The 57,671-nt window shown below is 39.1% G+C and carries 49 protein-coding genes and 1 pseudogene (1 of these 50 only partly in view); 42 read left to right on the top strand and 8 right to left on the bottom strand.

All coding sequences use genetic code 11. The features are described from left to right. The 3 genes in view from CXY28_RS00280 to CXY28_RS00290 are tightly spaced (at most 11 nt apart) and all read right to left on the bottom strand, a layout consistent with a single transcriptional unit that may run on beyond the window. Positions 1-1,046: the 5' portion of a UDP-N-acetylmuramoyl-L-alanyl-D-glutamate--2,6-diaminopimelate ligase gene (locus tag CXY28_RS00280; RefSeq protein ID WP_100979109.1), read on the bottom strand. The gene continues 298 nt to the left of window position 1, outside the view; only the first 1,046 of its 1,344 coding nucleotides appear in the window; the start codon lies at positions 1,044-1,046; its stop codon lies off the left edge, out of view. A gap of 3 nt (positions 1,047-1,049) precedes the next feature. After that, the gene (locus CXY28_RS00285; protein WP_001168590.1) at positions 1,050-1,661 is read right to left on the bottom strand and encodes a hypothetical protein; all 612 of its coding nucleotides are present in this window, start codon (positions 1,659-1,661) and stop codon (positions 1,050-1,052) included. Positions 1,662-1,672: 11 nt separating this feature from the next. After that, positions 1,673-1,942 carry a NifU family protein gene (locus CXY28_RS00290; RefSeq protein WP_000569296.1) on the bottom strand — a complete coding sequence of 90 codons (270 nt, stop codon included), beginning with the start codon at positions 1,940-1,942 and terminating at the stop codon, positions 1,673-1,675. Positions 1,943-2,082: 140 nt separating this feature from the next. Between CXY28_RS00290 and CXY28_RS00295 the strand changes: the two genes are divergently transcribed. The 24 genes and pseudogenes from CXY28_RS00295 (at position 2,083) to ilvE (ending at position 29,387) form a co-directional block, all read left to right on the top strand. Next, the gene (locus CXY28_RS00295; RefSeq protein ID WP_050826135.1) at positions 2,083-3,684 is read left to right on the top strand and encodes an inorganic phosphate transporter; all 1,602 of its coding nucleotides are present in this window, start codon (positions 2,083-2,085) and stop codon (positions 3,682-3,684) included. Between the two features lie 102 nt (positions 3,685-3,786). Continuing rightward, on the top strand, positions 3,787-5,136 hold the full coding sequence (locus tag CXY28_RS00300; protein WP_000533323.1) for a hemolysin family protein: 1,350 nt from the start codon (positions 3,787-3,789) through the stop codon (positions 5,134-5,136). Beyond that, the gene (locus CXY28_RS00305) at positions 5,133-6,665 is read left to right on the top strand and encodes a TolC family protein (protein ID WP_100979110.1); all 1,533 of its coding nucleotides are present in this window, start codon (positions 5,133-5,135) and stop codon (positions 6,663-6,665) included. The genes CXY28_RS00300 and CXY28_RS00305 overlap by 4 nt, the downstream gene beginning before the upstream one ends. A gap of 11 nt (positions 6,666-6,676) precedes the next feature. Continuing rightward, positions 6,677-7,666, top strand: a complete 990-nt coding sequence (locus tag CXY28_RS00310) for an HlyD family secretion protein (protein ID WP_000071823.1) — start codon at positions 6,677-6,679, stop codon at positions 7,664-7,666. An 11-nt stretch (positions 7,667-7,677) separates the two neighbouring features. Beyond that, positions 7,678-8,775, top strand: coding sequence for an ABC transporter permease (locus CXY28_RS00315; protein WP_100979111.1), 1,098 nt, complete (start codon positions 7,678-7,680; stop codon positions 8,773-8,775). After that, on the top strand, positions 8,772-9,902 hold the full coding sequence (locus CXY28_RS00320; protein ID WP_100979112.1) for an ABC transporter permease: 1,131 nt from the start codon (positions 8,772-8,774) through the stop codon (positions 9,900-9,902). Before CXY28_RS00315 ends, CXY28_RS00320 begins: the two co-directional genes overlap by 4 nt. Beyond that, on the top strand, positions 9,889-10,461 hold the full coding sequence (locus CXY28_RS00325) for a YigZ family protein (protein ID WP_100971506.1): 573 nt from the start codon (positions 9,889-9,891) through the stop codon (positions 10,459-10,461). The genes CXY28_RS00320 and CXY28_RS00325 overlap by 14 nt, the downstream gene beginning before the upstream one ends. 8 nt (positions 10,462-10,469) lie before the next feature. Beyond that, the gene (gene hemJ, locus CXY28_RS00330; RefSeq protein ID WP_000395091.1) at positions 10,470-10,916 is read left to right on the top strand and encodes a protoporphyrinogen oxidase HemJ; all 447 of its coding nucleotides are present in this window, start codon (positions 10,470-10,472) and stop codon (positions 10,914-10,916) included. 9 nt (positions 10,917-10,925) lie between these two features. Then, positions 10,926-11,666, top strand: a complete 741-nt coding sequence (gene ubiE / locus CXY28_RS00335; protein ID WP_100979113.1) for a bifunctional demethylmenaquinone methyltransferase/2-methoxy-6-polyprenyl-1,4-benzoquinol methylase UbiE — start codon at positions 10,926-10,928, stop codon at positions 11,664-11,666. A gap of 9 nt (positions 11,667-11,675) precedes the next feature. Further along, positions 11,676-11,954, top strand: a complete 279-nt coding sequence (locus tag CXY28_RS00340; protein ID WP_100979114.1) for an exodeoxyribonuclease VII small subunit — start codon at positions 11,676-11,678, stop codon at positions 11,952-11,954. Between the two features lie 3 nt (positions 11,955-11,957). Beyond that, the gene (locus CXY28_RS00345) at positions 11,958-12,755 is read left to right on the top strand and encodes a carbon-nitrogen hydrolase family protein (protein WP_100979115.1); all 798 of its coding nucleotides are present in this window, start codon (positions 11,958-11,960) and stop codon (positions 12,753-12,755) included. Continuing rightward, positions 12,756-14,003 (top strand): serine--tRNA ligase, encoded by a 1,248-nt coding sequence (gene serS, locus CXY28_RS00350; RefSeq protein ID WP_100979116.1) that lies wholly within the window; start codon positions 12,756-12,758, stop codon positions 14,001-14,003. It begins immediately after the preceding gene. Between the two features lie 9 nt (positions 14,004-14,012). Then, on the top strand, positions 14,013-16,547 hold the full coding sequence (locus CXY28_RS00355) for a tetratricopeptide repeat protein (protein WP_100973968.1): 2,535 nt from the start codon (positions 14,013-14,015) through the stop codon (positions 16,545-16,547). Next, complete coding sequence (gene uvrD / locus CXY28_RS00360; protein ID WP_198542578.1) at positions 16,547-18,592, top strand: DNA helicase UvrD; 2,046 nt, start codon at positions 16,547-16,549, stop codon at positions 18,590-18,592. The genes CXY28_RS00355 and uvrD overlap by 1 nt, the downstream gene beginning before the upstream one ends. Then, a complete protein-coding gene (gene flgA, locus CXY28_RS00365; protein ID WP_100979118.1) occupies positions 18,589-19,245 on the top strand; it encodes a flagellar basal body P-ring formation chaperone FlgA in 657 nt (218 codons plus the stop codon). Before uvrD ends, flgA begins: the two co-directional genes overlap by 4 nt. A gap of 9 nt (positions 19,246-19,254) precedes the next feature. Continuing rightward, positions 19,255-19,818: a UbiX family flavin prenyltransferase gene (locus CXY28_RS00370; RefSeq protein ID WP_100977379.1), complete on the top strand. Its 564-nt coding sequence runs from the start codon at positions 19,255-19,257 to the stop codon at positions 19,816-19,818. Next, a complete protein-coding gene (coaD, locus tag CXY28_RS00375) occupies positions 19,818-20,291 on the top strand; it encodes a pantetheine-phosphate adenylyltransferase (protein WP_024118156.1) in 474 nt (157 codons plus the stop codon). The genes CXY28_RS00370 and coaD overlap by 1 nt, the downstream gene beginning before the upstream one ends. Before the next feature lie 3 nt (positions 20,292-20,294). Beyond that, positions 20,295-20,870: a dTMP kinase gene (gene tmk / locus CXY28_RS00380; RefSeq protein ID WP_100979119.1), complete on the top strand. Its 576-nt coding sequence runs from the start codon at positions 20,295-20,297 to the stop codon at positions 20,868-20,870. Beyond that, entirely contained in the window at positions 20,858-21,433 is a 576-nt protein-coding gene (locus tag CXY28_RS00385; RefSeq protein ID WP_100979120.1) for a ComF family protein, read from the top strand. The genes tmk and CXY28_RS00385 overlap by 13 nt, the downstream gene beginning before the upstream one ends. A gap of 32 nt (positions 21,434-21,465) precedes the next feature. Continuing rightward, complete coding sequence (locus tag CXY28_RS00390) at positions 21,466-23,505, top strand: HsdM family class I SAM-dependent methyltransferase (protein WP_100979121.1); 2,040 nt, start codon at positions 21,466-21,468, stop codon at positions 23,503-23,505. Beyond that, a pseudogene (locus CXY28_RS08720) lies at positions 23,502-24,706 on the top strand (restriction endonuclease subunit S). Before CXY28_RS00390 ends, CXY28_RS08720 begins: the two are co-directional and overlap by 4 nt. Before the next feature lie 65 nt (positions 24,707-24,771). Then, positions 24,772-27,453, top strand: a complete 2,682-nt coding sequence (gene polA, locus CXY28_RS00405) for a DNA polymerase I (RefSeq protein WP_100979124.1) — start codon at positions 24,772-24,774, stop codon at positions 27,451-27,453. Positions 27,454-27,567: 114 nt separating this feature from the next. Next, entirely contained in the window at positions 27,568-28,314 is a 747-nt protein-coding gene (locus CXY28_RS00410; RefSeq protein ID WP_100979125.1) for an outer membrane protein, read from the top strand. 50 nt (positions 28,315-28,364) lie between these two features. Beyond that, positions 28,365-29,387, top strand: coding sequence for a branched-chain-amino-acid transaminase (gene ilvE, locus CXY28_RS00415; protein ID WP_100979126.1), 1,023 nt, complete (start codon positions 28,365-28,367; stop codon positions 29,385-29,387). Positions 29,388-29,391: 4 nt separating this feature from the next. Here ilvE and CXY28_RS00420 read toward each other — a convergent pair whose 3' ends face one another. Next, positions 29,392-30,087 carry an outer membrane protein gene (locus tag CXY28_RS00420; RefSeq protein WP_050826518.1) on the bottom strand — a complete coding sequence of 232 codons (696 nt, stop codon included), beginning with the start codon at positions 30,085-30,087 and terminating at the stop codon, positions 29,392-29,394. Positions 30,088-30,220: 133 nt separating this feature from the next. Between CXY28_RS00420 and CXY28_RS00425 the strand changes: the two genes are divergently transcribed. The 9 genes from CXY28_RS00425 (at position 30,221) to CXY28_RS00465 (ending at position 38,106) form a co-directional block, all read left to right on the top strand. Then, positions 30,221-31,354 (top strand): ABC transporter permease, encoded by a 1,134-nt coding sequence (locus CXY28_RS00425; RefSeq protein WP_050826517.1) that lies wholly within the window; start codon positions 30,221-30,223, stop codon positions 31,352-31,354. Beyond that, positions 31,354-32,139 carry an ABC transporter ATP-binding protein gene (locus tag CXY28_RS00430; RefSeq protein WP_000994585.1) on the top strand — a complete coding sequence of 262 codons (786 nt, stop codon included), beginning with the start codon at positions 31,354-31,356 and terminating at the stop codon, positions 32,137-32,139. The genes CXY28_RS00425 and CXY28_RS00430 overlap by 1 nt, the downstream gene beginning before the upstream one ends. Beyond that, the gene (locus CXY28_RS00435) at positions 32,124-32,939 is read left to right on the top strand and encodes an MlaD family protein (protein ID WP_100979127.1); all 816 of its coding nucleotides are present in this window, start codon (positions 32,124-32,126) and stop codon (positions 32,937-32,939) included. The genes CXY28_RS00430 and CXY28_RS00435 overlap by 16 nt, the downstream gene beginning before the upstream one ends. 2 nt (positions 32,940-32,941) lie before the next feature. Then, positions 32,942-33,619 carry a hypothetical protein gene (locus CXY28_RS00440; protein ID WP_100979128.1) on the top strand — a complete coding sequence of 226 codons (678 nt, stop codon included), beginning with the start codon at positions 32,942-32,944 and terminating at the stop codon, positions 33,617-33,619. A 17-nt stretch (positions 33,620-33,636) separates the two neighbouring features. Continuing rightward, a complete protein-coding gene (locus tag CXY28_RS00445; protein WP_198542573.1) occupies positions 33,637-34,224 on the top strand; it encodes an META domain-containing protein in 588 nt (195 codons plus the stop codon). A gap of 246 nt (positions 34,225-34,470) precedes the next feature. Next, positions 34,471-34,782, top strand: coding sequence for a helix-turn-helix domain-containing protein (locus CXY28_RS00450; RefSeq protein ID WP_100979129.1), 312 nt, complete (start codon positions 34,471-34,473; stop codon positions 34,780-34,782). Then, complete coding sequence (locus CXY28_RS00455; protein WP_100979130.1) at positions 34,782-35,888, top strand: DNA cytosine methyltransferase; 1,107 nt, start codon at positions 34,782-34,784, stop codon at positions 35,886-35,888. Before CXY28_RS00450 ends, CXY28_RS00455 begins: the two co-directional genes overlap by 1 nt. Further along, on the top strand, positions 35,888-36,841 hold the full coding sequence (locus CXY28_RS00460; protein WP_100979131.1) for a DNA cytosine methyltransferase: 954 nt from the start codon (positions 35,888-35,890) through the stop codon (positions 36,839-36,841). Before CXY28_RS00455 ends, CXY28_RS00460 begins: the two co-directional genes overlap by 1 nt. Before the next feature lie 2 nt (positions 36,842-36,843). Continuing rightward, on the top strand, positions 36,844-38,106 hold the full coding sequence (locus tag CXY28_RS00465; RefSeq protein WP_100979132.1) for an HNH endonuclease signature motif containing protein: 1,263 nt from the start codon (positions 36,844-36,846) through the stop codon (positions 38,104-38,106). 98 nt (positions 38,107-38,204) lie between these two features. On the opposite strand, the gene CXY28_RS00470 is transcribed toward CXY28_RS00465, so the two are convergent. Beyond that, on the bottom strand, positions 38,205-39,257 hold the full coding sequence (locus CXY28_RS00470; protein WP_100979133.1) for a cytochrome-c peroxidase: 1,053 nt from the start codon (positions 39,255-39,257) through the stop codon (positions 38,205-38,207). Between the two features lie 148 nt (positions 39,258-39,405). Here CXY28_RS00470 and dnaE point away from each other — a divergent pair, with 148 nt between their 5' ends. The 7 genes from dnaE to CXY28_RS00505 all read left to right on the top strand — a co-directional run bounded on the left by dnaE (position 39,406) and on the right by CXY28_RS00505 (position 46,995). After that, positions 39,406-43,041, top strand: a complete 3,636-nt coding sequence (dnaE, locus tag CXY28_RS00475; protein ID WP_100979134.1) for a DNA polymerase III subunit alpha — start codon at positions 39,406-39,408, stop codon at positions 43,039-43,041. Further along, positions 43,023-43,811 carry a pseudouridine synthase gene (locus CXY28_RS00480; protein ID WP_100979135.1) on the top strand — a complete coding sequence of 263 codons (789 nt, stop codon included), beginning with the start codon at positions 43,023-43,025 and terminating at the stop codon, positions 43,809-43,811. Before dnaE ends, CXY28_RS00480 begins: the two co-directional genes overlap by 19 nt. 55 nt (positions 43,812-43,866) lie before the next feature. After that, positions 43,867-44,181 (top strand): thioredoxin family protein, encoded by a 315-nt coding sequence (locus CXY28_RS00485; RefSeq protein ID WP_015643582.1) that lies wholly within the window; start codon positions 43,867-43,869, stop codon positions 44,179-44,181. 357 nt (positions 44,182-44,538) lie between these two features. Next, positions 44,539-45,171: a penicillin-binding protein activator LpoB gene (gene lpoB, locus CXY28_RS00490; protein WP_000925196.1), complete on the top strand. Its 633-nt coding sequence runs from the start codon at positions 44,539-44,541 to the stop codon at positions 45,169-45,171. A gap of 23 nt (positions 45,172-45,194) precedes the next feature. Then, positions 45,195-45,722 carry an LPP20 family lipoprotein gene (locus tag CXY28_RS00495; RefSeq protein WP_000795968.1) on the top strand — a complete coding sequence of 176 codons (528 nt, stop codon included), beginning with the start codon at positions 45,195-45,197 and terminating at the stop codon, positions 45,720-45,722. A gap of 7 nt (positions 45,723-45,729) precedes the next feature. Next, a complete protein-coding gene (locus tag CXY28_RS00500; protein ID WP_198542574.1) occupies positions 45,730-46,074 on the top strand; it encodes a hypothetical protein in 345 nt (114 codons plus the stop codon). Between the two features lie 9 nt (positions 46,075-46,083). Beyond that, positions 46,084-46,995 (top strand): LPP20 family lipoprotein, encoded by a 912-nt coding sequence (locus CXY28_RS00505; RefSeq protein WP_015643579.1) that lies wholly within the window; start codon positions 46,084-46,086, stop codon positions 46,993-46,995. Between the two features lie 294 nt (positions 46,996-47,289). On the opposite strand, the gene CXY28_RS00510 is transcribed toward CXY28_RS00505, so the two are convergent. Continuing rightward, on the bottom strand, positions 47,290-48,480 hold the full coding sequence (locus tag CXY28_RS00510) for a restriction endonuclease subunit S (RefSeq protein WP_100979137.1): 1,191 nt from the start codon (positions 48,478-48,480) through the stop codon (positions 47,290-47,292). A 7-nt stretch (positions 48,481-48,487) separates the two neighbouring features. Continuing rightward, positions 48,488-50,938 carry a type I restriction-modification system subunit M gene (locus tag CXY28_RS00515; protein ID WP_100979138.1) on the bottom strand — a complete coding sequence of 817 codons (2,451 nt, stop codon included), beginning with the start codon at positions 50,936-50,938 and terminating at the stop codon, positions 48,488-48,490. A gap of 70 nt (positions 50,939-51,008) precedes the next feature. On the opposite strand from CXY28_RS00515, the gene CXY28_RS00520 reads away from it, so the two are divergent. Both CXY28_RS00520 and CXY28_RS00525 read left to right on the top strand, forming a co-directional pair. Beyond that, positions 51,009-53,984: a type I restriction endonuclease subunit R gene (locus CXY28_RS00520; RefSeq protein ID WP_198542575.1), complete on the top strand. Its 2,976-nt coding sequence runs from the start codon at positions 51,009-51,011 to the stop codon at positions 53,982-53,984. Continuing rightward, positions 53,984-54,691, top strand: coding sequence for a YgjP family zinc-dependent metalloprotease (locus CXY28_RS00525; RefSeq protein WP_100979140.1), 708 nt, complete (start codon positions 53,984-53,986; stop codon positions 54,689-54,691). Before CXY28_RS00520 ends, CXY28_RS00525 begins: the two co-directional genes overlap by 1 nt. Positions 54,692-54,780: 89 nt before the next feature. Here the strand turns inward: CXY28_RS00525 and CXY28_RS00530 are convergent, their stop codons facing one another. After that, complete coding sequence (locus CXY28_RS00530) at positions 54,781-57,306, bottom strand: TonB-dependent receptor family protein (RefSeq protein WP_198542576.1); 2,526 nt, start codon at positions 57,304-57,306, stop codon at positions 54,781-54,783. Positions 57,307-57,671: the final 365 nt, after the last annotated feature.

Consider the following 57,671-nt stretch of genomic DNA (forward strand, 5'->3'; position numbering starts at 1 on the left):
CCCATTTTAGGGCGCTTGGTTTTATCCCTATCGCCCCCTGCTCCAAAAAGAGCGGTGATTTTTTGGTTTTTAAAGCTTTCAAAGACTTGTTGCATGCCGTCTGTTGTGTGGGCAAAATCCACAACTACTAAAGGTTTAGAATGCACAATTTCCAAACGCCCCTTCACCCCATAAAAGTTTTCTAATAACGGCGCAATCGCTTCTAAAGGTAATTGAGTGAGTAATTTAACCCCCAAAACGCCCGCTAAGATATTATAAAGGTTGTAACGCCCTAAAAGGGGGGAATGGATGAGAGCGATTTCTTTGAGATTGGGATCTCTTAAATCTTGTTGGTAGCATAAAGACGCGCTAATAAAGGGGTTGAGCGAAAAGGCTTGAACGTTTAAATGCACTTTTTTATCCAGCGCGTAAGTGTGCGCGTTAATGGGGTTAAAAAGGGCGTTTGCTTCATCTCTGTTGATGACTTTCAAGCCCTCATCTTTAAAAAAGCTGTTTTTAGCGTCTCTGTAATTTTCTAGGCTTTTGTGGAAATCTAAATGATCGCTTGTGATATTAGTTAAGATTTTAAGAGCAAAATCAAGCCCAGCGATGCGCTTTTGGACAATCGCATGGGAGCTCACTTCCATAATAAAGTATTCACACCCCAAACGAATCGCTTCTTCTAAATCGCTATAAAGCTCTAAAAGAGTGGGCGTGGTCAAGCCCTTTTCTTTGATTTGTTTGTCGTTGATAAAAAACCCTCTTGTGCCTAAAAGGGCGGTTTTTTTATTCAAATCTAAGAGCAAGGAATACATCAAGCTCGCTGTGGTCGTTTTACCATTAGTGCCTGTAATCCCTACAATTTTAATCTTAAAATCAAAGTAGTTTTTAAGCTCGTTAAAATTTAAAATAGCCAGGTTTTTTTCTGCAATTAAAGGAGAGTATTTTTCATTTAAAGGCGTTTTGACAAAAAGAATTTCTTCAGGGTTTTCTAAAACTTCATGCGTGTTATCGCTTAAAAAAGAATAGGCGCGGTTGCGATAAGTTAGGGTTTTTTTGAGTTTCATTCTTTAAGCCTTATTGGATTTGAGAGCGTCTTCTAAAAGAGAACGCAAAAATTTATCGTAAATAAAAGAATCTTCATGCATGTTTTCAATGTAATTTATCGCTAATTCATAATAGCCATAATGGTTCAATTCTTTCAAAAATTCATAAAAATCCTCTTTATTGTCAAAAATCACCCTAGAGCTGAACATCAAATCCTCAAACGCTTCCTTAAAACCGCGCTCCAAGCTCAAGCGTTTGAAATCCGCGTACAAAATGCCGTTCAACTCCTCGCCTTTTTGAGAAATTTGCGCATCAATCTTTTCAGTCATTTGGTTTAGCCCTTCATCAAAAGAAGCGATCAAATTGATGATTTGCTCTTCAGCCTGGTTTTTTAAACTCCGTTTTTGCATAGCGATCAAGCTTTGATACAATTCATAAAAGCTATGGGCTTCTTTAGGGAAATCCTTAGCGATGTCGCTTAATAACGCCCCCACTTTGGCTTTTTGGTTGTCTTTATCCAAAAACAAAACTTCAGAAAAAAGGCGTAACGCTTCAGCGTAATGGGCTTGCTTGAACGCTAAAAAGCCATCTTTAATCAATGCGCGCTTTTTAAATTCATAATCAAACTTTTGCATGCCTATAATCCTTAAAGCTTATCAAACTCCTTGGCGTTTTCTAAGCACACCACTTCTAAATTGGGGTGAATGTCCATTTTAAGCTGCCTTTCAATGACATTTTTTAAAGTGATTTTACTGCTAGAGCAAGTCTTACACGCTCCCTCTAAAGCCACATAAATTTTCATGCTTTTCACCCCTAGCACTTCAATATTGCCGCCATCTTTGAGCAAGTAAGGGCGGATCTTTTCTATCACAATACGCACCGGTTTTTGTAAATCTTCATCGCTAAATTCTATCATTTTTAAAAACCTTATTTTTAAAATTTTACTTTAAGATACCATATAATGAGCCATTTTTATCAAACAACGCTTTTTAAGAGTGGCTCAAGGGCTAATTGGATAGAATAGAGCCACTATTAGAATAAGGTTTTGATGACGGTATGGAAATTAAAAACATCAAAGAGTTTGAAAAAGCTTCCAAAAAACTCCAAAAAGACACTTTAAAGATCGCTCTCGCTCTTTTGTTTCTCATCGGTGCCGCTTTGCTCGCTCTCATTTTTGGGCAGGCTAATTCTAAGGGATTGTTGCTCATTTTTGCGGCTGTGATTGGGGGGTATATGGCGATGAATATTGGCGCGAATGATGTGTCCAATAATGTCGGCCCTGCCGTAGGCTCTAAAGCCATTAGCATGGGTGGGGCGATTTTGATCGCTGCGATTTGTGAAATGCTTGGAGCGATCATTGCTGGGGGGGAAGTGGTTTCTACGATTAAGGGTCGTATCGTTTCGCCTGAATTTATTAATGATGCGCATGTTTTCATTAATGTCATGTTGGCTAGCTTACTCAGTGGGGCGTTGTGGTTGCATGTGGCGACTTTAATTGGCGCTCCTGTTTCCACTTCACACTCTGTAGTGGGGGGGATTATGGGGGCTGGAATGGCAGCAGCTGGAATGGCGGCTGTCAATTGGCATTTCTTATCAGGCATTGTGGCCAGTTGGGTAATCTCGCCTTTAATGGGGGCTTTGATAGCCATGTTTTTTTTAATGCTCATTAAAAAGACTATCGCTTATAAAGAAGATAAAAAGAGCGCGGCTTTAAAGGTCGTGCCTTATTTGGTAGCGTTGATGAGCTTAACATTCAGTTGGTATTTGATGGTTAAGGTTTTAAAACGACTCTATGCGGTGGGTTTTGAAATCCAACTGGCTTGCGGTTGTATCCTTGCACTTTTAATCTTTATCCTTTTTAAAAGATTTGTGTTAAAAAAAGCCCCGCAATTAGAAAATAGCCATGAAAGCATTAATGAGCTTTTTAATGTCCCTTTGATTTTTGCTGCTGCGCTTTTAAGCTTTGCGCATGGGGCTAATGATGTGGCTAACGCTATAGGCCCTTTAGCGGCTATCAGTCAAACTTTAGAAGATGCAAATAGCCCTATGGGGAATACTTTAAGCTCTGTGCCGTTGTGGATTATGGTAGTGGGGGCAGCTGGGATCGCTTTAGGCTTGAGTTTGTATGGGCCAAAGCTCATTAAAACGGTGGGGTCTGAAATCACAGAATTAGACAAAATGCAAGCCTTTTGCATCGCGCTTTCTGCGGTCATCACCGTGCTTTTGGCCTCTCAATTAGGCTTGCCGGTAAGCTCTACGCATATTGTGGTGGGCGCGGTGTTTGGGGTGGGCTTTTTAAGGGAGCGCTTAAGAGAGCAATCCAGAAGGCGTTTTGCTAGGATCAGAGACAACATTGTAGCAGCACACTTTGGGGAAGATTTAGAAGAAATTGAGGGCTTTTTAGAGCGCTTTGATAAAGCCAATTTGAAAGAAAAATCGCTCATGCTAGAGAGCTTGAAAAAAAGCAAGAACACCGCCATCGCTTTGGAATTGAAAAAGAAAGAAAAAAAGTCGCTTAAAAAAGTGTATAAAGAGGAAGTGATCAAACGCTCCATTTTAAAAAAGATTGTTACCGCTTGGTTGGTAACCGTGCCGGTTTCTGCGCTTTTAGGCGCGCTTCTTTTTGTGGCTCTTGGTTTTATAGAAAAGTATTTCTAGGGTTTTTGAAGGCTTGATTTTTAAAGTTAGGCTTAATCTTTTATGTTAAAATTCTAAGATTTTATATATTTTATATTTATCGTTAGGTTTTAGGTTTAAATCATGGGGAGGAATCAAGGAGCTTATTTGGATCCGTCTGAATCAATTTTGATGTTGATGGTTGCTTTTTTATTGGTGCTGTTGAACGCTTTTTTTGTGCTTTCAGAGTTTGCCCTTGTGAAAGTGCGTAAAACCCGCTTAGAAGAGCTGGTTAAAATCGGTAATTCCAACGCCAAACTCGCTTTAAAGATGAGTCAAAGACTAGACACTTATTTGAGCGCAACGCAGTTAGGCATCACCCTTTCTTCATTAGCTTTAGGCTGGGTGGGTGAGCCCGCTATCGCAAAATTGTTAGCCGCGCTATTTGAGTCTATGGATTTGAGAGAAAACCCTATTTTTATCCATTCAATGAGCGTGGTTATAGCGTTTTTAAGCATCACTTTTTTGCATGTCGTGTTGGGCGAGATTGTGCCTAAATCTTTAGCGATCGCTAAATCTGAAAAAGCCGCTCTTTTTGCCGCGCGCCCTTTGCATGTGTTTTGGGTCGTGTTTTACCCGGTGGTGCGCTTGTTTGATGTGATCGCTCATTTCTTTTTAAAAAAAGTGGGCATCAATCCTAAAGAGCATGACGGCACGCATTCTGAAGAAGAGTTAAAAATCATTGTGGGCGAGAGTTTAAGAGAGGGCATTATTGATTCAGTAGAGGGCGAAATCATTAAAAACGCGGTGGATTTTTCTGATACGAGCGCTAAAGAAATCATGACCCCACGAAAAGACATGGTGTGTTTGGACGAAGAAAACAGCTATGAAGAAAATATAGACATTGTTTTAAAAAGCCGCTTCACGCGCTACCCTTATTGTAAGGGTTCTAAGGATAACATTATCGGCATGGTGCATATTAGGGACTTGCTTTCTCGCTCTATTTTTACCCCCAAAATGCATGATTTCAAGCAAATCGTTAGGAAAATGATCATCGTCCCTGAGAGCGCTTCCATTTCTCAAATCCTTATTAAAATGAAAAAAGAGCAAATCCATACCGCTTTGGTGATTGATGAATACGGTGGCACAGCCGGGTTGCTCACTATGGAAGACATTATTGAAGAGATCATGGGCGAGATTAGCGACGAATACGACTTAAAACAAGAGGGCGTGAACAAGCTTGAAGAGGGCGTGTTTGAATTAGAGGGCATGCTGGATTTAGAGAGCGTAGAAGAAGTGCTTCACATTGAATTTGACAAAGAATGCGAGCAGGTAACGCTTGGGGGCTATGTTTTTAGCTTGTTAGAGCGCATGCCTATGGAGGGGGATACAATCGTTTCGCATGGGTATTCTTTTGAAGTCTTAAGCGTGGATGGAGCCAGGATAAAACGCTTGAAAGCGGTTAAACAAGATCAGGGAGAAAATGAAGCATGAAAAAAACAACCCTCTTTGTATTGGGCTTATTATTCAATAGCTCTTTAAGCGCTGTTGATGAGACTTCTAAAACCGAGCCTTCTTCTTTGAATTTGGCTGAAGATAGCCTACCTTTGAACCACCCTAACGCCCAAAAGCTCTCTTTAAAAAACGCATGGGCTAGGGTATTGTCTAATCATGAAGGCTTGCATGCGCAAGAATACGCCATTAAAAGAGCGAGTAAAATGAAATTAGCGGCTAAGCTTTCTTTTTTGCCTCAAATTGATTTGAGTGCTTTTTATGTGTATCTCTCTAACCCTATTAAAATGGATTTTGCCAGCCAAAAACAACCGGGCGTGCAAAAAGCCACCAACCAGATCCATCAAGGCTTGCAAAACATCCAACAAAATATCCCCCCTCAAGTATTAACCCCTCAAATCCAAGCGGGCATGCAAGGGGTGATGCAAGGTTTTGGGGCTTTGAGCAGCACTTTAGAAGCCCCCTTATTGTTTTCTAAGCAAAATGTGGTGATTGGGGCTTTGAGCATTATTTACCCCCTTTATATGGGTGGGGCAAGATTCACGATGGTGCGCATTGCGGATTTGATGCAAAAAGACGCTAATGAAGTGTATCGCTTGAAAAAGCTTTCCACTTTTCAAGAACTTGTGAGCGTGTATTATGGCATGGTGTTAAACGCAGAAGTGGCTGAAACTTTAGAAGAAGTGGAAAAAGGCCATTATAAGCATTTCCAAAACGCTTTGAAAATGCAAAAAGTGGGGCAAATCGCTAGGGTAGAAACCTTAGGCGCTCAAGTGGCTTATGATAAGGCCCATATCGCTAGCGTTAAGGCTAAAGACGTGTTAGAAGTTTCGCAGCTCTCGTTCAATTCCATTTTGTCTAGCAAAGACGATCTAGCGCCTTCAAGCAAATTAGAGATCCACACCGAGAAAAATCTGCCCGATTTGAGCTTTTTTGTTGCTTCCACGCTCAATTCCTACCCGGCTTTAAAGACTTTAGAAAATCAGGTTCAAATTTCTAAAGAAAACACCAAACTACAGATCGCTAAATTCTTGCCCCAAGTGAGTTTTTTTGGCTCTTATATCATGAAACAAAACAATTCGGTGTTTGAAGACATGATCCCTAGTTGGTTTGTGGGCGTGGCCGGGCGCATGCCCATACTCTCCCCCACAGGGCGTTTCCAAAAATACCAAGCGAGCAAATTAGCCGAGTTGCAAGCTAGTAGCGAACAAATCCAGGCTAAAAAAAACATGGAATTGTTGGTGAATAAGACTTATAAAGAGACGCTTTCTTATTTGAAAGAATACAAAAGCTTGCTTTCTAGCGTGGAATTAGCCAAGGAAAATCTAAAACTCCAAGAGCAGGCTTTTTTACAAGGCTTAAGCACGAACGCCCAAGTCATTGATGCGAGGAACACGCTTTCTTCTATCATCGTGGAGCAAAAAAGCGTGGCTTATAAATACATTGTTTCATTAGCGAATTTAATGGCGTTAAGCGATCATATTGATTTATTTTATGAATTTGTTTATTAAAGGAAAAAATCATGTCAAATAGCATGTTGGATAAAAATAAAGCGATTCTTACAGGGGGTGGGGCTTTATTGTTAGGGCTAATCGTGCTTTTTTATTTAGCTTATCGCCCTAAGGCTGAAGTGTTGCAAGGGTTTTTGGAAGCCAGAGAATACAGCGTGAGTTCCAAAGTCCCTGGGCGCATTGAAAAGGTGTTTGTTAAAAAAGGCGATCACATTAAAAAAGGCGATTTGGTTTTTAGCATTTCTAGCCCTGAATTAGAAGCCAAGCTCGCTCAAGCTGAAGCCGGGCATAAAGCCGCTAAAGCGCTTAGCGATGAAGTCAAAAGAGGCTCAAGAGATGAAACGATTAATTCTGCAAGAGACGTTTGGCAAGCGGCAAAATCCCAAGCGACTCTAGCCAAAGAGACTTATAAGCGCGTTCAGGATTTGTATGATAACGGCGTGGCGAGCTTGCAAAAGCGCGATGAAGCCTATGCGGCTTATGAAAGCACCAAATACAACGAGAGCGCGGCTTACCAAAAGTATAAAATGGCTTTAGGGGGGGCGAGCTCTGAAAGCAAGATTGCCGCTAAGGCTAAAGAGAGCGCGGCTTTAGGGCAAGTGAATGAAGTGGAGTCTTATTTAAAAGATGTCAAAGCGACAGCCCCAATTGATGGGGAAGTGAGTAATGTGCTTTTAAGCGGTGGCGAGCTTAGCCCTAAGGGTTTTCCTGTGGTGCTCATGATTGATTTAAAGGATAGTTGGTTAAAAATCAGCGTTCCTGAAAAGTATTTGAACGAGTTTAAAGTGGGTAAGGAATTTGAAGGCTATATCCCAGCGTTGAAAAGAAGCGCGAAATTCAGGGTCAAATATTTGAGCGTGATGGGGGATTTTGCGACTTGGAAAGCGACGAATAATTCCAACACTTACGACATGAAAAGCTATGAAGTGGAGGCCATACCCTTAGAAGAGTTGGAAAATTTTAGGGTAGGGATGAGCGTGTTAGTTACCATTAAACCTTAGAAAGGATTGTTTTGTTCCGATTGATAAGCGCATGGGTTTTACAAGACAAGTTCTTGTTTGTCGTGTGTTTTATATTGCCTTTTTGTTTAGGGGTTTTAGGCACGCAAATCTTTAAACAAGAAATCCCAAGACAGCTCCCTATTGTGGTGGTGGATTTGGATAAAACCACGACAAGCCATCAGGTAGCGTTTGAATTAGGTGCAACGAGCGCGCTTCAAATCAAACACCAAGTGGCTAGCCTTTTAGAAGCCAAACGCTTTTTAAACTCCGCTGAAGCGTATGGGGCGTTAGTTTTGCCTAGAGATTTAGAGAAAAAAATCAAAATGGGGCGAAAGGTGGATTTGCCCTTTTATTATAACGCTGAGTATGTTTTAGTGGGCAAAACGCTCAAAAACGCCTTCTTACAAACCGCTTTAACTTTAGACGCTAAAACCTTAGCCACCAAAGCTTTAGTGCGAGATTCCAATTTGATTTTGGCTAAAGCCCAAGCAATGCCTATTGTTTTGCAATTGCATGCCCTATACAATGAAGAAAACAATTACACGCAATACCTTTTAAGCGTGATGCTGCCTTGCATGTGGCTCATTTTCATTGCGATTGGCATGCTCAATTTCATTCAAAAAACCTCTAACATGCGCGAGCTTTTAATCAGTATTTTAGCGAATGTGTGCGTGTTTAGTTTTTGGGGGATGGGCATGGCGTTTTATTTTAATTTCATTGGCATGCAGGGGCATTATGCACACTTATCATTAATCTTTTTGGCGGTAGTTTTAATGGCGCTCGTTATGAGCGGGTTTGTGGTGTTGGTTTATGGTATTTCAAAAAGCGTTATTGAAACTGCGGGCGCGATTGGGGTCTATACCGCTCCAAGCTTTGCGTTTGCTGGGGTTACTTACCCGCAAAACAACATGGAAATTTTTGGGGATTTTTGGAGCCATTGCTTGCCTATTAGCCATTTTATGAAGTTCTTTTTACAAGAGGCCTATTATAAGACGGATTTTACAGAATCTTTAAATTCTTTAATGCCGCTTGTGTTCTTTTTGATTTTTTTAGCTTTAGGGCTTTTGATTTTTTATTTTTCTTTTAAAAGAGATAGGGCTAGCGCATGAATTTTTTTAAAATCCTTTTAATGGAATTAAGGGCTATTGTTTCTCATAAGGGCGTTTTGTTAATCCTTATAGGCGCTCCTTTAATCTATGGCTTGCTTTATCCCTTGCCTTATTTAAAAGACATCGTAATGCAGCAAAAAATCGCCCTTGTAGATGAAGACAATTCCTTTCTTTCCAGGCAATTAGCCTTCATGGCGCAAAGCTCCAACGAGTTAGAAATCGCTTTTTTTAGCCCCTCTATGCTGGAAGCTAAAAAGCTTTTAAAAGAAGAAAAAATTTATGGGATCTTGCATATCCCTTCGCATTTTGAAGCCAATATCCATAAACAAGTGCCTGTAACGATAGATTTTTATGCGAATTCCAATTACTTTTTGATTTATGGCGCCTTAGCGAATGCGGTGGTGGAGAGCATCAACGCTTTAAACGATGAAATAAGGTTCAAACGCAACGCCCAAATAGAAGAAGCTGAATTAGGGACAGACGGGATTAAAATCAGACCTATTGCCTTGTATAACCCTAGTGAGGGGTATTTGAATTACGCGCTCTCTAGCGTGTTTATTTTCATTTTGCACCAAGTGATGCTCATTGCAAGCAGCATGTTTACTAGCTCCAGGCGTTTGGAATTGGCCCTTTTAGATAAAAAGCAAATCGCTTTAAGGCTGTGCACAAGACTCTTGGTGTTTATGGCAGCGTTTAGCGTTTTTATTTTATGGTATTTTGGGGCGCTGTTTTCTTTTTATGGGATCGAACGGCATGGGAGCGCTTTAATGGTGTTTTTGAATAGCTTGATTTTCATGCTTGCGACCTTGAGTTTGGGGTCGTTTTTAGGCGCATGGATCAAAAATGAAGCCCACACCACTCAAATCGTTTTAATCTCTTCTTTGCCCTTGATTTTTATGATGGGTTTTGTGTGGCCTTTTGAATCCTTGCCCTCTTATCTACAGGTTTTTGTTCAAATAGTGCCAGCTTATCATGGGATCAGTTTATTAGGGCGATTGAATCAAATGCATGCGGAATTTGTAGATGTTTCTATCCATTTTTATGTGCTTATTGCGATTTTTATCGTGAGTTTTATAGGGTGCGTGTTCAAACTCAGCTCTTTAAAGAAAGCTTGTGAAAACGCTTAAAAACCTCATCACTTCCAAGCACCAGATTAAAGCGTCTCGCTTTTTAGGGTATCTTATGCCTTTTGATGATTTTGAAAAAACCCTTTTACAATTGAAAAAAGAGCATTTTAAAGCCGCGCATTTTGTAACGGCGTTCCGCTATTCTTTAGAGGGCAAAATCACGGAGGGTTTTAGCGATGATGGCGAGCCTAAAGGGAGTTCAGGGATGCCTGTGCTTAGCGTTTTAAGGCGAAAAGATTTAATCAATATAGGATTAGTGAGCGTGCGTTATTTTGGAGGCACGCTTTTAGGGGTGGGGGGCTTGATGAAAGCTTATGCTACTAGCACGTTATTGTGCGTAGAAAACGCTCAAAAAGAGGACGCTTTGAAGGATTTTGTGGAGTTAGAAACTTTAAGCGTTCATTATTCTTACAAAGAATTAGACGCTCTTCAGCGTGAAATTAAGAAATTTAGCTTACAATTAAGCAAAAAGAATTTTTCAAACCAAAGCGTGGAAGTGGAAATCAGCGGCGAAAGAGAAAATTTGCAAGCGTTTTTACAGCAAAATAAGATAAATTAGGGAGAATGATGGAATTTTTGAGCGGGTATTTTTTATGGGTTAAGGCTTTCCATGTGATAGCGGTCATTTCGTGGATGGCAGCGTTATTTTATTTGCCGCGCCTTTTTGTCTATCATGCAGAAAACGCGCATAAAAAAGAGTTTATAGGCGTGGTTAAAATCCAAGAAAAAAAGCTCTATTCCTTTATCGCTTCACCGGCTATGGGTTTCACGCTGATTACAGGGATTTTAATGTTGTTGATAGAGCCTACACTCTTTAAAAGTGGAGGGTGGTTGCATGCTAAGTTGGCTTTAGTAATCTTACTTTTAGCCTATCATTTTTATTGCAAAAAATGCATGCGCGAGCTGGAAAAAGACCCTACAAGAAGAAACGCAAGGTTTTATCGTGTGTTTAATGAAATACCCACGATTTTAATGATCCTCATTGTGATCTTAGTGGTTGTCAAGCCTTTTTAAAGATAAATCATGAAGAAAGAAAATCGCCTCAAGCAAGAAAAAATCATCAACATGTTTGATGATATAGCCAGCTCTTACGATCAAGCCAACCGTTTGATGAGTTTTGGCTTAGACGTTAAATGGCGCCAAAGGGCTTGCGAGCATGCGTTTTTGTTTTTGGAAAATAAGAAAGCGTTAAGGCTTGTGGATGTGGCATGCGGGACGGGGGATATGCTTGTGGCTTGGCAAAAAAGTGCTCTCAATTGCGGTATAGAGTTTAAGGAATGTTTGGGGATTGACCCCTCTAATAACATGCTTGAATTAGCCATTAAAAAATGTGAAGAGCTTGAAAACAAAGCTTCTTTCATCCAAGCTCAAGCCAAAGATTTAAAGGGCGTTGAAAATAACAGCGTGGATATTCTCTCCATTGCGTATGGCTTGCGTAATATCGTGGAAAGACAAGAGGCCTTAAAAGAGTTTTTTAGGGTGTTAAAGCCTGGGGGCGTTTTAGTGATTTTAGAATTTTTAAAAAAAGACAACTCCACATGGCTGGATAAAATCTCAGGGTTTTACACGAATAAGGTTTTGCCTTTAGTGGGAGGGGCTATCAGTAAGAATTATGGCGCTTATTCTTATTTACCGCAATCCATTGAAGAGTTTTTGAGTTTAGAGGGTTTGAAGCATGAATTAAAAAACGCAGGGTTTGAGATTGTAAGGACTGAAGATTCTATCGCTCAAATTTCAACGACCATGCTTGTTAGAAAAAGCTAAAGGAATGCCATGCAAGATGAATTATTTGAAACCGAAAAAGCCCCCCAAAAAAACACTAAAAACGCTAAAAACGCTAAAAACGCTAAAAACGCCCCTAAAAAAAGCTTTGAAGAGCATGTTCATTCCTTAGAGCAAGCCATAGATCGCTTGAATGATTCTAATTTGTCTTTAAAAGAAGGGATGGATTTGTATAAAACGGCCATGCAAGAGTTGTTTTTGGCTCAAAAGCTTTTAGAAAACGCTTATTTAGAGCATGAAAAACTCCAAACGCCAGACCAAAAGGCTTAAAGCATGCGGGTGTTTGCTTTACAGCTGGAGTCTTTTAAAGAAACCCTCATGCAATCCTTATTCAACTCCATACCTAAGCAAAGCGTGGTGGTGTTGCCTGAATACGTGATCAACCCCTTTTTCCACCATAACATGGGATTGGATGTGAGTGAAATCAGCGCGCAGTCTGCGCGAGCGATGGAGTTTTTATCGCAAAAATGCGAAGAACTAGACTTAATTATCTCAGCTCCGGTGCTTTTAGAAGAACGTTCTAAAATCTATAAAAAAATCGCTCTCATTTCTAAAGAAAGCGTGAAGTATTACACGCAACAACGCCTAATTCCCTATCCACACTGGGACGAAGAGAGCTTTTTTGACAATGAAAAAAGCGCCTTTAAAGAATTATTAGTCTTTGAAAGAGACGGCTTAAAAATCGCCCCTTTGTTTGGCTTTGAAGCGCATTTTGATGAAATATGGGTTCAGGCTAAAAATCAGGGCGTGGATGTGGTGCTTTTGAGCAGCGTGGCCACTTTTGAATCCAATGAAAGGTGGCGGCTTTTGTGCCAGATGCGCGCTTTTTGCGCTTCTTGCGTGGTGGTAAGGGCTAATAGAATCGGAGCGTATCGCCAAATCATTGTAGAAGAAGATCAAAAAAACGAATTTTTGTGGAAATTTTATGGGGATAGTTTTGTGGCCTTGCCTAATGGCACCATTGAGGATTCTTTAGAGGGTAAAATGGGGGCTTTGAACGCTCAAATAGATAAAAACGATATAGATGAATGGGCTAAATTGTGGCATTTTAGAACGATTAAAGAGGGTTGAATGATTGATAGAAAATTTTTATTGCAAGATTTTGACAAGGTGGCTCTTTCTTTAAAAAAGCGTAACCATGCGATGGATGATGAGTTAGAGCGTTTGCGCGAAGTCATCACGCATTATAAAAAGCAGCTCATTGAATTAGAAGGCTTGCAAGCCTTTCAAAACAAGGTTTCTAAAGAATTTGGTATCAAAATGGCTCAAAAAGTGGATGCAAGCGATCTCAAAAAAGAGCTAGAAAACAATAAAATCAAACTGAATGAGCTTTCCAAAAGCGCGAGCGAATTGGAGCAACAAATTGATTTGAAGCTTTCCATAATCCCCAATCTAGTGGATGAAAAAACCCCTTTAGGCACGAATGAAGAAGACAACATAGAAATTAAAAAAATCTTAACCCCAAGGGTTTTTAATTTCAAACCCAAAGAGCATTTTGAACTCGCTCAACAAAATGGCTGGATTGATTTTGAAAGCGGCGTGAAACTCGCCAAAAGCCGTTTTTCTGTCATTAGGGGTTTTGGGGCGAAAATTTATCGCGCGCTCATTCATTTGATGTTGGATTTTAATGAAAAAAATGGCTTTGAAATCATCTACACGCCGGCGTTAGTGAATGAAAAAATGCTTTTTGGGACCGGGCAATTACCCAAATTCAAAGAAGATGTTTTCAAAATAGAAAATGAAAATTTGTATCTGATCCCCACCGCTGAAGTAACGCTCACTAATCTCTACAACGACACGATCATTAGCGTTGAAAACCTCCCCATTAAAATGACCGCGCACACGCCTTGTTTTAGGAGCGAAGCAGGGAGCGCGGGCAAGGACACAAGGGGGATGATAAGACAGCACCAATTTGATAAAGTAGAATTAGTGGCTATCACGCACCCTAAAGAAAGCGATGCGATGCAAGAGTGCATGCTAGAGAGCGCGAGCGGGATTTTAAAGGCTTTGGAATTGCCGCACCGGTTCGTGCAATTGTGCAGTGGGGATCTAGGCTTTAGCGCGAGCAACACGATAGATATTGAAGTGTGGCTGCCCGGGCAAAATTGCTACCGAGAAATCAGCTCGGTGTCTAACACGAGGGATTTTCAAGCCAGGCGAGCCAAAATCCGCTTCAAAGAGAATCAAAAAAACCAATTAGCGCACACCTTAAACGGCTCTTCTTTAGCGGTAGGCAGGACGATGGTCGCTTTAATGGAAAACCACCAGCAAGCGGATGGGAGCATTCACATTCCTAAGGCGTTAGAAAAATACCTTTAAGGCTAGCTTGTGCTGAATGAAGAGCAAAATTCATTAGAAGAAAAAGGGGGCGAAAACAAAAACGAAAAAGAAACCCCTTTAAAGGGCATTCATTCTAAAATCCCCTCTTTGAAGCAGGCTTTAGAGCAGACGATTAATAAAATCAAAAGCTCTAAAGAGTTTTTTAAACCATTCTTACACAATAAAAAAAAGCTTTATATCGCACTTGGAGCATTGCTTTTACTCATCGCGCTCATTGTGGCTTTGAGTTTGTTGCTAGGGCATAAAAAAGAAAGCCAACCCGCTTCTTTACAAACTAATGCCGCTACCACCAATAACGAAACGCCCAATAACACCAACAACGCTAACAGCACAGAAGCCGAGGGGCAAATAGAGAATTTAGACTTACCCGATTTAATCGGCAAAGACTCCCTCAAACGAAGCGATGAGAATCAAGTGGATGCGATGATGAAAAAAGCGAGCCTTTTGTATGAGCAAGGGCAGAAAGATGAAGCCTTACACCTATTTGACAAAGCCGCTTCTTTTTCGCAAGGGATTGCGAGCCATAATTTAGGGGTGATTAAGTTTAAGGAAAAGGACTTTAATGGGGCGTTGGATTTGTTTGATTCTAGCATCGCTTCTAAAGAAAATGCGAGCGTGAGCGCGATTGATGCGTTAGTGAGCGCTTATCATTTGCAAGACGCGGATTTGTATTATCATTATCTAAAAATTGCGAGAGACACTTTGTATAAAGACTATAAAAAGTCTTTTTATTCCTACGCTTACGCGCTCAAATCCTATTACGCCGGGGAGTATTTTGAAGCCCTTTCGCCCTTAATGCACCCTAATTCCAACGCTTTTTTAAAGCCTAACGCGCGCTTAGCGTCTAAATTGTTTTTGATGTTTAAAGATGAAACGAACGCTTATAAGCAATTACAAAAAAGCGCGAACGCCCAAGATGAGCTCGCTTTAGGGCTTTTGCAGGCGCGTTTGGGCCATTACAAGCAGGCTTTGGAGCATTTGCAGCATTATTTGCACAACTACCCTAAAGATTTAAACGCTTTGATGGCTTTGGAATTGGTGAGTTTGAAAAAAGGCGACACCCTTAAAGCGAGCGAAGCCTTAAAATTAGCCAGCCACACCAAAGAAGACACGCTATTAGCCAACTCTTTTTACCCCATCAAGCCCACGATAAACCCTGTTTTTTTGGATAAAGAAAGAGCCAAAGAGCGTTTTTGGAACACGCAATATTTTGAAGGCAAAAGGGATTTTATCTACCGCTTGCTCTTTTATTACGCTCCTTTTAAGGTTTTAGACTCTAAAGAAACCTTAGGCGTGATTGAAGAGGGGCTGTTTCTTTTAGACTCTGATGCACAAAAGGATTTAGAGGGGGCAAGCCTTGCTTTTAAAAGGGGGCGTTTGATGGCGATAGCGGATAAAAACGCGCTCAAAGGGTTGAAAGCGTTAGAAAACAAGCGCTTAAAAAAAGCCCTTTCTTTTTTTGATTTGTCTTTAAAAAACAGCCCCAATAACGCGCTCCTCCATTATAATACGGGCTTGATTTATGCACAATTGGAAAATTACCACAAAGCTTATTTCCATTTTTTAAGGGCTTTTCATTTGAACTCTGCGGATTATTTGAGTGCGGTTTTTGCGATTTTAGCTTCGCATTTCACCCACGAAGACACCACGGAGTTTTTAAGAGAAATCACCGAGAATTTTTATAGTCAGGATTTTTCTAGCCCCACGCAAAAAGCTTTACTCTCTTCGCTCATCGCTTATTTGAATTACCGCACCAATTGGGATATGGACTGGCTTAAAAACGCCCCTAAAAAGCTCCCTTTTTATTACGCGCTAGAAGCGGCGTTCGCTAAAGAGAGCAAGGATAAAAAATTGATGGTGCAATCTTTTGGGAATTTAAAAAAAATGCTCCCTAAAGACCTCATCTCTAATATTTTTTATGAAATCGTCTCGTATTATGATGCGAGCATCCGGCACACTTTAAGCATTTACACCCTTTTAGATTCGCGTAAAATCAGTTGGGATCAAACCATGCAAGGGCCCATTTTAGGGCGTCATTTCTACACTTACATGGGATTTATGGTCAATGATTTGGATCATCAAGAAAGATTATTAGAGCAAAAAATCGCCAGTTTAGAAGAAGGCGAAGCCCCTAACGATTGGTTGGAAAATTTAGCGTTAGTGAGTTTGTTTCAAGGCCAGTATGAAAAAGCGGGCGCGTTGTATCAAAATTTAATTAGCGGGCTTAAGGATAATGAAGTGCGCTTAAAAATCCTAGCGGGTTTAACTTATATCGCACAGAATAATTACAATAACGCCGCTTTATGGCTAGAGCTTGGGAAATTAGACGATCCGAATAATGAAAATATCCGTTACGCTTTGGGGTTGTTGTATCAAAGAAAAGGGGACTTGAAATCAGCGTTAAACCATTTTTTAGCCATTAAAACCTCTGATTTTTCTTCGCCCTATTTTGATTTTGAAATTGATACCAACCTTTTAAAAGAGCGTTTAAACCAAGAAGAAAAGGGCGAGTTTTTAGAATGATGGATTTTGAAAAAAGCATTTTAGGCAATTTGAACGGAGCGCAAAGAATCGCTGCAAGCCACATTCAAGGGCCATTGCTCATTTTAGCGGGAGCTGGGAGCGGTAAGACTAAGACTTTAACGAGCCGTTTGGCGTATTTGATTGGCGCTTGTGGCGTGCCTAGCGAGAACACTTTAACGCTCACTTTCACCAATAAAGCGAGTAAAGAAATGCAAGAAAGGGCTTTGAAATTATTAAAAAACCAAGCCCTTATTCCCCCCTTGCTTTGCACTTTCCATCGTTTTGGTTTGCTGTTTTTAAGGCAACACATGAGCCTTTTAAAAAGAGCGTGCGATTTTTCGGTGCTAGATAGCGATGAAGTGAAAACGCTGTGCAAACAGCTCAAAATTTCAAGCTTTAGAGCCAGTATTTCTCAAATCAAAAACGGCATGATGGATTTAAGTGCGCAAGATAGCGAATGCTATAAAGCGTATGAGCTTTATCAAAACGCGCTCAAAAAAGACAATTTAGTGGATTTTGACGATTTGCTTTTTTTAAGTCTTAAGGTTTTACAAGATAATGAAAAACTCGCCAAAGAGACTAGCGAGCGCTACCATTATATTATGGTAGATGAGTATCAAGACACGAACGCCTTGCAATTAGAATTTTTAAAACAATTGAGTTGCGCGCATCATAATTTGTGCGTGGTGGGCGATGACGATCAGAGCATTTATGGTTTTAGGGGGGCGGATATTTCTAATATTTTAAATTTTTCTAAGCATTTTAAAGGGGCTAAAATAGTGAAATTAGAGACCAACTACCGCTCCAGCGCTGAAATTTTAGCGTGCGCTAATTCTTTGATTAGCCATAACCAACACCGCCATATTAAAACGCTTCAAAGTTTCAAAGGCTCGCATAAAAGCGTGGTCTGTAAGGAATATTTGACACAAAAAGAAGAGAGCCTGGATGTGGCTTATCAAATCAAAGCCCTTTTAAAGAAGGGCGAGAATTTAGAAAATATCGCTATTTTGTACCGCTTAAACGGGCTTAGCCGCAGCATTGAAGAGAGCTTGAACGCTTTGAATATCCCCTATAGGCTTATTGGGGCGGTGAGTTTCTATGAAAGAGCCGAGATTAAAGACGCTTTGGCGTTCATGCATGTAGTGGCGAAAAAAGACGATCGCTTTTTTATCAAGCGCGTTTTAAACAAGCCCCCAAGAGGCCTTGGCAAGATCACTCAAGAATGGATTTTTTCTCTTTTAGATGAAGAGGATTTGAATTTAGAAGAAGCGCTAAAACTTGGGGCGTTTAAAGACAAACTAAACCCTAAAAACGAATACGCTTTAAAGAAATTCATGACTATGATAGGGCGTTTGAGGGAGGCTTTTGAAATTTCAGTAGAGAAGTTTTGCGCTCAGTTTTTAGAAGAAACCAACCTTTTAAAAAGCTATGAAAAAGAAGACAATTACGAAGAAAGAGAGGGCTTTGTTAAAGAGCTTTTAACCTTGCTAAAAGAGCATTTTAAAACTAACCCCACGCATTCTTTACTGGATTTTTTGAATGAAAGCGTGTTAGATGTCCATAATACAGAAAACGCGCCAAAAGTGAGCTGCATGAGCGTGCATATGAGTAAGGGCTTGGAGTTTAAGCATGTGTTTGTGATCGGGTTAGAAGAAGGGTTTTTCCCGCATAGGGGGTTCAATCAAGAAAGCGATTTGGAAGAAGAAAGGCGCTTGGCTTACGTAGCGATCACTAGGGCTAAAGAAGAATTGCAACTTTCTTATGTGAAAGAGCGTTCGTATTTTGGGAGGAAAATTTCTTGCTCGCCCTCTGTGTTTTTAGAAGAAGCCAAGTTGCTCCAACAAGACAACCCCCCTAAACAAGATTTCAAAAAAGACGCACCCATTAAAGTGGGGGATTTGATCAGGCATAAGATTTTTGGCACTGGGAGGGTTTTAGGCGTAGAAAAAGGCTTGAGCGGTTTGTGCTTGAAAATCAATTGCGGAGGGAATGTCTATGATAAAATCTCAGAAAAATTTGTAGAAAAAGTGGATAACGAGTTTTGAAAATTTTAACCCTTTTTTTTATCTGTTTAAACGCGCTCTTCGCCCTGGATTTAAACGCGCTTAAAACAGAGATTAAAGAAACTTACCTCAAAGAATACAAAGACTTAAAATTAGAAATTGAAACCATTAATTTAGAAATCCCGGAGCGTTTTTCTCACGCTTCCATTTTAAGCTATGAATTGAACGCTTCTAACAAGCTTAAAAAAGATGGGGTCGTGTTTTTAAGATTGGAAAATGAGCCTAATTTACGCCTACCGGTGCGTTATAGCGTGATAGGCAGCATGCAAGCTTTTAAAAGCATAGAGGCGATTAAAAAAGATGAGAACATCACCGCTAACAACACTAAAAAAGAGCGCGTTTTGTTTGGCGCGCTTTCTAACCCCTTATTAGAGGGTGCGATTGATAGAGTGAGCGCGAAACATTTTATCCCCCCTAACACGCTTTTAAGCATGGATAAAACCCAAGCTTTAATCATCGTGCGTAAAAACGACATCATCACCGGGGTGTATGAAGAGGGGCAAATCAACATAGAAATAAGCCTAAAAGCCCTAGAAAATGGTGCGCTTAATCAAATCATTCAAGCGAAAAATTTAGAAAGCAATAAAATCTTAAAAGCAAAAGTGTTGAGCAGCTCTAAAGCGCAAATCTTATAAAGGATATTCATGAAATTAGTTTTAGGCATCAGTGGAGCAAGCGGGATACCCCTATCCTTGCGGTTTTTAGAAAAATTACCTAAAGAAATTGAAGTTTTTGTCGTGGCGTCTAAAAACGCGCATGTCGTGGCGTTAGAAGAATCTAATATCAACCTTAAAAACGCCATGAAAGATTTACGGCCTAGCGCGACTTTTTTTAACGAGCAAGACATCCATGCGAGCATCGCCTCAGGGAGTTATGGTATCCATAAAATGGCGATCATTCCGGCGAGTATGGACATGGTGGCTAAAATCGCGCATGGCTTTGGGGGGGATTTGATTTCTAGGAGCGCCTCTGTCATGCTTAAAGAAAAGCGCCCCTTACTCATTGCCCCTAGAGAAATGCCTTTAAGCGCTATCATGTTGGAAAATTTGCTCAAACTCGCCCATTCTAATGCGATCATTGCGCCGCCGGTGATGACTTATTACACCCAGAGCAAGACTTTAGAAGCGATGCAAGATTTTTTAGTGGGGAAGTGGTTTGACAGCCTGGGAATAGAAAATGACTTATACCCACGATGGGGAATGAACTGATGCAAAAAATCGGCATTTACCCAGGCACTTTTGATCCGGTCACTAACGGGCATATAGACATTATCCATCGATCCAGCGAATTGTTTGAAAAGCTCATTGTCGCTGTGGCGCATTCAAGCGCTAAAAACCCCATGTTTAGTTTAGATGAGCGCTTAAAAATGATGCAACTCGCCACTAAAAGTTTTAAAAATGTAGAATGCGTGGCGTTTGAAGGGCTGTTAGCCAATCTGGCTAAAGAATACCATTGTAAAGTGTTAGTTAGGGGTTTAAGGGTGGTGAGCGATTTTGAATACGAATTGCAAATGGGCTATGCGAACAAATCCTTAAATCACGAATTAGAGACCTTGTATTTCATGCCCACTTTACAAAACGCTTTCATCAGCTCTTCTATCGTGAGATCCATTATCGCGCATAAGGGCGATGCGAGCCATTTAGTGCCTAAAGAAATTTATCCTTTGATTTCAAAGGTTTAAAAAATGTATGTGGTGTTAGAAGGCGTTGATGGTGCGGGCAAAAGCACTCAAATAGAATTATTAAAAGACCGGTTTAAAAACGCCCTTTTTACCAAAGAGCCAGGGGGGACGAGAATGGGCGAGAGTTTAAGGCATATCGCTTTAAATGAAAACATCAGCGAATTGGCCAGAGCGTTTTTATTCTTAAGCGATAGGGCTGAGCATGTAGAAAGCGTGATAAAACCGGCATTGAAAGAAAAAAAGCTCATCATTAGCGACAGGAGTTTGATTTCTGGCATGGCTTATAGCCAATTTTCAAGCCTAGAATTAAACCTGCTCTCCACTCAAAGTATCTTGCCTGAAAAAATCATTCTTTTAGTGATCGATAAAGAGGGCTTAAAACAGCGCTTAAGCTTTAAAAGTTTAGACAAAATAGAAAACCAAGGCATAGAAAAATTACTCACAATCCAGCAAAAGATCAAAACCCACGCTTATGCGCTAAGAGAAAAATTCGGGTGCGAAGTTTTGGAGTTAGACGCCAAAGAAAGCGCTAAAAACTTGCACGAAAAAATCGCGGCCTTTATTGAATGCGTTGTTTAACTTGTTTGAAGCTTTCTCTTAAGCCTCTTTGCCCAAATTGCCTAAACGATTTGCCCTTAAATTTAAAAGTAAGGGTTTTAGAGGGCGTGAGCGTGTATAGTTTTTACGCTTATAGCGAAATAGAAGAACTCATTAAAAGCAAATACGCGCTGATTGGCTCTCGCATTTTGCCCTTGCTTTCTCAAAAAGCCGGCGCGGAATTTGTGAGAATCTTACAAGAAAAAGGCTTGAATACCTCCCTTTATGGCATCGCCATTGATGATAAAATCAAATCCTTTTACTCGCATTCAGCCGCGCTTCTAAAAGGCTTTTGCCAAGGCAATTTAAAACCCACTTACGGGCGTTTAAGGGCTAATAATGCTGTTTCGTATGCCGGGAAAAGCTTGGAATTTCGCGCCAACAACCCACGGGATTTCACCTTCAAAGGCGATGAGAATTTAGATTATTTTTTATTAGATGATATTATCACCACCGGCACCACCCTAAAAGAAGCCCTAAAACACCTTAAAGCCCTAAACACAAAAGTGCACTTTGCGATCGCGCTTTGCAGCGCGGATGAATGAGTTATAATTTTATTTTTTAAAAGGATAAAACCATGCAAGCTTTTCGGTTAGAAGATGATGTTGATGACTATGTCAAAAAAGAATTGACCAATTTAGGGCTTATGAAAAATAAAGATTTTAATGTTAAAAGCCAAATGAGTTCTAGCCTTAAAAACGCCCTTTTGAATGCGAGTAAAACTAAAGATAAAACTTCTTATGGCGAGCCAGATTTCAGCTTAGAAAAATACACGCACCCAAAAAATAAAGGAAGCGTTATCCCTGTAATCATAGAAAACAAACTCTACGCTAAAAATTTAAAAAAGCTCAAAAACAGCGCGTTGCAAAACGATGATCATTCCATTTCAAAATTCGCCGTGAATGGGGCTTTACACTACGCTCAAAATATCCTAAGAAACAAAGAAAAATATAAAGAATGTATCGCCATAGGCATAGCCGGCGATGATGAAGAAAACCTTTTTATAGAAGTGTATTATGTTTTTGCAAGCGGGATCAATTCGCACAAACTCACTAATGCTAAAACCCTGCATTTTTTAGAAAATCAAGAATCGTTTAACGCTTTTTATAAAGAATGCACGCTCACTGAAGAAGAAAAGCATTCCATCTTAATCAAAACCAAAGCCGATCTAAACGAAACCGCTAAAAAACTCAACCGCCTGATGCATAGCCACAACATCACCGCGCCTCAGCGCGTGCTATACGTGAGCGGCATGCTTTTATCCATGCAAGAAATTAAGGGCAAAAAAGGGGGCTTAAAACCAAGCGATTTAAAAGGCGAATCGACTGATACTAGCCGTGATGGCGTTTTAGTGTTTAACCAAATCAGCGAATTTTTGAAAACCAAAAACTTGAGCGAAGAAAAACGGGATCTCATGCTTGAGAGTTTTAAAGAAATCAGAAAAGACCCGCAGCGCGATAAAGAAACGAGCCTTCATAAATCCATAAGCATGCTTTTAGAAAAAGATTCAAGCATCACTAAGCAAATTTTTACCTTTCTTTATGAATTTGTCCATAAGCCCATTAATGAAAGCGACAATACCGGTCATTTAGACATCATGGGCGAACTTTATAGCGAATTTTTAAAATACGCTTTAGGGGATGGTAAGGAATTGGGCATTGTTTTAACCCCGCCTTATGTAACTAAAATGATGAGCGAACTTTTAGGGGTTAACGCGAAATCCTTTGTAATGGATTTGGCCGCAGGGAGCGCGGGATTTTTAATTTCTTCTATGGTGCTAATGATTGAAGACATTGAAAAAACCTATGGTAAAAACACCACTAAAGCGAACGAAAAAATCAAAAGCATGAAAACCACGCAGCTTTTAGGCGTGGAGCTTAACGCTGAAATGTTTTCGCTAGCCACCACTAACATGATTTTAAGAGGCGATGGTTCAAGCTTGATCATCAAAGGCAACACTTTTGAAACCAATAAAAAGATTTATGAAGATTTTAAACCCAATGTCCTTTTATTAAACCCTCCTTTTAGCTACGAAGAAAACGGCATGCCTTTTATCAAGTTCGGGTTAGAGTATATGCAAAAAGGCGCTTTAGGAGCGATCATTATCCAAGATAGCGCAGGGAGCGGGCAAGCTTTAAAATCCAATGTTGAAATTTTAAAAAAACACACGCTTCTAGCGAGCGTTAAAATGCCTACCGATTTATTCATGCCTCAAGCCGGGGTGCAAACAAGCGTTTATATTTTTAAAGCCCATGAGCCGCACGATTATGAAAAGCCCGTTAAATTCATAGACTTTAGAAACGACGGCTTCAAACGCACCAAAAGAGGCTTGAATGAAACCTCTAACCCCACCAAACGCTACGAAGAAATCATTAAAATTTACAAAGCCGGCTTAAACGCTAAAGTTTCTAAAGAGCTGTGGGGCGATTTAGAAACAATCTATATTGAAGATTTTATCGCTAAGCCGTGCGAAAACAAGCATGCTAAAGACTTTAATTTTGAAGCGCACCAAAAGAATGAGACTAAACCCGAATTAGAGGATTTTAAAAGAACGATAGCCGATTACCTTTCTTATGAAGTGGGCTTGATTTTAAAAAACCAAACGCCCCCAAAGTGATTGGCCCCCTTAGCAGCCAACTCAACGCTATTAAGTGGGGCGAGTTTAAATTAGGGGATTTGTTTGAAGCGAATAACGGCGATTTTGACATTCAAAAACGCCACATCAATCATAAGGGCGAATTTGTCATCACTGCAGGGCTTAGCAATAATGGCGTTTTAGGGCAAAGCGATATAAAAGCAAAAGTTTTTGAAAGCCATACTATTACTATTGACATGTTTGGTTGCGCGTTTTATCGCAGTTTTCCTTATAAAATGGTAACACATGCTAGGGTATTTTCTCTCAAACCTAAATTTGAAATCAACCATAAAATCGGCTTGTTTTTATCCACGCTATTTTTTGGTTACCCTAAAAAATTCGGCTATGAAAACATGTGTTCATGGGCAAAAATTAAAAACGATAAAGTTATTCTACCCCTAAAACCCACCGCTAACGCTCAAACCCTTGAGGACATTGATTTTGATTTCATGGAAAAATTCATAGCCGAACTTGAGCAGTGTCGGCTCGCCGAACTTGAGGCTTATTTAAAAGCTGCAGGGCTAGAAAACACCACCCTTTCTAGCGGTGAAGAAAACGCCCTTAATGTTTTCAATAATTCTGGGGGGGGGGGGGTAATACCCCATGCGGCTTAATGTGGCAAAGCTTCAGATTAGGGGATTTGTTTGAAATACGCCCCACAAAAGCCTATAAACTTACAAACTCTCACTTGTTTGATAGTAACGCAAAAAATCCAGTCGTTACTAATTCTAGTTTGAATAATGGGATAAGCGGTTATTCTTCTTTAGAACCCACCGAAAAGGGCAATCAGATCACTTATAGCGATACCACGACTTCAGAGGGTATTTTTTATCAAAAAAGATCTTTTATAGGGTATTCGCATGTGCAAGGGCTATACCCTTTAAAATACCATGAGTTTTGGAATGAAAAAACTTTACTCTATATCGTTGTTGCTTTTAAAAAAGTAGCTTGTGGGCGTTTTAATTATGGCAATAAATTCAATCGTAAAATTGCTAGTGGAATGTCAATTATTCTCCCCACCAACCAACATGGCAAAATAGATTTTCATTTCATGCACACCTTTATAAACGCCCTAATGAAACAAACCATTCAAGGCGTGGCTGAATACTGCGACGCTAAAATCCAGGCTACAAAAGAAATCATCAGCCAAGAAACACCCATTCAAAAAGACTCGTTATTTTGAAAGAGATGAGGTCAAGCTTGTGTTACAATAAATTTAAAATTTGCTTGATTGAAGAGGGTTGAACCATGGAGCAGCCAGTCATTAGAGAGGGGACTTTAGCGTTAATTGATACCTTTGCGTATTTGTTTAGAAGCTATTACATGAGCGCTAAAAATAAGCCTTTAACCAACGATAAGGGCTTTCCTACAGGGCTTTTAACGGGGCTTGTGGGCATGGTTAAAAAATTTTATAAAGACAGAAAAAACATGCCTTTTATCGTGTTCGCTCTAGAAAGCCAGACTAAAACTAAAAGAGCTGAAAAATTAGGCGAATACAAACAAAATCGTAAAGACGCCCCTAAAGAGATGCTTTTACAAATCCCTATCGCCTTAGAATGGTTGCAAAAAATGGGTTTTACTTGCGTGGAAATAAGCGGGTTTGAAGCCGATGATGTGATCGCCACTCTAGCCACGCTAAGCCCTTATAAAACCCGCATTTATTCTAAAGATAAGGATTTTAACCAGCTTTTGAGCGATAAAATCGCGCTTTTTGATGGCAAAACGGAGTTTTTGGCGAAAGATTGCGTGGAAAAATACGGGATTTTGCCGAGTCAATTCACGGATTATCAGGGCATTGTGGGGGATAGCAGCGATAATTACAAGGGGGTTAAAGGCATTGGGAGCAAGAACGCTAAGGAATTGTTACAGCGATTAGGGAGTTTGGAAAAAATCTATGAAAATTTAGACTTGGCGAAAAATTTACTCAGCCCTAAAATGTATCAAGCCCTGATACACGACAAAGCAAGTGCGTTTTTAAGCAAAGAATTAGCCACTTTAGAAAGAGGATGCATTAAAGAATTTGATTTTTTAAGTTGCGCTTTTCCTAGCGAAAACCCTTTATTGAAAATTAAAGATGAATTGAAAGAATATGGTTTTATTTCCACTTTAAGGGATTTAGAAAATTCCCCTACGCCTTTAATTTTAGAAAACACGCCCGCATTAGACAACACCTCCGCATTAGACAACGCCCCTAAAAAATCGCGCATAATCGTTTTGGAAAACACCGCGCCTTTGAGCGCGTTTTTAGAAAAACTAAAAAACTCTAACGCAAGGATTTTTGCGCGTTTGGTGCTAGATAAAGAAAAAAAAGTTCTGGCCCTAGCGTTTTTATTACAAGATCAAGGCTATTTTTTGCCTTTAGAAGAGGCGTTATTTTCGCCCTTTTCTTTAGAGTTTTTGCAAAACGCTTTTTCTCAAATGTTACAGCATGCGCAAATCGTTGGGCATGATTTAAAACCCTTATTAAGCTTTTTAAAAGCCAAATACCAGGTGCCTTTAGAAAACATCCGCATCCAGGACACTCAAATTTTAGCGTTTTTAAAGAATCCGGAAAAAGTGGGGCTTGATGAAGCTTTACAGGAATATTTAAAAGAAGAATTAATTTTGCATGAAACAATCAAAGATTTTAAGACAAAAAGTAAGGCGGAAAAATTAGAACAATTGGATAGGGAATTAAACGCTTTAAAGCGTTTGTGCGCATATTTTGAAAAAGGGGGGTTAGAAGAGGGTTTGCTCACTTTAGCTAGTGGAATTGAAACGCCGTTCATGAAAGTCTTAATGGACATGGAATTTCAAGGCTTTAAGATTGATGCGCCTTATTTCAAACGCTTAGAGCAGGAGTTTAAAGATGAATTAAAAGTTTTAGAGCGCCAAATTTTAGATCTAATCGGCGTGGATTTTAACCTCAACTCGCCCAAACAACTCAGCGAGATTTTGTATGAAAAATTAGGGCTTCCTAAAAACAAAAGCCATTCTACCGATGAAAAAAGCTTGTTAAAAATCCTAGACAAGCACCCAAGCATCCCTTTGATTTTAGAATACAGAGAATTGAATAAGCTTTTTAACACTTACACCACCCCCTTATTGCGCCTAAAAGACAAAGACGATAAAATCCATACCACTTTCATTCAAACCGGCACAGCTACCTGGCGTTTAAGCTCGCATTCGCCTAATTTGCAAAATATCCCGGTGCGATCGCCTAAAGGCTTACTCATTCGTAAGGGCTTTATTGCCAGCTCTAAAGAATATTGCTTGCTAGGGGTGGATTATTCGCAGATTGAATTGCGCTTATTAGCCCATTTCAGCCAGGATAAGGATTTAATGGAGGCGTTTTTAAAGGGGCGAGACATCCATTTAGAAACTTCTAAGGCGTTGTTTGGTGGAGAATTGGCCAAAGAAAAACGATCCATCGCTAAAAGCATTAATTTTGGGCTGGTGTATGGCATGGGGAGCAAGAAATTGAGCGAAACTTTAAACATCTCTTTAAATGAGGCTAAAAGCTATATAGAAGCGTATTTCAAACGATTCCCTAGCATCAAAGATTATTTAAACCGCATGAAAGAAGAGATTTTAAAAACTTCTAAAGCCTTTACCTTGCTCGGGCGTTATCGGGTGTTTGATTTTACCGGCGCAAATGACTATGTCAAGGGCAATTACTTGCGAGAGGGCGTGAATGCGATTTTTCAAGGGAGTGCCAGCGATTTATTGAAATTGGGCATGCTCAAAGTGAGCGAGCGTTTCAAAAATAACCCTTCAGTGAGGCTGCTTTTGCAAGTGCATGACGAATTGATTTTTGAGATTGAAGAAAAAAACGCCCCAGAGTTGCAGCAAGAAATCCAACGCATTCTTAATGATGAGGTTTATCCTTTGAGGGTGCCGTTAGAAACGAGCGCGTTTGTGGCGAATCGTTGGAATGAACTAAAAGGTTAGTTTTTTAATTGAGTTTAAGAAAAAATATATTATTATTTCTTTATAAGTAATACTTAGCCATTTTAAGCTAATATAATATAGAGCGATTATCAAAAAATAAAGGGAAAAGACTGAATGTTGAAAAGAATTATATTATTAGGGGCTTTGGGTGTTTTAGCGAGCGCTGAAGAGAGCGCGGCTTTTGTGGGAGTCAATTACCAGGTGAGCATGATACAAAATCAGACTAAAATGGTGAATGACAACGGCTTGCAAAAGCCTTTGATAAAGTTCCCGCCTTATGCAGGAGCGGGTTTTGAAGTGGGCTATAAGCAATTTTTTGGCAAGAAAAAATGGTTTGGTGCGCGTTATTATGGGTTTTTTGACTACGCGCACAACCGCTTTGGTGTGATGAAAAAGGGTATCCCGGTGGGCGAGAGCGGGTTTATTTACAATAGTTTTAGTTTTGGAGGGACGACTTTAACCGAAAGGGATTCCTATCAAGGGCAATACTATATCAATTTATTCACTTATGGCGTGGGGTTGGATACGCTGTGGAATTTTGTGAATAAAGAAAACATGGTTTTTGGTTTTGTGGTGGGGATCCAATTAGCCGGGGATAGTTGGGCAACGAGCATCAGTAAAGAGATCGCTAATTATGCAAAACACCACAGCAATTCCAGTTACAGCCCGGCGAATTTCCAGTTTTTATGGAAATTTGGGATCCGCACCCATATCGCTAAACACAATAGTTTGGAATTAGGGATTAAAGTGCCTACAATCACGCACCGGCTTTTCTCCATCACCAACGAAAAGGGATACACCTTACAGGCTGATGTGCGCAGAGTTTATGCGTTTCAGATCAGTTACTTGAGGGATTTTTAACCCCTTTTTAGATACAATCACACCTAAAACTATCCATTTAAAGGTGTGAAATGGCGAATTTGGAAAATTTAGACTGGAAAAATTTAGGCTTTAGCTACATTAAAACGGATTTTCGCTTCATCGCTACTTATAAAAACGGCTCTTGGTCGCAAGGCGAATTGGTGAGCGAAAATGTGTTACAAATCAGCGAAGGCTCGCCGGTCTTACACTATGGGCAGGCTTGTTTTGAAGGCTTGAAGGCTTACCGATCTCAAAAGGGGAAGGCTTTACTCTTTCGCCCTTTAGAAAACGCCAAACGCTTGCAAACTTCATGCGAAAGACTGCTCATGCCCAAAGTGAGCGAAGAGCTGTTTTTAAGGGCATGCGCTGAAGTTGTCAAAGCGAATCAAAAATGGCTCGCTCCTTACAAAAGCGGGGCGAGTTTGTATTTGCGCCCTTTTGTCATAGGTGTGGGGGATAATTTGGGGGTAAAGCCGGCCAGTGAATACCTTTTTATCGTGTTTTGCGCACCGGTGGGGGCGTATTTTAAGGGGGGCATAGAAAAAGGGGGGGCTAGGTTTATCACTACGATTTTTGATAGAGCCGCGCCTAAAGGCACCGGTGGGGTGAAAGTGGGAGGGAATTATGCTGCAAGCCTGTTAGCCCATAAAATAGCCACAGAACAAGGCTATGATGATTGTATTTATTTAGATCCTATCACGCACACTAAAATTGAAGAAGTGGGGGCGGCGAATTTTTTTGGCATCACGCATGATAACGCCTTTATCACCCCACATTCGCCAAGCATTCTGCCAAGCGTTACCAGAAAAAGCTTGATGGTTTTGGCTAAAGAATATTTGAATCTCAAAGTAGAAGAGAGAGAAATCTTAATGGATGAGTTGGGTGCGTTTAAAGAAGCCGGAGCGTGCGGGACGGCCGCAATCATTACGCCCATTAAAGAAATCACGCACAATAACAAGTCTTATTTTTTTGAAGCGCCGGGCCATATTACTAAACAACTCTATGATTTGCTTTTATCCATCCAGCAAGGCGAACAAGAAGCCCCCAAAGATTGGATTTTTGAAGTTGGCTAAAAGGTTAAAATTTATAGCTGTATGCCGCATAAAATAAGGGCGAAGTTTCAAAGCGACTAGAGCTAGAAAGCAATCTGGCGGTAGGCAAGATCTTAAACCCTAATTCAATGCGGTGTCTTAAAAAAAGCGTGAGCATAACCCCCCCATTAATCGCTAATCCCCCTGAAACCACAGAATGTTTAAAAAACTTGAAATTTTGCTTGTCCGTATAAACGACTAAAGCCCCCCTAGCTCCTCCAAACGCCCCTAAATAATGCTTATAACTCCCTAAAGGAAATTCCATAATCACATCCAAACCCACCGCAAGCATGGTAAAAAAAGAGTTGGTAGGATCTTTATGGCTTTGGTAATTCGCTTTTCCTGACCCAAGATCCCATGCAAAAACCCCCCTGATCCCAATATATTTTTTAAAAAAACTTTGCACGCCGGTTTTTAAATTGAGCGTGGCGATCCAATCTTTCATTTCCTTGCCTTGATAGTCTTTAATGGCTTCTACAGCGCCAAACCCTCCTAAAAAATACCACCCGCTTTTGTGGCGAGTGAGCTTTTGGCGGTTAATGATGCTTCTATAGAGCTTTTCATGGGCTTCTTGGTAATTTTTTTTAGGGGTTTTATTATGCAAGATAGGCATGGCTTCAAGGGGCGGAATAACAAATTCCCCCATTAAAAAAACGCCAAAAAAAATGATTTTTTTAAACATTTTAAAAATAATTAATCCTTTATTAAACGGAATGCTGTTTAACTTTTTGGTTTATCATTGTGTTAAAATAATCGCTTTAACAAACAAAATTTTGTTAATAGATTTTACCTAATCTAAGAGAGAATATATTTTAATGAAGACAGAGAAACAAAAATTTTTAGAGATGCGTAAAGATGGGGCGAACTCTGTGCTGATTTTAAGAGGGGATTGGGATTTTAAAACGAGCGTGTTTCGTTTAGATGAGTTGAAAAAAAAATTATTAGATCATCAAGGGCCTTTAAAAATGGATTTTTCAGGGTGCCAAAAAATGGATTTTGTTTTTGGCATGTTTTTATTTGATTTAGTCAGGGAGCGTTCTTTAAACATTGAATTGTGTAATGTGAGCGAGAATAACGCATGCGCTTTGAAAGTGGTTAAAGACTGGCTTGAAAAAGAAGAGGATTTAGAATCTAAAAAAGCGGGCAAAAAATACGAACTCATGATCACTAAATTGGGTAAGAGTATCGTAGAGACTTATAACACCTTTTTAAACGCATTCAATTTTTGCGGCATGATTTTATTTTACTTCATTAAAAGCGTTTTCAACCCCAAACGCTTTTGCATCACTCCTTTGCTCTATCATATCAATGAATCCGGGTTTAAGGTTTTGCCAGTGAGTATTTTAACGGTGTTTATCGTGGGGTTTGCCGTTGCTTTACAAGGGGTTTTACAATTACAAGACTTGGGCGCGCCTTTAATGTCGGTGGAAATGACGGCTAAACTCGCTTTAAGAGAAATCGGCCCTTTTATTTTGACCCTTGTGGTGGCCGGGAGGAGCGCGAGCAGTTTTACCGCACAAATTGGGGTGATGAAGATCACTGAAGAATTAGACGCGATGAAAACCATGGGCTTTAACCCTTTTGAATTTTTAGTGTTACCTAGGGTGTTAGCCTTAGTGATTGTGTTGCCTTTATTGGTGTTTATCGCTGATGCGTTCGCCATTCTTGGGGGCATGTTTGCGATTAAATACCAATTGGATTTAGGCTTTCCAAGCTATATTGATAGATTCCATGACACAGTGGGTTGGAACCATTTTTTGGTAGGGATTGTCAAAGCCCCTTTTTGGGGGTTTGCGATTGCGATGGTGGGGTGCATGCGCGGGTTTGAAGTCAAGGGGGATACCGAGAGCATTGGGCGCTTGACCACTATTAGCGTCGTGAACGCTTTGTTTTGGATCATCTTCTTAGACGCTATTTTTTCTATTCTCTTTTCTAAGTTGAACATATAATGAACGCTACTAACAATCAAGTCTTAATTGAAGTGAAGGATCTCCATAGCGCTTTTGGAAGCACCATTATTCATAGGGGCGTGAGTTTTAGCGTGCATAAAGGCGAAGTGATGGCGATTTTAGGGGGGTCAGGGAGCGGTAAAAGCACGCTTTTAAGGTGCATGATCTTGCTCAATCGCCCTACAAAAGGGGAAGTGTTGCTTTTTGGGGAAGATATATGGAAACTCAAAGAAAGAGAGCAGCAAAAGATTTTTAACCGCTGTGGGATTTGCTTCCAGTTTGGCGCGCTCTATAGCTCTTTAACGGTTTTAGAAAATGTGGGCGTGATGCTAGAGCAATACGGCGCTTATTCTAAAAAAATTGTTGAAGAAATTTCTAAAATGTGGATTGAAAAAGTGGGTTTGCCCCCTAGGGCTTACCACCTTTACCCCTATGAATTGAGTGGGGGGATGAAAAAGCGCGTGGGTATAGCTAGGGCTATGGCGACTAACCCGGAAATCTTATTTTTAGATGAGCCAACAAGCGGGCTAGATCCTTATAGCGCGGGCAAATTTGATGAACTGATTATGACACTCAAAGAGAGCTTGCAGCTTACGGTGGTGATGATCACGCATGATTTAGACTCCGTGCATGATTGCGTGGATCGATTCATCATGCTCAAAGACGGGCTATTAGAATTTAATGGGGATTTAAAAGATTTTATTAAAAAAGCTCAAACTCAAGGGCTAGATGAAGGCAATTTATTCAATTCAACACGAGGAGAGAAATTTTGGAAAGGCATGTGAATTACACTTTAATCGGCGGGCTCTTCTTTTTATGCTTAGTGTGCATGGTAGGCTTTATTTTATGGCTAGGCCATTTGGGCTTAGATGACGGAAAATATTATGAATACGTGGTCTATACGGACAAAGACTTGGGAGGCATTGCGACCAACTCGCCCATTAATTACAAGGGGATTCAAGTGGGTAATGTCATTAAGGTGGGTTTTGCAAAGGATAAAGTGGGGGTGGTCCGTTTGGATTTGATGATCAAATCCAGCGTTAAGATCCGCAAAGACTCCAAAGTGGCGGTTTCTTCTAGAGGGTTTATGGGGTTAAAATTTTTAGCCTTAGAGCAAAGCCACAATGAAGAATTTTATGGTAGTGGCGATAAGGGGGAGCGGATTTTAATCTTTAAAGAAGGGCTTATGGATCGCTTGAGCGGTGATGCTAATCAAGTGGTGCAAGAAGTGATGAAAGCGATTAGGAATGTGAATAGGATTTTAGACGATGAAAACATGGAAAAATTCAAGCACATTCTCGCTTCAGTGGATGATCTCATCGCTAATTTGGATTCAAGAAAGACTCAATTTGATTCTTTGATTAATAACGCTAACAACCTTGTCTCTAATGTCAATAATGTGGCTTTAGATGTGGATAAACGCGTCAAACAGGGGCAATACGACTTTAAAGCGATGTTCACTCCCTTAATCATGCAAGCGCAGTTGAGCTTAAGAAACATTGATAATTTTGTGGAAAAAGGCTCTGCTTTGATAGACAAATTTGACGCTAACCCCTATAAAACGATTTTTGGAGAAAGGAAATAATCATGAGAGCTACGGCGATAAAAATCTTTTCACTCTCATCAGCATTAGCCCTATTGCTTCAGGGTTGCTTGAGCATCAATTTAAAACAAATGCTGCCAGAGATCAGAACTTATGATTTGAATGCGGGTTCTTTTGAAATCACGCAATGCCCTAAACCTTTGACTGAAGTGAGACTCATTAGCATTTTGAGCGCGGATTTATTCAACACTAAAGAGATCGTTTTTAAAGCGCAAGACGGGCAGATCACGCATGGGAAGCACCAAAAATGGATAGACTTGCCTCGCAACATGTTAAAAACCATGTTCATGCAAGAAGCGCAAAAAGCATGCTTAGGCGTGGCTTTGCCTCCTTATGGCGCGGGCGCACCCACTTATGCGGTTCGTTTTACGATTTTATCGTTTTCTCTTTTAGAAAAAGAAAATTCTACCTACAGGGCGGAATTCGCGCTAGGCTATGACATTAGCGTGAAAGGCGATTCGCATTCTGGAGTGATCATTAAGCATGAAAATATTTCTAGCTTGGAAAATAAAACGACCAAAACGAGTAAAAATGGCAATCAAGATTTTCAAGAAAGCGCGATACAATCCCTCCAACATGTCAGCACGCAAGCGATGCAAGAAGCGGTTTCTTTGACTAAAAAAGCCATTGAAGCGCAAAGCGTAAGCCCGTTAAAAAAATAAAAAATAAGGAGAATTGTTTGAATTTACGATTGGCTGGAGCAAGCGTTTTAACGGCTTGTGTCTTTTCGGGGTGTTTTTTTTTAAAAATGTTTGATAAAAAACTTTCTAGCAACGATTGGCATATCCAAAAAGTGGAAATGAACCATCAAGTGTATGACATTGAAACCATGCTCGCTGATAGCGCTTTTAGAGAGCATGAAGAAGAGCAAGACTCCTCTCTAAATACCGCTTTGCCTGAAGATAAAGCAGCGATTGAAGCCAAAGAGCAAGAGCAAAAAGAAAAAAGGAAACACTGGTATGAGCTTTTTAAAAAGAAGCCAAAGCCCAAAAACTCTATGGGAGAGTTTGTGTTTGATCAAAAAGAAAATCGTATTTATGGGAAAGGCTATTGCAACCGGTATTTTGCCAGCTATGTATGGCAGGGCGATAGGCACGTTGGGATTGAAGATAGTGGGATTTCAAGAAAAGTGTGTAAAGATGAGCATTTAATGGCGTTTGAATTGGAATTTATGGAGAATTTTAAGGGTAATTTTGCGGTAACTAAGGGCAAGGACACGCTCATTTTAGACAACCAAAAAATGAAAATTTATTTGAAAACGCCTTGAATGGGTTTTTGTGCTTCAAAAGATCTCATGGCATGGAAGTTTTATACTCTAATGAAGTGTTAGTTGCAAAATCTAAAAAATGCTTTTAACATTTTTACAATCAACAATTTAAGCATAAACTTTACGCTATAATTTTCTCACTTTTTCATCAAGGGATTTTATGCAACAAGGTTTATTCACTCAAAGTTACCCCCAATCAGCAGTAAAAGGTTGTGTGTACCATAAAAGAGTAAAATAAGAGAAAACTTGAAACCTGTCAAATTAAAACAATTAGACACTAAAATGGCTTATTATTTGACTGCTAAAGAAGAAGTATTGTTATATCTCAATGAATTGATTCAAAAAGAAAAAACAGATGAATTTTGCACTGCTTTATATCAATTAGTCAAATCTAAAGGCTTTGATAATTTTGCTAAAGAAACGACTTTGAATAGAAGTTGTATTTATAAGGAATTTAAAATTAAGAAAAATCCTTGCACTAAAATATTCTTTTTGGTTTTAAGCTTTCTAGGGTTTCAATTGAGATTAAATGAAACAAATAGGTTTGTGCTAGTTTAATGCTAAAAGTAGCTAGTGTATTTAGTGGTATAGGAGCGTTTGAATGGGCTTTAAAACGTTTAGATTTAGAACATGAAATTTTATTTGCTTGTGATAATGGGAATATTGATTTAAAATTAGATTATGAAGCAGAATTAAATAAAATCAAAAGTCTTTCTAATATAAAAGAAAAGAACAATTACACAAATAATCTCTATAAACAACATAGCAGAAAAACTAATTTCGTTAAACAATCTTATTTAGCTAACTATACTATTCAAAATGATTGTTTCTTTCAAGATATTAAATTGCTTGATGGCACAGACTTCACAGATAAAGTGGATATTTTAGTGGGCGGTAGCCCATGTCAGAGCTTTTCAAGTATTGGGAATAAACTAGGATTAGAAGACACTAGAGGCACTTTATTTTATGATTATATTAGAGTGCTAAATGAAATCAAACCCAAGGTTTTCATTTTTGAAAATGTCTATGGAATGCTAAGGCATGATAAAGGAAAAACTTTTGAAATAATCCAAAAAGCTTTTGAGAGTTTGGATTATCATTATAAGTATGGAATTTTAGATGCGAGAAATTATGGTATTCCACAAGGGCGTAGGCGTTTGTTTTTAGTGGGCTTTAAAGAACAAGAAAAATGCGCTAATTTTACATTCCCTATTCCTAAAGAACTCACTATTACTATGCAAGATTTACTGCAAGACAATATTAAAGAGGGGAATTTATTGAGCAAAAACGCTATTTTAGATACCAAGTCCTTTTTGGGTGGGGAATTAGTGGATGAAAAGTATTTTTTAAGCGAGAAGCTTCTTAAATATTGCTTGAGTGCAGGCACAAAAAACTTCTATCATGCTGATGCTAAAATTGATTTGCCTATCGCAAGAGCTTTGCTCTCTACTATGGGAAACCACCATCGCTCAAGTGTAAATAATTATGTTACTACTAATGATAGAGTGCGTTCTTTAAGTGTGCGAGAAGCTCATAGACTTATGGGTTTTGATGATGATTATAAAATTGTTGTTTCTAAAGCTCAAGGATACAAACAAGCAGGCAATTCTATTGTGGTAGATGTCTTAATCGCCTTAATTAAAGAAATCATTAAGGTTATTTGATGAAAGTTGCAAGCTTGTTTAGTGGTATTGGAGGGCTTGATTTAGGTTTTATACAAAATAGCTTTGAAATTGTATGGGCAAATGATTTTGATAAGTATGCAGTAGAGACCTATAAAGCTAATATAGGACAAAATATTGTCTTAGGCGATATTGAAATTGAAAAAGACCATATTTGTGGGCATGATATTTTAATAGGCGGTTTTCCTTGTCAGCCTTTTTCCACTTTGGGTTCTTTGCAAGGTTTTGAAGACAGGAGGGGGACTTTATTTTTCACTATTTGTGAAATTATTAAAAAATATAGACCCAAAATTGTTGTTTTAGAAAATGTTAAAAACTTAATCAATCACAATAAGGGGGAGAGTTTTAAACGCATCCTTTTTGAATTGAATGAGCTTGACTATCAAATTAATTACGATATTTTAAATACCCTAGACTTTGGTATCCCCCAACAGCGCAATCGTGTATTCATTGTCGCATTAAGAAAAAATAGTTTTACAAACTTAGAATTTATTTTTCCTGCAAAAATTTCTTGTAAAATAAGCGCTCTAGATTTATTGGACAAACAAGTGGAATTAAAATATTTCATCTCTCAAAGAATGATTAAAACTATTTTGGGTAGAGGGACAAAAGGCTATATTGTAGAGCCTAGTATAGACACTCCTATTGCAAAAACTCTCACAGCTACTATGCATAAATGCCACAGAGCAAGTCAAGATAACTACTACACGGATTTAAAAAATTGGGAACGCTATAAAGACAATAATTACTCTACTATTAGGCGTCTAACCCCTAATGAAGCTAGAAAATTACAAGGATTTCCTGGCAATTTCAAACAAGTTGTCTCTGACACTCAAAGCTATAAGCAATTTGGCAATGCAGTCAGTGTGAATGTGAGTTTTGCTCTAGCTAAAGCGATTAAAAAACATTGTGAATTGTTTTTAAAAAAGGGTTAAAAATGGGTAATTCTAAGCAAAAGAAAAATATCTACAGAGTGGAAAATTTTGAGGAAATTCAAGAAATCATTATTGATAAGTCTCAATCTTTATATGATTATATGGATAAACATAAAAGCAGTGAGTATATTCTTTACTATAAAATGTTAAGCCATTCAGATTTGCCCAACTTTGCCAAAATGAAAAATGATGAAAGTTTGGATAAAAATTTGCTCTATTATTTAAGCGCAAAAGAAATGCGAGAGATAGAGCAACGAGAAAATAGAAAGTTTGAAGTTGCTAAACAATCTAATATTGGCATGTCCATAAGATTTTGGAAAGATTTGGATATGCCAGTTCCTAGAGATAGCGTTAAAAAACGCAAAGTTGCAGGAGGAGACCACCTTAAAATCAATGACTATGCTAAAGTGTTTTTAGTCAATGATGTTTTAGAAAACTTCCATTTTGAAGACATTTTAAAAATCTTTGAAAAACTCCATAAAAATTTTAATCCTAAACAATTTAATGCCAATACCATGTCGTATCAGATCCTTAATAATCAAGATTTTACACCTATAGAACTCCATCAAGCTGTGCATGGCATAGGTATGAATCAAGATGTAGAATTTAACAAATTACGACACAACCTATTTAAGAATGATTTATTGTATCTTTTGATAGAAAAAACTCAAACGCAAAAGAATTTATTTATTATGCCTTTTAGAAATCCTTTATTTTTTAGCCTTTTGGGGGTAACTAATTCTAAATGGCAAATCTATCAAGAGCAAAAACTCAAAAGAGAAAATAATCTAGTTGCTAAAAACTCCACTCCATTTCAAGAAGAAAAGATACAGCGACAACACCAAAACAAATGGCGAGAAGCGTTGGCGTTCGAGATGATGAATTACACCACGATAGACAGGTCTGTTTTTTGCCCGTTAACTTATATTGAAGCTGATTTTGATGATATGAAAACTTTATTCAGAGCATCACATATTAAAGGCTATAGCGATTGTGATGAAGAAGAAAAATACGATCTTGATAATGGCTTATTGCTAATCGCTAATGCAGACGCTTTATTTGATAAACATTTTATCACTATTGATGAAAACAAGCAATTAAAATTCTCTTATTTATTGGAAAATAACCACAAACTCAAATCGCAACTTAATCTAAATAATGGAATTTTTAAAGATATATTAAATGATAGAAGAATGCAATATTTAGCGTATCATAGAAAAATTTTTGAGGAAAAAGAACAAGAGAGAAGGACCAAGAAAAGCTGATTATAATAAATCAAGACAACTTAAGGCTCTTTTTTAGGACTTAAATTATTTTGACCCTAGCTTTTTATAATCAAGCCCCTTAAAAGGACTTTTTTAAATCAAAAAGAGGGTTTAGGGGTTTTGTCTGTCATTACAGGGAGTTCTGGGTAGATTATTTTAGGTTTTTTACCCTTTAAAGCTCCAAAGAAGGTTTCAATTTTTTTCGCTTCCTCATCGCTGATTTCAATGCCTAACTGGATAGAGCCCATTTCTTTAATCGCATCCTTAACATCCCAGAATTGCCCATTATGGAAATAAGGCATCGTTTCGGTGATATTCCTTAAAGTAGGCACTTTCACAAGCCCGTTTTTATCGCCTTTGAAATCGCCCACATTAGCGAATTTATAAGGTTTGACCACCCCAAAAGGCTGCATCGTTCCCCCAAGATTGATGCCGTTATGGCAAGCCACACAGCCTTTAGAAATGAATAAATCCAGCCCTTCTTTTTCGGCTTTACTGAGCGCTTTAGGATTGCCTCTTAAAAAATCATCGTAGCGGCTTGGGGTAATAAGAGTGGCTTCAAACATAGCGATACTATCAGCGATCAATTTAAAATCAATTTTGACTTTAGAGCCATAGGCTTTTCTAAAGAGCTTGACATAGCCTGGCATGGAATTGATTTTTTCTACCACCACTTTGGGATCAGCCCCCATTTCAAAAGAAGACTGGATCGGCCCTTGCGCTTGTTCGTTTAAATGCGTAACCCTACCATCCCAAAACTGCACATCGTTAAACACAGAGTTATACACCGTTGGGGAGCTTAAAAGGTGGGGGTTTTTCTTCCATTGAGAACCTACCGCACTTGGGACTAAATCCACCCCGCCTAAGCCCAGATTATGGCATGTGTTGCAAGACACGAGATAGGAAGTGGAAATCCTAGGGTCAAAATAGAGCATTTTGCCTAATTCCACTTGAGCGGAGGTCATGATTTCGCTGTTTTTAGCGCCAATACCCACATCTCTGGTTTTTTTGATTTGGTATTCTTTGAGCACTTTGCCCATAGGCATGGGTTCTAACTGGCTTTCCCTCGCTTTTTTAATCAAATCCATATCGCTTAAAGCATAAACGCAAGAAAAAGCCAGGCAAACGCCCAATAAAATGGATTTTTTCATGATGAACTCCTAAAATAGTATTAAAAATAAGAAAAAACTTTCTTATTATAACCACCATTTTAAAATAATTCACCATTAAATGATCTAATAAAGAGTTTTTTAAAGAGCGGTAGGTATAATGGCGTTAAATCCAAATAGGGGTTATACAATGAAAGAAAATAAAGCCTTCACGCATTTGCACTTGCACACGGAATATTCGCTTTTAGACGGGGCGAATAAGATTAAAATCCTGGCCAAACGCATTAAAGAATTGGGCATGAAAAGCGTGAGCGTAACTGATCATGGGAACATGTTTGGAGCGATTGATTTTTATACGAGCATGAAAAAAGAAGGCATTAAGCCTATCATCGGCATGGAAGCGTATATCCATAATGACGACAACCTTTCTAGCAAAGAAACCAAGCAGCGCTTCCATTTGTGCTTATTCGCTAAAAACCAAGAGGGCTATGAAAATTTGATGTTCTTAAGCTCTATGGCGTATTTAGAAGGGTTTTATTATTTCCCACGCATCAATAAAAAGCTTCTAAAAGAGCATTCTAAAGGCATCATCGCTTCTAGCGCGTGCTTGCAAGGGGAAGTCAATTACCATTTAAATACTAATAATGAGAGAAACCGCAAGTATGGGGCTAAAGGCTATGATGAAGCTAAAAGAATCGCTTGCGAATACCAAGAGATTTTTGAAGACGATTTTTATTTAGAAATCATGCGCCATGGCATTTTAGATCAGCGATTCATTGATGAGCAAGTCATTAAAATGTCTTTAGAAACGGGGTTAAAAATCATCGCCACCAACGACACCCACTACACCATGCCTAATGACGCTAAGGCTCAAGAAGTGGCGATGTGCGTAGCGATGGGTAAAACCCTAAATGATAAGGGGCGCTTGAAACACTCCGTGCATGAGTTTTACATCAAGTCCCCCGAAGAAATGGCAAAGCTCTTTGCAGATATTCCAGAAGCTTTAGAAAACACCCAAGAAATCGCTGATAAATGCGTTTTAGAGATTGATTTAAAAGACGATAAAAAGAACCCCCCAACCCCCCCAAGCTTCAAATTCACTAAAGCTTACGCTCAAAATGAGGGGCTGAATTTTGAAGATGACACTTCTTATTTTGCCTATAAGGCTAGAGAGGGCTTGAAAGAGCGCTTAATCTTAGTGCCTAAAGAAAAGCATGAACAATACAAAGAACGGCTAGAAAAAGAAATTGAAGTCATCACGAACATGAAATTCCCAGGGTATATGCTGATCGTGTGGGATTTTATCCGTTACGCTAAAGAAATGGGTATTCCTGTGGGGCCTGGTAGGGGGAGCGCGGCCGGGAGTTTGGTGGCTTTTGCTTTAAAAATCACCGATATTGACCCTTTGAAATACGATTTGCTCTTTGAAAGGTTTTTAAACCCTGAAAGAATCAGCATGCCTGATATTGATACGGATTTTTGCCAGCGCCGGCGTAAAGAAATCATAGAATACATGATTGAAAAATACGGCAAATACAATGTGGCGCAAGTCATCACCTTTAATAAGATGTTGGCTAAAGGGGTGATCAGAGATGTCGCAAGGGTGTTGGACATGCCTTATAAGGAGGCTGATGATTTTGCCAAACTCATCCCTAATCGCTTAGGAATCACGCTTAAGGGCTATGAAAAAAATGGCGAATTCATAGAGGGGGCGTGGGAATTAGAGCCTAAAATCAAGGAGTTAGTAGAAAGCAATGAAGTAGCCAAACAAGTATGGGAATATTCGCTCAATTTAGAGAATTTGAATCGCAACGCAGGCGTGCATGCCGCAGCCTTAGTGGTGGATAGCCAAAAAGAGTTGTGGCACAAAACCCCTTTATTTGCCTCTGAAAAAACCGGCGGTATCGTTACGCAATATTCCATGAAGTATTTAGAGCCGGTGGATTTGATTAAGTTTGACTTCTTGGGGCTTAAAACCTTGACCGTGATTGATGATGCGCTTAAAATCATTAAAACGCAGCATAAAATTAGCGTGGATTTTTTATCGTTGGATATGGACGATCCAAAAGTGTATAAAACGATCCAAAGCGGGGATACGGTGGGGATCTTCCAGATTGAATCCGGGATGTTTCAAGGGCTTAACAAACGCTTAAAGCCTTCAAGCTTTGAAGACATTATCGCCATTATCGCGCTAGGGAGACCGGGACCTATGGAATCAGGAATGGTAGATGATTTTGTCAATAGAAAGCATGGCATTGAGCCTATCGCTTATGCGTTTAAAGAATTAGAGCCGATTTTAAAGCCCACTTACGGCACGATCGTCTATCAAGAGCAAGTGATGCAAATCGTGCAAACGATTGGCGGTTTTAGTTTGGGTGAAGCGGATCTGATCCGCCGCGCTATGGGGAAAAAAGACGCTCAAATCATGGCGGACAATAAGGCTAAGTTTGTAGAAGGCGCTAAAAATTTAGGGCATGATGGCCAAAAAGCAGCTAATTTGTGGGATTTGATCGTTAAATTTGCCGGCTATGGTTTCAACAAATCGCATTCAGCCGCTTATGCGATGATCACTTTCCAAACGGCGTATTTAAAGACTTATTACAAGCATGAGTTCATGGCAGCGATGCTCACTAGCGAATCCAATAAGATCGAATCCGTAGCGCGCTATATTGATGAGGTCAGGGCTTTAGAAATTGAAGTGATGCCTCCGCACATTAATTCTTCTATGCAAGATTTCAGCGTAGCGGAGTTTAAAAATCAAAAGGGCGAGTTGGAAAAGAAAATCGTGTTTGGCTTGGGAGCGATCAAAGGGGTTGGGGGTGAGCCGATTAAAAACATCATTGAAGAAAGGGCTAAAGGGGATTATAAGAGTTTAGAAGATTTTATTTCACGAGTGGATTTTTCTAAACTCACTAAAAAATCTTTAGAGCCATTAGTGAAATCAGGGAGTTTGGACAATTTAGGCTACACCCGAAAAACCATGCTCGCTAACTTGGATTTGATCTGTGATGCTGGGCGCGCTAAAGACAAGGCTAATGAAATGATGCAAGGGGGTAACTCCCTTTTTGGAGCCATGGAAGGCGGGATAAAAGAGCAGGTTATTTTGGACATGCTTGATTTGGGCGAACATGACGCTAAAACGCTTTTAGAATGCGAGTATGAAACTTTGGGGATCCATGTTTCAGGCAATCCCTTAGACGAGTTTAAAGAAGAAATTAAGGGCTTTAAAAATTTAGTCAAAAGCATTGATATTGAAGAGTTAGAAATCGGCTCGCAGGCTTATTTGCTGGGTAAAATCATGGAAGTTAAAAAGAAAATTGGCAAACGAAGCGGTAAGCCTTATGGCACAGCGGACATTTTGGATCGATACGGCAAGTTTGAACTCATGCTTTTTGAAAAGCAATTAAACGCCTTAGAAGAGTTGGATATTAATAAGCCTTTAGTGTTTAAATGCAAGATTGAAGAGCAAGAAGAAGTGGCGCGATTAAGGCTTTTTGAAATCTTGGATTTAGAGAGCGCTAGAGAGGTTAAAATCCCTAAAGCCCGCTATAAAGACCCTGAAAAGCAAAAAGAAGATGTGCGTGAAATCCCCCCCTTTGAAATGCTTGCCTCTAGTTCTTGCTCTTTAGCGATCGTGTTAGAAAACGATGTGAAAAAAGAGTTTTTAAGACAAATCAAAGAGAGCGCTCTAAAACACCAGGGTAAACGCCCTTTGTATTTGATCATCAAAGATAAGGATAAGCAATTCAAAATCCAAAGCGATTTAATGGTAAATGAAAAGATTAAGGACGATTTTAAAGGGTTAGAGTGGAGGGATTTAGCTTGAGGATCAACCAGTTTTTAGCCCATTACACCAAGCACTCCAGAAGAGAAGCTGAAAAATTGGTTTTAGAAGGGCGGGTGAAAATCAACTATGAGCATGCCAAACTCGCTAGCGTGGTTAAAGAAAACGACAAGGTGTTTTTGGACAAACGACTCATCAAGCCCTTAAAAAACAAAAAATTCAGCGTGCTGGTTTATCACAAGCCAAAGGGCGAATTAGTGAGTAAAGCCGATCCCTTAAAACGGCGCGTGATTTATGAAAGCTTGGAGAAAAAATACGCCCATTTTGCGCCGGTGGGGCGTTTGGATTTTGCGAGCGAGGGGGTGCTACTCTTAAGCGATAGTAAGGCGGTGGTGAGCGCTTTAATGCATGCGAATTTAGAAAAAGAATATCTTGTTAAAATTCAAGGCTTTGTTACAAGAGAGATGGAAAACGCCATGCAAGAGGGCTTGAAATTAGAAAACGCCACTAAGGGAGCGCACCAAAAAACCCCCATTAAAAGCATGGAATTTGCCCCCTTTGTTGGTTATGAAATCATCAAAAACCATGCCAAATACTCTAAACTGAGAGTTATTATCAATGAGGGGAAAAACAGAGAACTAAGGCGTTTTTTTGCGTTTTTTAACGCTGGGGTGTTGGATTTAAGGCGCGTTCGTTATGGTTTTGTGAATTTGAATGCCTTGCCGGTAGGGAAAATGCGGTTTTTAAACCGCCAAGAATACAACGAACTGCATGCGTTTATGGCTAATAGGGCTAATACTAAAGGGGATTAGCGCTTGAAATATGCTATACTTCGGCGGCTGGGGGAAATAAAAATTAAGGATTATCATGTCAGAAGTGATTAACGGGAAGAATTATGCAGAGAAAATCGCTCATCAAGCGGTAGTGGTTAATGTGGGGGCGAATTGGTGTCCGGATTGCAGAAAGATTGAGCCGATCATGGAAAATTTAGCCAAAACTTACAAAGGCAAGGTGGAATTTTTTAAGGTTTCTTTTGATGAAAGCCAGGATTTAAAAGAGAGCTTAGGTATTCGCAAGATCCCTACTTTGATTTTTTACAAAAACGCCAAAGAAGTGGGTGAAAGGCTTGTAGAACCTAGCTCTCAAAAACCGATTGAAGACGCGATTAAAACGCTCTTATAAAGGGCGTTAAAAAGCCTTGTTAAAATAAGAGCCTGTAAAAATCTTTTTTAGCCCCTTTTTTAATAGGGGGCTAACTTCAAATAGCTTTTATATTATTTCTTTATCTCAAAAAATCGTTTTTATCGTTTTTAAATCAGCATGTTTGTTAAAAAAGTTTCTTTAATTAAGCTAAAAATGAGCGAATTTGTGGTATTAATGCTTGCAGTGTGAAATTTGTAGGGCTAAAACTTGTAAAATGTGAAAAAAAAGACGCATAAAATGCTAAAATCCGCAAAAACACTGTGTGTTTAGATTAGAAGTTTAAAATTAGAAACAGATGTATCTGTTTTAAATTTTGAATAGGGAGTTTCTATCATTATGTTATTGAAAACAAAATTAAAAATTATAAGCTCGGTGATTTTGAGCACTTTGTTGTGGGTGGGTTGCTCAAGCGAAATGGCAACTTATCAAAATGTGAATGATGCCACCAAAAATACGACTGCAAGTATTAATAGCACGGATTTATTACTAACCGCTAATGCGATGTTAGATTCCATGTTTAGCGACCCTAATTTTGAGCAACTCAAGGGCAAGCATTTGATTGAAGTTTCAGATGTTATTAACGACACCACGCAACCCAATTTGGATATGAATCTTTTGACGACTGAAATCGCGCGGCAGTTGCGGTTGCGATCTAATGGGAGGTTCAATATCACAAGGGCGAGCGGAGGGAGTGGTATTGCAGCGGATAGCAGAATGGTGAAACAGCGCGAAAAAGAACGAGAGAGCGAAGAGTATAATCAAGACACCACTGTAGAAAAAGGCACTTTAAGAGCCGCTGATTTATCTTTAAGTGGTAAAGTATCTAGTATCGCAGCCTCTATTAGTAGTTCTAGGCAGCGTTTAGACTATGACTTCACCCTAAGCCTTACCAACAGGAAAACGGGTGAAGAGGTATGGAGCGATGTTAAGCCTATTGTGAAGAACGCTAGCAATAAGCGTATGTTTTAAATTTATATTTGAAAGGATGAACGATGAAAAATCAAGTTAAAAAAATTTTAGGAATGAGTGTGATAGCAGCGATGGTGATTGTAGGTTGTAGCCATGCCCCAAAATCAGGCATCAGTAAAAGCAATAAGGCTTACAAAGAAGCGACTAAAGGCGCTCCTGATTGGGTAGTAGGGGATTTAGAAAAAGTGGCGAAGTATGAAAAATATTCAGGGGTCTTTTTAGGAAGGGCTGAAGATTTGATCACTAATAATGATGTGGATTATTCTACTAACCAGGCTACAGCGAAGGCTAGGGCTAATTTAGCGGCGAATTTAAAATCCACTTTACAAAAAGATTTGGAAAATGAAAAAACCAGAACGGTAGACGCTTCTGGTAAAAGGTCCATCAGCGGCACTGATACTGAAAAAATTTCTCAATTAGTGGATAAGGAATTGATCGCTTCTAAAATGCTTGCCCGCTATGTTGGTAAAGATAGGGTTTTTGTTTTAGTGGGCTTGGATAAGCAAATTGTGGATAAAGTGCGCGAAGAGTTGGGCATGGTTAAAAAGTAGGGTTTTGATGAAACGCCTTGCTATTGCGCTTGCTTTGGTGTTGGGAGTGGCGTGGGGGAAATCCTTGCCTAAGTGGGCTAGGGATTGCTCAAAAGAAGTGCAGATTGAAAAGACCCAAACCAAAGATGAGAAATTTTTAGTGTGTGGGATGAGCGATATATTGCTTTCAGATGATATGGATTATAGCTTGTCCTCAGCCAGACAAAACGCCTTAGAGAAAGTGATGGAAGCTTTCAAGGGGGATAAAATAGAGATTAAGGCTAGTGAGCTAAAGGCCACTTTTATTGATACGGATAAAGTTTATGTGCTTCTAAAGATCACTAAGAAGCATGTCGCTTTAACGAATGAGTAAGGATTAATAATGAAAAAGATTATTCTTGCATGCCTTATGGCTTTTGTGGGCACGAATTTAAGCGCAGAGCCTAAGTGGTATAGCAAGGCCTACAACAAAACAAACACCCAAAAAGGCTATCTTTATGGGAGTGGTTCAGCCACTTCTAAAGAAGCTTCTAAACAAAAAGCGTTAGCGGATTTAGTGGCGTCTATTAGCGTGGTGGTTAATTCACAAATCCACATTCAAAAAAGTCGTGTGGATAATAAGTTAAAATCCAGTGATTCGCAAACGATTAACTTAAAAACCGATGACTTAGAATTGAATAATGTAGAAATTGTCAATCAAGAAGCACAAAAAGGGATCTACTACACCAGAGTAAGGATTAACCAAAACTTGTTTTTGCAGGGTTTAAGGGATAAGTATAACGCTCTTTATGGGCAGTTTTCCACCTTAATGCCTAAGGTTTGTAAAGGGGTTTTTTTACAGCAATCCAAGAGCATGGGGGATTTATTGGCTAAAGCGATGCCTATAGAAAGGATTTTAAAAGCGTATTCTGTCCCGGTGAGTTCGTTAGAAAATTATGAAAAAATCTATTATCAAAACGCTTTCAAACCTAAAGTGCAAATCACTTTTGATAACAACAGCGATACAGAGATTAAAAACGCTCTCATAAGTGCTTACGCCAGAGTGCTAACCCCTAGCGATGAAGAAAAACTCTATCAAATCAAAAATGAAGTTTTCACAGACAGCGCTGATGGCACCACACGCATTAGAGTGGTTGTTAGTGCGAGCGATTGTCAAGGCACACCCGTATTGAATAGAAGCCTTGAAGTGGATGAAAAGAATAAGAATTTTGCTATCACGCGCTTGCAATCTTTGCTTTATAAAGAATTGAAAGATTATGCCAATAAAGAAGGGCAGGGCAATACGGGGCTATAAGCAAGGTATTAATCTTGCTTTGTGCTTATTCATTCAGTTTTGTAGTGTCATTATTTTTGTTTAGCGTGGCGTTTTCGCACCCCTTAAAATAACTCTCTAAAAATTCATGGCTTTTGTTCTCGCCAAATAAACTAAAACATTATTCAATACTCTTTATCCCACAAACTCATCTAAAACCACACCCACTAAAAATTAAAATTAACAAAAACTAAAATCTTTTTTAAGAGCCTATCACTTGCTGTGCAAGCTCTTTTATTATTGATTGTAAAAATGCTTTTTAGCCTTTTTTAGGTTTTATTTTTTTAAAACCCTGATTTTAGCGCTCATTAAATCGTGGTTTAAAGCTTTTTTGATGTTTTCAAATTGGCGTTTTTTGTTTTTAAGGCTTGTGATCTCATTATCTAAAGTGCTTAAAATGTTAGCGATAGCGATTTGTTCGTTTAGAGGGGGTATGGGGATTTCAAAATCTTCAATATCAAAAGAACTTATATTTGGCTGAGCTCCGGCTGTAAGTATAAGTTTTAATCGTGAGGTAAAAAGTTCGGAAAAAACAAATTGGACAAGAAAATCATAGCAAAATGAAGTTTTTGCTCTAAAGACTCCTACACGCTGATTTAGATAGGCAATTTTGTTCAAATTGTAAAGACAAGATTTTCCAGTTGTTGCACCAGACATAGCTAAAATTAAGTCGCCTTGCTTTAGAATATAATCATTATCTATTAAAATAGGGTCATAAAAAACTAAATCATTCGTATTGATACAATTATCTACACTAGAGATATTTGAAATCCGTATGATAGGAATTCCCATATTTTTGAATAAATCACTTTTAAAAGAAAAACCATTTTTTAAATAACATATATCCCCAAGCCTCACTCTTTGCCAATTTTGATTGAAGCCTTTCAAGCGTTTTCTTTGGCTCAATAGTTCAAAGCTTAAGGCTTTTTTAACGCTTTCTTTTTTAAGAATGAGGGCGTCTAAAGAATAAAGATAACGATCCACATCGCTTAAAATGTTAGCGATAGCGATTTGTTCGTTTAGAGGGGGTAGGGGGATTAAAGTATTTTTAAAATTATCGTTATAAAGTCTTAAGATAGTTGTATGTTCTGTATTCCATTTAATATTAGAATAAGCATAAAATAAAAAATCATTTTTTACTAATGTTTCATCGTTGTCAATCCAAACAATATTTGAGTCTTGAAAATAAGCGGGTTTTCCGTCATAAATGACTGCCCTACCAATAGTTCCGGAAGCAGAAATTAAAATATCGCCTTTTTTTGGAAAAGAATATTTTGTTTTGTATTCTAAAAATAGCTTTTTTGAAATAAAGGCATCGGCGGTGTTGCCAAATGTGCCTATTTTATAGAATGGAATTTCGCCATATTGTGTTGTTTGATGTTTCATAACTCTTTTACACATGCATGGTTTGCCAATATCCCCAAGCCTTACTTTTTGCCAATTTGATGGCGTTGTTAATGCGTCCATGCGTTTATCACCCCATTAACCCCAAATCTTTCAAATGCTCTAAAACTTTTGATTCGCTCTCTTTGACTTCTTTATCTAATTCTAACAAGCTGTTAGAGTAGCTTGAAATGATTTCATTAAGGGCGCTAGTAAAAGCGTTGATAGCGTTTAAAATCTTGTTTTCTAGGGCGTTTTTTAGGCTGTTAAGCCATTTGTCTTTGATGATGAGATCCTTAATTTCATTGATTTCAAGGTTTTTATACTGGTGGAACGCTTTTAATTCCAGCTCCTCATAAGCTTTATTTTTCATTTTTAGCGCCTTGTTTTTAGCCTCTAGCCATTCTAAAGCGGTTTTTAGGATTTTCTTATCTTCTGAATCGGTGGCGTTTTTTAGCTCTTTTTTCAAAACGCTTTCATTGATTTTCAACTCATAAAAAAGCCCCTCTTCGTTAGAATGCTCTTCTATAAATTCATCTAAAAGAGCCTCTTTTTCGTTGAGGGCGTTTTCTAATTCTTCTAATTCTTTCGCTTCTTTTTCAAAAAAGCGTTGTTTGATCAAGTTTTTAGGGATTAGATCGCTTTTATAGTAGGTTTTTTGAATGATAAAATCCGGCTCCTCTAAATAATTGGCTTTTTTGTTTTTGTCTTTTAGGGGGGTTAATTTCCTTAATTCTTTAGCGCTTCTAAAGCCATTGAATGAAAGAAGGAACCAATCGTCTTGCAAGACTTCGTTATAGTAATCTTTAAAGAGCTGATACACGCCGTATTTGTCTAAAATTTCTATTTTTTCAAATTCGTATAAAACCCTTGAGCAAACGCTTTCTATGAGGGTTTTTGGGTTAAAACCTGGCTCTAAATCATTAAAAGTTGTGGATAGTTCCAATCGGTCAAAAGCGCTTAAAACAGAAGCGTGGAAAGTTTGGTATTCTAAACTTTGAGTGATTAATTCTTTAATGTTTTCGCATTCTGTTTTTAAAGCGTAATAACCCTCTTTATCACTTTTTTTAAAAAGCGTGTTTTTTAGCTCTTTAAACACTTGAAAATAAGGGTCGTAGATTTCAATTTCGTTTTGGGGCAAATAACTGGCCTTGTGGCTGTTGATTAAAGCGAACAAGTCTTTTTCTGATTCTTGTTGGGAGGCAATGTAGCGCGGGATATTCAAGTTGTAGTCATTAGCGCTAATTTCTTCTAGGCTTACCATTTTGGAATAATAAGGGATTTCTTTTAAAGCGTTAAAAGTGTCTATCATTTTTTGGACATCTTGCTCTCTCAAGCGGTTTTTATTGCCGTCTTTTTTAAAATCCTTGCTCGCATCTATCAAAAAAACGCCCTTTCTGGCGTGCGCGTTTTCTTTGTCTAAAACAACCACACATGCAGGAATGGAAGTGCCATAAAAAAGATTAGGGGCTAGGCCTATCACGCTTTTAATATAGCCTTTTGTTAAAAGATTTTTTCTGATTTGCGCCTCAGCATTCCCCCTAAATAACACCCCATGAGGTAAAATCACTGCCCCTTTGCCTGTGTTTTTTAAGGATTTGATGATATGGAGTAAAAAAGCAAAATCGCCATTTTTTTCAGGGGGCGTGCCGTCTTCAAAACGATTGAAACGATCGTTAATGACTTGCTTGCTTTTAGGGTCTATGCTTAGCCCGTCAGTCCAGTTTTTCAAGCTAAAGGGAGGGTTAGCCACGACATAATCAAAGGTTTTTAGCATGCCATTTTCAATAAAAAGGGGGTTAGAAAGGGTGCTAGAACCCCCTTTAGCAATATCAGCATCAGCGCTATTGTGTAAGATCATATTCATTTTACAAAGGGCTGTGGTGGAAATGTCTTTTTCTTGACCATAGATAGTTAAGCCTTTTTTGCCGGCCAAGCTAGAAGCTTTCAACAATAACGAACCGCTCCCGCAAGTGGGATCATAGATGCTTTTATCCTGTCTGGTGTTTTCATCAATGCCAAGCAAAAGGGACAATAAAAGCGAAACTTCGCTAGGGGTGTAAAACTGCCCTTTGGATTTACCGGATTCGCTGGCAAAATGGCGCATTAAATATTCGTAAGCATCGCCCAATAAATCATCGTCTAAAGCCCCATGCGCGCCCAAACTCAAATCGGCAAAGATTTTAACCAGATTAGAAAGGGTGTCTATCATCGCTTTACCCTCTCCAAGCTTGGTGTTATCGTTAAAATCCACGCTGTCAATCGCGCCTTTTAAATCGTTTCGCTCTGCGATCTTGGCGATGATTTTATTGAGCTTGTCGCCTATTTCCTTATCGCCCTCTAAAGCGAGAATGTCTTCATAAAAGCACCCTTGCGGCACTTCTATTTCGCTAAAATTATTGTTTCTGGCTTTATCGCTGATGTATTTTAAAAAAAGCAGGTTCAAAACATAGTTTTTATACTCGCTCGCATCCATCCCGCCCCTCAAACTATCCGCTCCAGCCCATAAAGAGCTATACAATTCGCTTTTTTTGATCGCCATTTTTAATTGCCCTATTTTGTTTTTAGGATTATAATATAAAGCGATAGAAAGCGTTCTTAAGGGGTTTATGATGAAAACAGAAAAAGAAGTTCAAAAACAAGTCATAGAAACTTTTAAAAGCATGGGCTATGCGTATTTAGGGGATTTAACAAAGAGCGATAATGAAAACATTAATAAAGAAAGCTTGAAGGCATGGCTAATTAAAAATCAAAAAATCAATGATGAAAGGTGGCATAAAATTGAGCAAGAAATCTATAACGCTTTAAAAAACGATTTATACGAAGCGAATCAAACATTTTACGAGCTTTTGATTTATGGCGTGAAAACTAAAATAAGCCAGAATGAAAACTTCCAAACGACTTATCTCATTGATTGGAAAGATGTTTCTAAGAATGAATTTAGCGTGGCTGAAGAAGTGAGCGTTAAAGGGCCAAACGCAAAACGGCCGGACATAGTGCTTTACGTTAATGGGATCGCTTTAGGGGTGCTAGAATTGAAAAAATCCAGCGTGAGCGTAGAAAGCGGTATCAGGCAAAATTTAGACAACCAAAAGAAAGAATTTATTAGAGATTTTTTTAAAACGATCCAATTGGTTATGGCGGGCAATGAAAGTCAAGGGCTAAGGTATGGCGTCATAGAGACTAAAGAAAAATACTACCTTTCTTGGAAAGAAGAGGGCGTTTTAAAAAATTTGTTTGAGACGATTGAATGCTTTTTAAAAAAAGAAAGGTTTTTAGAATTTATCCATGATTTCTTGATTTTTGATAAGGGGAAAAAGAAATGCGCCAGGTTCCACCAATATTTTGCAATTAAAAAAACGCAAGAATTTATCAAAAGAAAAGAAGGGGGGATTATCTGGCACACGCAAGGCAGCGGTAAGAGCTTGACTATGGTGTGGCTTACTAGATGGCTAAGAAAGAATATCAAGCAAGCAAGGGTTTTAATCGTTACGGACAGGAGGGAATTAGACGCTCAAATTCAAGGCGTGTTTAGTGGGATAGGCGAGGCTATTCATCGTGCAGACAGCAAGAAGGATTTATTGAGCGTGCTGTTTGAAAATAAGGAATTTTTGGTTGGCTCGCTTGTGCATAAGTTTGATGAAAACGACTTAGAAGATTTAAAAAAACAACCTGTTTTAAAGGAATGGGTTGTTTTAGTGGATGAATGCCACAGAACCCAAGGCGGTAAATTGCATAAAGCCATGAAAAGCCTGCTCCCTAATGCGATTTTTATCGCCTTTAGCGGCACGCCTTTATTGAAGCAAGATAAAAAGACAAGCCAGGAAGTGTTTGGGAATTATATCCATTGCTATAAATTTAATGAAGCCGTTAGCGATAAAGTGGTGCTAGATTTAAACTATGAAGCCAGAAGCGTGGATCAATATGTCAGTAACCCTGAAAAGCTAGACGAATATTTTGAATTAAAAACCCAAGGCTTGAATGAAACGGCTAAAACAGAGCTTAAAAAGAAATGGGTTAATTTGCAAAAAGTTTTTTCCACTAAAGACAGATTAGCTCGCATTGTGCAAGATATTGTATTGGATATGGCAAAACTCCCACGATTAAGGAGTGAAAAGGGGAATGCCATGCTGGTGGCTGAAAGCGTGTATAACGCATGCCGGTATTTTGAACTCTTTTTAGAAACAGAATTAAAGGATAAGGTGGCTGTGATCACAAGCTATGAACCCAATATCGCTGATCTGAAAGATTGCGGGAGCGATGAGAACGAAGAGAGTTACAAATACCGCGCTTATTGTAAAATGCTGCAAAACTTTTTTAATGAAAAAGATGAGAAAAAAGCCCTTAATAAAATTAAAGAGTTTGAAGAAAAAGTTAAAGAGCGTTTTATTAATGAGCCTAATAGAATGAAGCTATTGATCGTGGTGGATAAGCTATTGACCGGTTTTGATGCGCCAAGCCTCACTTATTTATATATTGATAAGAAAATGCAAGATCATGAGCTTTTTCAAGCGGTGTGCAGGGTGAATAGACTAGATAGCGAAGATAAGGATTTTGGCTGTATCATAGACTATAAGGATTTATTTGATAGCCTACAAGAAGCGCACAGCGATTACACCAATAAAGCGTTTGAAAACTATGAAAGAGAAGACATTCAAGGGTTTATCTCTGACAAAGCCCAAAAGATTAAGAAAAGATTAGAAGAAACTAAAGATCAGTTAAAATCGCTTTGTGAAAGCGTGAAAGAGCCAAAAGATGAAATGGATTATATCGCTTATTTTTGTGGGAGCGATTTAGAAAAAAACGCTCAAAAAAGGCGGTTGTTTTACCAGCTTGTTGGCGCGTTTTTAAGAATGTTTGTGGAATTGAATAACTTAGAAAAGCCCATTTATTCTAAAGAAGAAATGCAAACAATCAAACAAGAAGCGGAATTTTATAGGCATTTACAAAAAGCGGTTGGCTTGAGTAGTGGGGATAGCGTGGATTTAAAAAGCTATAGCGAAGACATGCGTAGGATCTTAGACGCTTACATTAAAACCACGGATAGCGAGGTGTTATTCCAAATAGAAGATCAAGGGCTGTGTGAAGTTTTAGCCCAAATGGATATTGATGATTTTAATAAGGCGTTATCTCAAGTATTTAAAAATGAAAGCTCTATGGCAGAAAGCATCGCTAACAACACTAAAAAACGCATTATAGAAAAAGAAGCGAGCGATCCTAAGTATTACGAAAAATTATCTTCGCTTTTAAACGATTTGATTTTCCAGTTTAGAGAAAAGAAATTAACCTATTTAGAATACTTGCAACAAATCCACGACTTAGCCAAAAAAGTTATTGATAAAGAAAATAGAAATTACCCTAAAAAGATCAACACTAACGCTTTAAAAACCCTCTATAATAATTTAGATGAAAATGAAGCCTTAGCCCTAGATATAGACGCATGCATCAGGGGTAATAAAAAAGATGGTTGGGTGGGGCATAATCAAAAAGAAAAAAACCTTAAAATCGCTTTAAGAAAAATCATAAACGATGAGGGTTTGTTAGAAAATGTCTTTAATTTAGCCAAACACATAGAGGAGTATCGCTAATGAACGCTTATTGTTTGACTTTAAATAATACCAACATCGCTATAGAAAAAAAGGATATTAAGCATTTACACATTAGCGTTTGCCCGCCTGATGGCTCTGTGCATGTGTCTTGCCCCCTAGCTTTAAACGATGAGAGCCTTAGGCTTTCTTTGATTAAAAGACTCCCTTGGATAAAAGAACAGCAACAAAATTTTTTAAACCAAAACAGACAAAGCCAAAGAGGAATGCTAGAGAGAGAAAGCCATTATCTTTTTGGGAAACGCTATTTATTAAAAATTGAACACACTATAAAAAAACACTTCGTCCTCCAAAGCCCTAAATATTTAATCTTGCATGTCCATCAAAAGACAAGCTTAGAAAACCGCTTAAAAGTGTTAGAAAACTATTACAGACAAGTTTTAAGAGAAAAAATACAAACCTATATCAACCAATACGAAAAGATTTTAAACGAAAGCATACAAAGCTTTAGAATCCAAAAAATGAAACGGATATGGGGGAGTTGCAATATTGCTAAACGCACCCTACTTTTTAATTTGGAATTGGCTAAAGCGCCTAGAAAGGGCATTGAATATGTGGTTGTGCATGAATTATTGCATTTAAAAGCGCGCCACCATAACGAATATTTTAGGGATTTGCTGAGCTTATATTTGCCTAATTGGCAAAGGGCTAAGGCCAGCCTCAAAGAGGCTTATTTGGAGTATTCTTAAATGAAGATTTCATCATTTCAATAAAATCGCTAAGCGGCTAACTTGAGCGGCTCATCATCGTGCAACAATCCCCCTCCTTTTTAAAGCTTTTAGAAAGTGTAGTTCAAATACGCTGTAACTGATCTTCCAGGCGCAGGTTGCAAGCCTGCAGGGCTAGAGCCAATCCCTGTAAAATAATACTTCATGTTAAAGATATTATTGATTTGCAAGCTTCCTGTAACTCTGTGTCTCCCGTTTTCCCAGAAAATTTGGCTCACTTGGATATTCCACACCCAATACCAAGGCAAGAGCCCTTCATGTTGGGTCATGCACCAAGCTTCGCATTGATAACCGCTATTAAGAACGCTTTCATAGTTGTTCCCCCCACTATAATATTGCATCCCGTAATAGCCTCCTGCTGCGCTGTTGCTAATCCCGCTATAAGCGCGGCTATAAAAATAGCTAGAAATACCAATGGTGGTTTTACGCCAGTTGTAACGAGCGTCAAAAATGAACTGGAAAGGGCTTACAAAAGGGAAATGCTTGTTATAGCTAGTCCCTTTTAGCACATCCCCGTTCAAGTCGGTTAAAGGGCCATGGCTGGTTACACGAGTGTCAATGTAGTTGAAAGCGGCATGGAATTGCAACCCTCTAATAGGCCTGTAATACAATTCCAGCTCCACGCCTTGAGAATAGCCATTAATGGGGCGCACATTACCTTTCATAGGGCCGCTTGTATAGACTGAATACTGCCCGGTGGCAAAATCGCGCGCCCAAATCCTAAAGTAGTCCGCATTGAAGCTGAATTTATCTTTATAGGTGTAGCGCGCTCCTGCTTCCACAGTGTCAAAGTGTTGGGTAAAATACTCCGCTCCTCCATAGCTCAAAACGTCTAATTGAGGCGGGACAAAAGAGCGTTGGTAGTTAAAGTAGGTAAGCACATTGTGATCGCCTTGTACGGGGATAAAGCCAATGTTGGTTGAGGGCATCCAATTGTTCATGTGCTTGATTTTTCTTAAATCCTTCTCAGGGATTTGCATCCAGTTAGCCGCATTTTCGTTGTTGTATTGCACAAAAGCGTAGCGCAAACCAGGCACAATAAAAAAGCGCCCATCCCAAGCTTCAATGCGATCGCTCAAATAAACTGCCGTGTAATTGTTACGCCAGTTATTCCAGTTTCTATAAACGCCATGCTTGATGTGGGGTTTCCAACCGCTCATCACGTTAGGGCCCTCACACAAGAATCCTGCCCCCTCACCGCTCGTTTTGGTGGCGCATTCATTGGTGTTTAAGTATTGGCGTTGTAAAAAGGTGGTGGTCATGAAACGCAAGCCCATGATAAAGGTTTGCTTGACTTTCCCGGTATTGACGATCAGATTCACTTTAGGCTCAAAAGCGTTGTTAATGGAGCGCACAGGGTTTTCTACTTCTGCCCAACCATTGTAGTTAGTGGCATAATAAGGCACAGCCAAGTTATACCCTGCCGGAAGTCCTGCCGCCCTGCATGCCGCTTCGCTAAAACAAGTAACCATGTTAGCACTATTGTAGCTAGAGCTCACTTGAAAGTCCCTAGTCATCAATTGTCCGTAGTAAGTGAAGCTGAAAGTCCCGCCCACTTTGTCTAAATCCCCGAAGCGGTTTTCATACACAGCCCCAAAGCGTTGGGAGCGTCCGCCTTTTTGGTTGAAGGGGCGTAAATTAGCGAAGCGGTTTATTTTGTAATCTTGCTCGCTGAGTGATCCCGGTTGAGCGATAGCAAAATCGTAGTATTGGTAATAGGCTTTAATCCCATTGTTCTCGTTAATGTCATAGACCCCATCCAGCCAATAGTTTGAAATACTAGAGGGGCTGTTGTCCCTAAAGCCTTGCCCTCTAACCCAGTTAGCTTGCGCTTGGATACCCACATGTTTATTGATCATCCCTCCGCTCCTCACATAAGTGTTGTAGAGGAGGTTGTTGCCTAAAGACTTGATGAAAGAAGGATCGCCGGTTTTATCAGGGGGAGCGGCAAACCCGGCGTTTCTAGCCTTAGCCCAATAAGTGATCCTTTCAGCCGCTTGGTTTTCCCATTGAGTAGGGATAGGCTTAGTGATGATATTGACAATACCCCCATAAGTGTTAGGCCCGTATTGCACGCTGCCTCCACCTTTAATCACATCAATGCGATCAATGGCTTGAAAGGTAACGGGGAAAATGTCTAGCTCAATGTGGGCGTAGGGGGCCATATAAACAGGAATACCATTAACTAACATCAGCGTCGCATCGCTATGCCCTGAACCCCCAGCTCCAAAGCCACGGATTTGGATAGTGGGCATAGCCCCTACACCTGTCGCGTTCCTAATTTGCAGACCGGGGACATTCTGTAAAGCTTCTTCAATGCTTTGGTTAGCTTGTTGGGTGAGCGCTTTGTTAGAGATCACCGTGCGGCTTCCTGTGTATTTTTTCACTTCTTCATCTTGCCAACTCTTAGGCGCGGTAATCCCGCTATAACCCAAATTGACCTGCCCAGAATAATCAGATCTATCCTTTTTCCCGGAAGTAGAAACCTTGCCCAAAGTGTAGTCTTTTTCCTTAGCGAACAAAAACTCTTGGCAAATCAAGCTAGCAGTTAAAGCCAACAGAACTTTTTTATGCAACACAAACTCCTTATGTTTTGAGAGATTAAAAAATGATTTAAATTTTTCAAGTAAAATCGCACTAACAACCAACGCCTATTAAGTAATAAAAACAAAAAAAACTTAATAATGTGCGAAATTTTATCATAAAAATTCTTAAAATTTTATTAATCCCATGAAAATCTTTTTTTTTTTTTTGATTTCGCTTGGTTTTAGTAGAAAATACCCATTTTTGACACACAAATAGCTTGCATGCGTTCTCAAAACGCACAAGACATTTTTTGTATCAAATATTTGAGTGGTTTAACTTTTCAAAATACTGCCCCTTATAGAACAAAATCCATAAACCGATAATCTAGGCCTAAGCTTTAAATGACCTTAAAAGC

Source organism: Helicobacter pylori, assembly GCF_002832345.1.
GTDB classification, from domain to species: domain Bacteria; phylum Campylobacterota; class Campylobacteria; order Campylobacterales; family Helicobacteraceae; genus Helicobacter; species Helicobacter pylori_CP.

What these genes read in the sequence shown, in the direction of transcription:
- CXY28_RS00465 (WP_100979132.1), top strand. Translation starts at nt 36,844, where the DNA reads ATGGGTAATTCTAAGCAAAAGAAAAATATCTACAGAGTGGAAAATTTT.
- CXY28_RS00440 (WP_100979128.1), top strand. Translation starts at nt 32,942, where the DNA reads ATGAGAGCTACGGCGATAAAAATCTTTTCACTCTCATCAGCATTAGCC.
- CXY28_RS00460 (WP_100979131.1), top strand. Translation starts at nt 35,888, where the DNA reads ATGAAAGTTGCAAGCTTGTTTAGTGGTATTGGAGGGCTTGATTTAGGT.
- CXY28_RS00285 (WP_001168590.1), bottom strand. Translation starts at nt 1,661, where the DNA reads ATGCAAAAGTTTGATTATGAATTTAAAAAGCGCGCATTGATTAAAGAT.
- CXY28_RS00300 (WP_000533323.1), top strand. Translation starts at nt 3,787, where the DNA reads ATGGGGAGGAATCAAGGAGCTTATTTGGATCCGTCTGAATCAATTTTG.
- CXY28_RS00505 (WP_015643579.1), top strand. Translation starts at nt 46,084, where the DNA reads ATGAAAAAGATTATTCTTGCATGCCTTATGGCTTTTGTGGGCACGAAT.
- uvrD (WP_198542578.1), top strand. Translation starts at nt 16,547, where the DNA reads ATGGATTTTGAAAAAAGCATTTTAGGCAATTTGAACGGAGCGCAAAGA.
- polA (WP_100979124.1), top strand. Translation starts at nt 24,772, where the DNA reads ATGGAGCAGCCAGTCATTAGAGAGGGGACTTTAGCGTTAATTGATACC.
- hemJ (WP_000395091.1), top strand. Translation starts at nt 10,470, where the DNA reads ATGGAATTTTTGAGCGGGTATTTTTTATGGGTTAAGGCTTTCCATGTG.
- lpoB (WP_000925196.1), top strand. Translation starts at nt 44,539, where the DNA reads ATGTTATTGAAAACAAAATTAAAAATTATAAGCTCGGTGATTTTGAGC.
- CXY28_RS00295 (WP_050826135.1), top strand. Translation starts at nt 2,083, where the DNA reads ATGGAAATTAAAAACATCAAAGAGTTTGAAAAAGCTTCCAAAAAACTC.
- CXY28_RS00390 (WP_100979121.1), top strand. Translation starts at nt 21,466, where the DNA reads ATGCAAGCTTTTCGGTTAGAAGATGATGTTGATGACTATGTCAAAAAA.
- CXY28_RS00430 (WP_000994585.1), top strand. Translation starts at nt 31,354, where the DNA reads ATGAACGCTACTAACAATCAAGTCTTAATTGAAGTGAAGGATCTCCAT.
- CXY28_RS00290 (WP_000569296.1), bottom strand. Translation starts at nt 1,942, where the DNA reads ATGATAGAATTTAGCGATGAAGATTTACAAAAACCGGTGCGTATTGTG.
- serS (WP_100979116.1), top strand. Translation starts at nt 12,756, where the DNA reads ATGATTGATAGAAAATTTTTATTGCAAGATTTTGACAAGGTGGCTCTT.
- ilvE (WP_100979126.1), top strand. Translation starts at nt 28,365, where the DNA reads ATGGCGAATTTGGAAAATTTAGACTGGAAAAATTTAGGCTTTAGCTAC.
- CXY28_RS00305 (WP_100979110.1), top strand. Translation starts at nt 5,133, where the DNA reads ATGAAAAAAACAACCCTCTTTGTATTGGGCTTATTATTCAATAGCTCT.
- CXY28_RS00320 (WP_100979112.1), top strand. Translation starts at nt 8,772, where the DNA reads ATGAATTTTTTTAAAATCCTTTTAATGGAATTAAGGGCTATTGTTTCT.
- CXY28_RS00515 (WP_100979138.1), bottom strand. Translation starts at nt 50,938, where the DNA reads ATGGCGATCAAAAAAAGCGAATTGTATAGCTCTTTATGGGCTGGAGCG.
- CXY28_RS00510 (WP_100979137.1), bottom strand. Translation starts at nt 48,480, where the DNA reads ATGGACGCATTAACAACGCCATCAAATTGGCAAAAAGTAAGGCTTGGG.
- CXY28_RS00500 (WP_198542574.1), top strand. Translation starts at nt 45,730, where the DNA reads ATGAAACGCCTTGCTATTGCGCTTGCTTTGGTGTTGGGAGTGGCGTGG.
- CXY28_RS00370 (WP_100977379.1), top strand. Translation starts at nt 19,255, where the DNA reads ATGAAATTAGTTTTAGGCATCAGTGGAGCAAGCGGGATACCCCTATCC.
- CXY28_RS00520 (WP_198542575.1), top strand. Translation starts at nt 51,009, where the DNA reads ATGAAAACAGAAAAAGAAGTTCAAAAACAAGTCATAGAAACTTTTAAA.
- CXY28_RS00455 (WP_100979130.1), top strand. Translation starts at nt 34,782, where the DNA reads ATGCTAAAAGTAGCTAGTGTATTTAGTGGTATAGGAGCGTTTGAATGG.
- CXY28_RS00345 (WP_100979115.1), top strand. Translation starts at nt 11,958, where the DNA reads ATGCGGGTGTTTGCTTTACAGCTGGAGTCTTTTAAAGAAACCCTCATG.
- dnaE (WP_100979134.1), top strand. Translation starts at nt 39,406, where the DNA reads ATGAAAGAAAATAAAGCCTTCACGCATTTGCACTTGCACACGGAATAT.
- CXY28_RS00425 (WP_050826517.1), top strand. Translation starts at nt 30,221, where the DNA reads ATGAAGACAGAGAAACAAAAATTTTTAGAGATGCGTAAAGATGGGGCG.
- CXY28_RS00410 (WP_100979125.1), top strand. Translation starts at nt 27,568, where the DNA reads ATGTTGAAAAGAATTATATTATTAGGGGCTTTGGGTGTTTTAGCGAGC.
- CXY28_RS00525 (WP_100979140.1), top strand. Translation starts at nt 53,984, where the DNA reads ATGAACGCTTATTGTTTGACTTTAAATAATACCAACATCGCTATAGAA.
- CXY28_RS00495 (WP_000795968.1), top strand. Translation starts at nt 45,195, where the DNA reads ATGAAAAATCAAGTTAAAAAAATTTTAGGAATGAGTGTGATAGCAGCG.
- CXY28_RS00485 (WP_015643582.1), top strand. Translation starts at nt 43,867, where the DNA reads ATGTCAGAAGTGATTAACGGGAAGAATTATGCAGAGAAAATCGCTCAT.
- CXY28_RS00385 (WP_100979120.1), top strand. Translation starts at nt 20,858, where the DNA reads ATGCGTTGTTTAACTTGTTTGAAGCTTTCTCTTAAGCCTCTTTGCCCA.
- CXY28_RS00340 (WP_100979114.1), top strand. Translation starts at nt 11,676, where the DNA reads ATGCAAGATGAATTATTTGAAACCGAAAAAGCCCCCCAAAAAAACACT.
- coaD (WP_024118156.1), top strand. Translation starts at nt 19,818, where the DNA reads ATGCAAAAAATCGGCATTTACCCAGGCACTTTTGATCCGGTCACTAAC.
- CXY28_RS00470 (WP_100979133.1), bottom strand. Translation starts at nt 39,257, where the DNA reads ATGAAAAAATCCATTTTATTGGGCGTTTGCCTGGCTTTTTCTTGCGTT.
- CXY28_RS00310 (WP_000071823.1), top strand. Translation starts at nt 6,677, where the DNA reads ATGTCAAATAGCATGTTGGATAAAAATAAAGCGATTCTTACAGGGGGT.
- tmk (WP_100979119.1), top strand. Translation starts at nt 20,295, where the DNA reads ATGTATGTGGTGTTAGAAGGCGTTGATGGTGCGGGCAAAAGCACTCAA.
- CXY28_RS00420 (WP_050826518.1), bottom strand. Translation starts at nt 30,087, where the DNA reads ATGTTTAAAAAAATCATTTTTTTTGGCGTTTTTTTAATGGGGGAATTT.
- ubiE (WP_100979113.1), top strand. Translation starts at nt 10,926, where the DNA reads ATGAAGAAAGAAAATCGCCTCAAGCAAGAAAAAATCATCAACATGTTT.